This window comes from Arthrobacter sp. Bz4 (assembly GCF_003075455.1).
Classification (GTDB): Bacteria; Actinomycetota; Actinomycetes; order Actinomycetales; family Micrococcaceae; genus Arthrobacter_D.
Map to the genome: position 1 here is coordinate 1 of NZ_QDAE01000004.1, position 57,671 is coordinate 57,671.

The window sequence follows — 57,671 nt, forward strand, 5'->3', positions numbered from 1 at the left end:
CATCGGTCGAACCGCAGCCTCAGCCTCCGACTCCGGCGGTTCAACAGCGAAAGTTTCAACAGTGGAGGTTTCAACAGGGTGAGGTTCAACAGAGGGTGCTGTCCACACCGCGTCCACACCTAGCGGTCCCTCCGGACCATACCCAGCAGAAGACCCAACAGAAGCCCCGGAGGAAGACCCCGCGGAAGCCCCGGCGTGAGTTCCCGCAGTAGACCCCGTGGCCGTGTTCGCGGGCCCGCTGGTCGAGGCGGAATCCGCGCCGGATTCGGGAGGGATTCCCGATCCGGAAGCAGAAGCTGCACTGCTTTTCATACCCCAATTCCATCATCGAGCACCGACAGTATGAGGGGAAAATAGGGGTCCCGGAAAAAACTTTTTCGAAGTTTTTTGCAGGCTGATTCTTCGCGGCCAGCGTGATGTGTCGAGGTCATAGGGGCCAAGGCTATGCAGGTGAGGCGGGCCCCTCGTAGGTTCCGAAACCCTGAACTCATGAAAAAGCCGCCCGGCGTCGCTGGGCGGCTTTTCACGGGTTCAGCTAGCCGACGTGATCCCGCCAACTGTGCTGAGGATCGAAGCCGAGCACGCTGCGGGCATGATCAATGGACAGCAACGTCTCGTGCTCGCCCACGTCCTTGACCACCTCGACGTCCGGGAACACCTCGGCAGCGAGTGATGCGCTGGAGCGGCTCATCACCGTGTCAGCTGCGGCGATGATGAACGTGTCGAAGCCCGGCCCTGCGTTTTCCAACGCCCGTTGCACGGCCTGCGCGCCGTCGCGACCGTCAATGTACCCCCAGAGATTCCACTTCCGAGCCATAGCGTCGGCATCGAAAGAAGGGAACTTCGCATAATCCTCGGGGTCCATGACGTTCGAGAACCGCAGCGCGGTAATGCTCAACTCGGGATCCCACCGCGTCAGCTGGATCGCCATCTGCTCTTCTAGGTGTTTGACCAGCGAGTAGGTGCTTTCCGGCCGTGCGGTGTACTTCTCGTCGACGGGGATGTAGGGCGGGTCCTCGTCGAAGGGTAGCCCCAGTACGGTCTCGCTGGACGCGTACACAACCTTCTTGATTCCAGCCCGGCGGCAGGCCTGGAACACGTTGTAGGTGGCCGGCATGTTGTTGTGGAAGGTCGCAGCATCTGCGTAGATGCCGGGAGCGGGAATGGCCGCCAGATGAACGACGGCGTCGAAGCCGGTATGTTGATCGTCGACACCCATGAAGGCATCAATGACGTGTCCGTAGTTGGTCAGGTCGATCTTCACGAAGCCAGGACCACGTTCCCCCTGCACGTCCATACCAATAACCTCATGCCCCGCGGCTCTCAGAACCGAGGTGACCGTGCGGCCCAATTTGCCGGTGGCACCGGTTACCGCGAGCCTCATACGGGCCGCTGCTCAGGCGAAACAGTTTTCGCCGGTTCGGTCTCCGCCATCGAACCAACCGCATCGTCAATCTTGGCCATTACAGCAGCGTCGAGGGTCACTCCCGATGCCACAGCATTTGACTTGACCTGCTCAGGCTTCGACGCGCCGATGATCGCTGCAGCAACGTTCTTGTTTTGCAGCACCCAGGCGATAGCCAGTTGTGCCATGGTGAGCCCAACCTCATCGGCGATCGGCTGGAGCTTCTGCACTCCGGTGAGTGTCTCGTCGGACATCCACCGCTCGATCATGTTCGAGCCACCCTTGTCATCGGCGGCCCGCGATCCTTCCTCGGGGGTGCCACCTGGCTGGTACTTGCCGGTCAACACGCCCTGCGCCACCGGTGACCAGACAATCTGGGACAACCCCAGCTCCTCGGACACGGGAACCACTTCCTCCTCAATGACCCGCCACAGCATCGAATACTGAGGCTGGTTGGAGATCAGCTGGAAGCCGAGTTCCTTGGCCAGCGCATGCCCGGCGCGGATCTGGCGCGCATCCCATTCGCTGACACCGATGTACAGGGCCTTGCCCTGGCGAACGATGTCCGCGAACGCCTGCATCGTCTCTTCCAGCGGCGTCTGGTAGTCGTAACGGTGCGCCTGGTACAAGTCCACATAGTCGGTCTGCAGGCGCTCCAGCGAACCGTTGATTGACTCCATGATGTGCTTACGGGAGAGCCCGACGTCGTTTGGCCCCTTCGGCCCGGTGGGCCCCCACACCTTGGTGAAGATCTCCAGGGACTGGCGCCGCTCGCCCTTCAGGGCTTCGCCGAGCACCGTTTCGGCGGCGGTGTTGGCGTACACATCTGCCGTGTCGAAACTGGTGATGCCCACATCCAGGGCCGCGCGCACACACTGGGTGGCGACGTCGTTCTCCACCTGCGAGCCGTGGGTCAACCAGTTGCCGTAGGTGATTTCCGAGATCTTGAATCCACTGTTTCCGAGGTATCGATAGTCCATACATTCGATGCTAGGGCACCACTCGAGAAATGAGGTGGATCACACTGCAGTGTCGTTGCCTAAGGTGACGATTTGCGGCGCGGTGGCCAGACAGTAGCGAAGCTGACCGAGGCAAACAGGGCCAACCGGTACACTGAATTGTCTTTGTTTCACCACCACTGATTGAGGGATTTTGGTTAAGTTCACCGCGCGTCTAGCCACGGCCGAGGAGCGGGACAACTGGGACGCGTTGGTGACGTCGAACCCTAACGGGGGAAACATGCTCCAGTCGGCATCCTTCGCCGATGTGAAGTCTCAGCACGGCTGGACTCCCCGGTTCCTGGTCTTTGAAAGCGCCGAGTACACCACCTACAACCTGGTGATCGAAAAGCGGCTGCCTCTGCTGGGCGCCCTCTGGTACCTCATCAAGGGCCCTGACGTTGCCGATCCTGCCCATGTGCCGGCGGTGCTTGACGCTTGCCGGGAACTGGTCCGTACCGGGCGTCACAACGTGTTCGCAGTGAAGGTGGAGCCCGACATCCCTGCCGACCACGACGTCGACCGGCTGTTTCTCAACGCGGGCCTGATCAAAACGTTCGATCTGCAGCCCAACGACCACACTGCGATCCTGGACACTACCCCCGAGCCGAACCAACTGCTGCGCAACCTGCATTCGCGCGGCCGCAACGCTGTACGTCGTGCCAGCCGTGAAGGCGTCGAAGTGCGCCGGATGGAACCCACTGACGAAAACTTTCGCCAGATGTACCAGCTGATGGCCCACATCGAGGATCGATCGGCCGCCAAGCTCCGCTCGTACCAGTACTACAGCCGGTTTTGGCGGAACTTCGCCGACGCCGGCCAGGGCCGCCTGTACTTCGTCTACGAAGATGGCAAACCCGCCGTTGGCGCGTTCGTCATCAACTACGGGCTCAAAGGCACTTACAAGGACGGCGGATCCAAGCCCAAACGATCCCAGTATGGTGACTCCCATTTGGTGCAGTGGCAGGCGATCACTGACCTCAAGGAAGAGTTCGGGATAGTTGAATACGATTTCTGCGGCACTCCGCCCAGCGACCGGCTCAAGGACCCCACCCATCAGCACCATGGGTTGGGTCTGTTCAAGACCAGCTTCACCAAGACTGTGACGGACTTCGTCGGCTGTTATGACCTACCGCTCAGCGCGTGGAAGTATCGACTCTGGAACGTGATCGGCGAGAAGGTCGCTCGACAAATCTACTGGCGCCGACACCAGCAACCGTTCTACTAAACAAACACTCCCGCTCCCTGCGGGCGCACCGGATGAAGGGGTGAATTCCATGGGAGAGAAGACCGAGGCCGACGACGGCCGCAACCCCAACACCAACCCTGCGCCGGTAGCCGAACAGCTGCCGATCGTTCCCACCGCGGGGACCCCGGCCAGCGTTGCCCAGCCCGCAGCACGTCCGGTTCATTCGCTGCCCGGCACCCCTGGGGGCCCGGGATACGCAGGCCGCTCCGGATCGGCCGGCAAGCCTGGCAGGTCTTCCGGAGCCAAGCCCAAGTCCCGCCCACGTCCGGCAAATAACAAGCCGGATCGCAGGACCTACTCGACGCCCACCGATGCGCTGCCGACCACGCCCCGTTCGGTGCGCCCCGACCGCTCGAATGCCGCAGCCAGGAAGGTACTCCGCCGACTGGTGCAGGGGGAGACTCCGCCCACCCAGGCGATGAGCATCGTTGAACGGCTGGCTGGCAGCCCCTATGCCAATCCCACCATCCAGGTTTCCGGGCCGGACATCAACGCGCGAAGAACCCTCGATTTCGCGCTGAGCCTGGCCGAAACGATGTTCCGGTACGGCGCCGGCGCCCTTGAGGTCGAAACCAGCATCATCGCGGTCACCGCAGCCTTTGGGCTGGACAACATCGAAGTGGACATCACCAACCAGTCGGTCATCCTGAACTATTCGGCCAAGGACCAGACCCCAGTCACCGTGCTGCGGGTGGTTCGTTCCTGGACCAATAACTACGCCGGCCTGCTGAAGGTGCATCAGTTGGTGACCGACGTCGTCAACGGCGGAACCTCGCGGATCGAAGCTGCGGCTCGGCTCGACGAGATCACCCACAAGCCGAAACCCTTTCCCCGGTGGATGGTGACGGCTGCCTTCGGTGTCTTCGGGGCTGCCATCGTGAGTTTCATTGGTGGCGGACCGTTGGAGTCGCTGATCAGCTTTGCCAGCTGCATCGGCGTCGACCTCCTCTTGCGTCAGTTGGGGAAGTGGCGGGTTCCTGAGTTCTTCTCGGTAGCTACCGCCTCGGGTATGGTCACGATCATCGCGATGTTCTTCTGGTGGCTCGATATCGGCATTGCGCCGTCGTTCGTGGTGGTGGGCGGAATCCTGCTACTGCTGCCGACTGGCCGGCTCGTCTCCGCAACCCAGGACGCGATCAACGGATTCCCGGTCACCGCGGCGGGCAGGTATCTTTCAGCATTCCTCGTGTTTGCCGCGATCATCTCCGGGATCGCCGTCGCGTTGGTCGTTGGCGCACTGGTGGGGGTGCCAGAGTTGGCGCTGACGACCGAAGGATCAATGTATCCGCTGCCGGTGGCGGCAGCGCTGGTGCTGATCGCCGTCGCCATGATCGGAGTCGCAGAACAGACCGACATGAAACTCCTGCTCCCCACGGCCCTGATCGGTGTCACCGGTTTCCTGCTGTACTCGCTGGTGGTCAGCCTGGGCGTGGGCTACCGCCTAGCCCCGGCAATCGCCGCAGTGCTGATCGGGATGCTCGCGAGAATGGTGGCGTTGCGGATGGGCGCACCCCAGCTGGTCGTGGCAGTTCCGGCGGTCATGTTCCTCTACCCGGGCCTGATGGTGTTCAGGTCGATGTACGGCTTGACGATCGAAACCGAGCTGATTGGGGCTGGCACCAACAGCCTGTTCAATGCGTTGACGATCATTCTTGCCATTGCCGGCGGCGTGGTGCTGGGTGACAACCTCGCCCGTCCGCTGACCAAGGGAGTCAGCAGTAACGAACGCCGGAACCGGCGCCGTTAAGTCAGCGCAACTGCCAGTCCACCGGTTCGGCGCCCTGCTCCACCAGGAACGTGTTGACCCGGGTAAAGGGCCGGCTGCCGAAGAACCCTCGCGACGCCGACAGCGGGCTCGGGTGCACTGACTCGATCACCGGAGTGCTGCCGAGCAGCGGCTTGATCTGCTGGGCGTCCCTGCCCCACAGCACCGCAACCAGAGGTAGGTTTCTGGCAACCAGGGCTTCCACCGCTGCATCGGTCACTACGTCCCAGCCCAGTCTGCGGTGTGACGCCGCGCCGCCGGCCCGCACCGTCAGGACCCGGTTCAGCAGCAGCACTCCCTGCTCGGCCCACCCCGACAGGTCGCCGTGCGCAGGAACCGACGTGCCGGTGTCGGCAACGAGTTCCCGATAGATATTGGCGAGGCTCCGTGGAAGCGGCCGGGTGCTTCCCGCTACCGAGAAGGACAGCCCGACGGCGTGCCCCGGCGTCGGGTACGGGTCCTGACCCAGGATCAGCACCTTGACCTGATCCATCGGGTAACTGAACGCCCGGAGGATGTGCTCGGCTGGCGGCAGGATCTCGTGTCCGCCGTCGACCTCCGTGCGGAGCCGATCGGCGAGCAGGTGCAGTTGCGGCTCGATCGGCGCCAGCGCAGCAGCCCAGGACGGATGGACGACGTCGGCCACTGGAACGGGGGCGGCGAACGGGAATTTCGAGCCGTCCAGGATCGGGGACGCCGTGGGGGAGGGGGCTGGCTCAGGGAAGAGGGCGCTCTGGTATTCGGACACCCTCCCATCCTTGTGCCCGAGCCCGCCAAATGACAACCGTGTTATTCCCAATTACCATGAAGGTCAACGGCAGCGTTCCACTAAGCTGCCTTCAACTAAGGGGCGATAGGCAGTGACTGATGCGGTGCGCGCTGACAGTGCGGTACACCCTGATCCGGAGGGTCACCGTCAGGCGTCTGTGCTGGGAGACCGCGAGCAGCAAATGCTCGCCCTTGAACGCCAGTGGTGGAAGTACTCAGGGGCCAAGGAACAAGCCATCCGCGAACTGTTCGACCTGTCGGCTACCCACTACTACCAAATCCTCAACGCCATGATCGACACCGAGGCAGCATTGGCTCACGATCCGATGCTGGTCAAGCGACTGCGTAGACTACGTACATCGCGTCAGCGCGCGCGCTCAGCCCGCCGCCTCGGCGCTGACATCTGAACGCTCCCGGCGAACCCTTTACAGCGCCAAAACCCAAGGATGACGCATAACTATGAGCCAGTACCCCCGGGACGAGTTCGACAAGATCCCTGAATCCGCATCGCGGCAGGGCGTTCACCGGGAAAGACTGGTTCCTCCGCGGTCCAGTGGGCTGGCGTTGAAAATCCTGGTTGGGGTACTCGCGCTCGCCGTCGGGCTGGCCGCCTACTTTATTCTTCCCCGTCTTGGCATTGGCCAGACGGAGTCATCCGCCAGCCAGACCACCACCGCGCCGGTCGCCGAGACCACCTCGAACGCGTCGCCTGCCCCGGCCGACGACGACGCTTCCGAGCCCGAGCCGACCCCGTCCAATCCGGCGACCCAAGCCCCAACAGGGGCTCCCACTGATGAGCCCATCGAGGCTGAACCCACTCCCAGCGAGGAACCGGCAGCGATCGACCGGGCCCAGGCAGTAAACGTCTACAACTCAACGGGCATCGGCGGATTAGCCAGTTCGGCAGCCGGCCGGGTCACGGCTGGTGGCTGGACTGTAGGCCAGATCGCAGACTGGGGTGGAGCGCCGCCCCAGACCTCAGTGATCTTCTACAACAACGCCTCCCAGCTTGCGGCGGCACAGGAAGTAGCTGGCATCCTCGGCATCCCAACCCTGGTCGAAACCACCGAAGTGTCTTCGAGCATCACAGTGGTTGTCGGCCCCGGATTCCAATAGGCATTGAGTAGGAGGCACGGTTCCGCGACGCACGAGTGGTCCGTGGTGCCATTTATGACTCAGTGGTGTACGGCGTCACCCGTGCCCAGTGGGAGGGTCTTCACTTGCACTCAGGCAGCCAGAGTGCTAATTATTGAGTTAGCACTCTAAGCCGCTGACTGCTAATTGTTGGCGGGGTTGGATGTGACAAGCACACCACTGTGGTGAGGGTCGTGGCGGGACGTAAAGAGATCGTCCTGCTGATACCCGTCCGTCGCGGGCACCGCAGCCGGTGAGCATAAGTTTGCTGATAAGCAGTACTGTCCCCGAAAGGACCTAAGCCACTATGGCCAAGATCATTTCTTTTGATGAAGAGGCACGCCGCGGCCTTGAGCGCGGACTCAACATCCTCGCCGACGCCGTCAAGGTAACGCTGGGCCCACGTGGCCGCAACGTCGTCCTGGAAAAGAAGTGGGGCGCCCCCACGATCACCAACGATGGTGTATCCATCGCCAAGGAGATCGAACTGGACGACCCGTTCGAAAAGATCGGCGCAGAGCTGGTTAAGGAAGTCGCCAAAAAGACTGACGACGTCGCCGGCGACGGTACCACCACCGCCACCGTCCTTGCACAGGCACTGGTCAAGGAAGGCCTGCGGAACGTTGCTGCTGGCGCCGATCCACTGAGCCTGAAGCGCGGCATCGAGAAGGCTGTTGAAGCCGTCACTCGCGAGCTGCTGGCTTCCGCCAAGGAAATCGAAACCAAGGAAGAGATCGCTGCAACGGCTTCCATCTCTGCCGGTGACCAGCAGATCGGCGATCTGATCGCTGAAGCGCTGGACAAGGTCGGCAAAGAAGGCGTTATCACCGTTGAAGAATCCAACACCTTCGGCCTTGAGCTCGAGCTCACCGAGGGCATGCGGTTCGACAAGGGCTACATCTCCGGCTACTTCGTTACCGACGCAGAGCGCCAGGAAACGGTACTTGAAGATCCGTACATCCTGATCGTCAACTCCAAGATCTCCAACGTCAAGGACCTCGTAGCGGTTCTTGAGAAGGTCATGCAGTCAGGCAAGCCCCTGCTGATCATCGCCGAAGACATCGAAGGCGAAGCGCTGGCTACCCTGGTGGTCAACAAGATCCGTGGCACGTTCAAGTCGGTAGCCGTCAAGGCTCCAGGCTTCGGTGACCGCCGCAAGGCCCAGCTGGCTGACATCGCCATCCTCACCGGTGGCCAGGTTATCGCCGAAGAAGTTGGCCTCAAGCTTGAGAACGCCACCCTCGACCTCCTGGGTAGCGCACGCAAGGTTGTTGTCACCAAGGACGAGACCACCATCGTCGAAGGTGCAGGCAACGCCGAAGAGATCGCCGGACGCGTCAGCCAGATCCGCGCCGAGATCGAGAACTCCGACTCCGACTACGACCGCGAGAAGCTGCAGGAACGTCTAGCCAAGCTGGCCGGCGGCGTTGCAGTCATCAAGGCCGGAGCTGCAACCGAGGTTGAGCTCAAGGAGCGCAAGCACCGCATTGAGGACGCAGTCCGCAACGCCAAGGCAGCAGTCGAAGAGGGAATCGTCGCCGGTGGCGGCGTTGCTCTCATCCAGGCCGGCGCCAAGGCTTTCGCATCACTGCAGCTCGAAGGCGACGAGGCAACCGGCGCGAACATAGTTCGCGTTGCCATCGACGCTCCTCTGAAGCAGATCGCCTTCAACGCCGGCCTTGAGCCAGGCGTCGTTGTCGACAAGGTCCGCGGACTGCCTGCAGGCCACGGCCTGAACGCAGCAACCGGCGTGTACGAAGACCTGCTGGCAGCCGGAGTCAACGACCCCGTAAAGGTCACCCGCTCTGCACTGCAGAACGCGGCATCCATCGCTGGTCTGTTCCTCACCACCGAAGCCGTAGTAGCTGACAAGCCTGAAAAGGCTCCAGCCGGCGGCGGCGGCGGCGACGAAATGGGCGGCATGGGCGGTATGGGCGGCTTCTAGTCCCCACCGGCGAGGTGTCACCACCTCGCCTTGCTGAATCTGGAAGGACGGTACCCTCACGGGGTGCCGTCCTTCCGGCGTTAACCGGGAAGCTCGGCCTGCCGGTCACCGTGGGCAGGAGGGTAGTCCAGGCTCAGTACAGGAACATCCGCGCATTGCTCAGTTCGGCGTCGGCGTATTGCTGGGTGGCCACCGTCAGGGCATGATTGATCTCCGCCAACGACTCCTCTACCCGGGCCTGGGTGGCACGCCATTGAGCCACAGCCTGCTGGAAATTCGCGGCGGCCTGCCCCTTCCACAGCATCTCCAGTTCCAGCAGGCCCGCCTGCATCGTATTCACCTCGGACTGCAGCCGGCCGATGGTTCCCTGCACTTCGCTGCCCTTTGCAGCGAGTGCATCTGTGTCGACCTGAAAGTTTGCCATGTGCTTCCTCCTCATTGACGGCCACTCCCGGACCATTGCTGGTTAGCTTCGACCCTAGGCCGGACGCTCAGGGGTTCCGGGAGGGAAAGCCGGAAAAGTGGGCAGCGCCCATGCCTAAAAGGCTGTGGAGGAGGAGTCATCCGATTCGAGGGCGCTATACCGCAGCCGGATGGACAGGGTGGCTCCGCCGCCGGAGGTCTCCTCCAACCGCACAGAGCCGTCATGCTGGGCCACCAGGGCAGCAACAATCGCCAGCCCCAGGCCGGTGCCGCCGGTCTCGCGGTAGCGGGATGAGTCGGCGCGGTAGAACCGCTCGAAAACCCGCGCCGCGTCTTCCTCGGAGATACCCGGGCCGTGGTCCCTGACCTCGATCACCGAGTCCATCCGACCGTGGATCACCGGCGCCACACCAATCGCGACTTCGATCGGGGTGCCATCGGGGGTGTACCGCAAAGCATTGGTCATGAGGTTGGCCACGACCTGACGGAGCCTGGCCTCGTCCCCAACGGTTGGTGCCGAATGCGCAGGACCGCCGTCCAGACCAATGACGGTGATTTCACGATCAGGGGCAATCGCACGGGCATCGAGCGCTGCATCGTTGCCGAGAATGACCAGGTCCAGTGGTTCGGATTCCAGCGGGCGCTGTTCGTCGATCCTGGCGAGCGTCAGCAGGTCCTCAACCAGCTCACCCATCCGCTTGGCTTCACTTTCGATCCGGCCCATCGCCGCCCGCACGTCGTCGTCGTTCTGCAGCGCTCCGTGCCGGTACAGTTCCGAGAACCCTCTGATAGTTACGAGCGGGGTGCGCAGTTCGTGGGACGCGTCAGCGACGAAACGACGCATCTTGCGTTCGGATTCCGTTCGGGCCGAGAACGCTGTCTCGATATGGGCGAGCATGGCGTTGAGTGAACGCGACAACCTCCCCACCTCAGTGGCCGGCCGTTCCACCTCGACGCGTCGGGAAAGGTCGCCGGCGGCGATCGCCGCAGCAGTCCGTTCCACCCGACCCAGTGGCCTGAACTGACGGGTCACGGCAACGAAGGCGATACCGCTGGCCACCATCGTCGCCCCGAGGCCGACGAAGAAGATGATCTGCCCGGCCTCCTCCAGTGATTTGTTGACCGTAGCCAGGCTCGAAGCAATGGCCACGCTGCCCTGGCCGTTGCTCAGTGCATAGAGCTTCACCCGCCAACCGGGGCTGCCGGGAGCGCTCCCTGGCACCGTAAAGCCCTTCTGCTCCCGGGCGGACACTTCCTCGACCGGAATTTCGGGGATGACCGGGAAGTCCGCCGATTCCTCGGACAGGGTTCCCCTGAGCTTCTGGCCGTCCACGTCCCTGAGCTCGCCATAGAACCGTAGCAAGGTTCCATCGGTGGCACCGTCGGGAAGGATGTTTTGCGCCACGGCGTCGGCGTTGGCCCGGATATCCAGATCCATTTGCTCAATCAGGCTGCCGCGCAGCATCGAGACCGTGACAATGCCGGTAATCGCAACAGTGACCACCATGAGCAGAGTCATGGTGGCCACCAGTTGGGTGCGCAGCGATGCGGCTTTCCACCGATCAATCACGTGGGCCGGCACCTACCGCTTGTCAGAGGTACGCAGCAGATAGCCGACGCCCCTCTTGGTCTGGATCAGGGCCACCGCGTCAGGGTTCTTGTCGATCTTGCGCCGCAGATAGGAGATGTAGGACTCGACAATCGAGGCATCCCCGTTGAAGTCGTACTCCCACACATGATCGAGGATCTGGGCCTTTGAGAGCACCCGGTTAGGGTTCATCATCAGGTAGCGCAGCAGCTTGAACTCGGTGGGGGAGAGATCGATGACCTCACCCGCCCGGCGTACCTCGTGGGCGTCGTCGTCGAGCTCCAGATCGTCCACGCGGATCACGGCGTCGTCATCGTCCATGGGCTGGGTGCGGCGGAGGACGGCACGGATCCGGGCCACCACCTCATCGAGGCTGAACGGTTTGGTGACGTAATCGTCGCCGCCCACGGTCAGCCCGGTGACCTTATCGTCGGTGTCGTCTCGAGCGGTGAGGAACACAACGGGGAAGTGCCGTCCGGCGGCACGAAGCCGGCGGGTCACTGTGAAACCATCCATGTCCGGCAACATGACATCGAGTACTGCCAGGTCGGGGTTATGGGTCTCGGCAGCGGCCAGCGCTTCGCGGCCGTTGGCGGCAGCGACGACGTCGAAACCCGCGAAACGCAGGGAGGTGGAGAGGAGCTCACGAATGTTTGGCTCGTCATCCACTACGAGGAGTTTTGCTTCAGGTCCAGTCTTTTTCACAGTTCCCAGTATCCTCCCAGACACTGGGAGTTGTCTGGATAGTGCGTGAAAGCTTCCCGTATGTCAGCCCTGAGGAATGTCCGCGGCGTCCATGATCCGGTAGGCATAGCCCTGCTCGGCCAGGAACCGTTGCCGTTTTGCGGCGAAGTCCTGGTCAATCGTGTCCCGCGCGACCACGGTGTAGAACCTTGCGGCCCGACCATCGGCCTTGGGGCGCAGCAGGCGACCCAGTCGTTGAGCTTCCTCCTGCCGGGATCCAAAGGACCCGGACACCTGGATGGCGACCGAGGCCTCGGGGAGGTCGATGGAAAAGTTGGCTACCTTCGACACCACAAGAGTGTGGATTTCCCCGTTGCGGAACTCGCCAAACAGCCGCTGCCGTTCCTTCACGGAAGTGTCCCCCTTGATCACCGGGGCATTCAGGCGCTCGCCGAGCTCGTCCAACTGGTCGATGTACTGGCCGATCACCAGCAGCTGCTCGCCCTGGTGCGAGGCGACCAGCTTTTCGACCACGCCGCTCTTGGTCTCCGACGTGGCGCACAGGCGGTACTTGTCGCCGTCCTCGGCCATCGCGTAGGCAACCCGCTCGTCGCGCGGCAGATCCACTCGCACCTCCACACAGTCGGCCGGCGCGATGTAGCCCTGCGCCTCGATGTCCTTCCAGGGGGCGTCATAGCGTTTGGGGCCGATGAGGGAGAACACTTCGCCCTCCCGGCCATCCTCCCTGACCAGGGTCGCGGTCAGGCCGAGTCGGCGTCGTGCCTGCAGATCGGCTGTCATGCGGAAGATTGGGGCAGGCAACAGGTGCACCTCGTCATAGACGATCAGCCCCCAGTCATTCGCGTCGAGGAGTTCGAGGTGCGGGTAGAGTCCACCCCGCCGCAACGTCAGCACCTGATAGGTGGCTATGGTGACCGGCCGAATCTCCTTGACCGCGCCCGAGTACTCACCGATCTCGTCCTCGGTCAGGGACGTGCGCTTCAGCAGCTCATCCTTCCACTGGCGGGCGGAGACGGTGTTGGTGACCAGGATCAACGTGGTGGTCTGGGAGGTCGCCATCGCTGCAGCGCCCACCAGGGTTTTGCCCGCACCGCAGGGGAGTACGACGACGCCCGAGCCGCCCGACCAGAAGTTTTCCATGGCCAGCTTCTGATAGGGGCGCAGCGTCCACCCGTCCTCGAGCAGGGCGATGGGGTGGGGTTTGCCATCCACATAGCCGGCAAAGTCCTCCGCCGGCCAGCCCAGCTTCAGAAGCAACTGTTTGAGCTGACCGCGCTGGGAGGAGTGCACCACCACCGTTTCTCCGTCGATACGCGGGCCCAGCAGGGGCTGGATCTTCTTGGCGTGCAGCACCTCTTCAAGGACCGGGTAGTCGTTGGTGCGCAGGACCAGCCCATGCTGGTCGTCCTTCTCAAGGCGGAGCCGTCCGTACCGTGACATGGTCTCTTCAATGTCCACCAGCAGTGCGTGGGGTACCGGGAACCGTGAGTATTTCAGCAGGGTGTCGAGGACATGCTCGGCGTCGAGCCCTGCCGCACGGGCATTCCACAGCCCGAGCGGAGTCAGCCGATAGCTGTGGACGTGTTCAGGGGCGCGTTCCAGCTCAGCGAACGCCGCGATCGCGTGCCGTGCTTCGGTGGATTGTTCGTGGTCCACCTCAAGCAGGATGGTTTTGTCGCTTTGGACGATCAGCGGGCCGTCAGGCATCAGTTACTGCCCCTTCATCGATGGAAAGTAGTTCAACGTCCATGATCCGGTGGATCGAGACGACTTTTTCGACCTCGTTGGCCGGGTCAATGACCCGGACCCTGCCGCCGGATACTGATAGTGGAACAAGGACCTGCCGGGTGGAATTCCCCTGGCTGTCGGCGAACCCGAGCCGGACCGGGCGTCGCAGCCGGATTGCCTTGCGGAGGGTCTCGAGCCCCAGCAGGGTGTCACTCTCAGTGGTCGACATTCCGTCCGCAGGCGCCACCCCGGCACCGCGAAGTACTGCCACCTGGTTGGCGATGTCCTCCGATGAGAGGGTCCAGGGGTTCAACGTCACCCGCGACGACGCCGCCGTCACGCTTCCCGGCCCGCCTGCGGGGCCGGACCGTCCGGGACTGGATGGCACAGCCAAGCCCTCGAGGGCGGGGGCGTACCCGAGGTCACGCAGGACCGCCGCGAGCTCCGGCCCGGACGCCTGGGAAATCACGACTGTCGGCGCGAGCTGCACCAGGCCAAGTGCTGCGGCCCGGGGATCGGTCAGGAGGGCTGAAAGCGCCGCATCATCGTCGCTGCGAACATAGCTGCTGGCCCTGCCCACCCGGAGGCGGCCGTATCTCGACGCGGTGTCGTCGACCAGGTACTTCAACGGCTGTGGAACGTCGGTGGCCGAATGGCGTGCCAGGAACGACAGAATCGTCGAGGCATCCTGGCCGTCGTCGAATGCGCGGCGCAGCGACTCCGCCGAGAACCGGTAGATGCTGGCTGGCCCCTGGCCCTCGGGGGTGGAGAGGAGGGCCAACTCGGTGGCGACCTCGGGCTCGAGATATCCGGGGGCAACAGCGGTCAGGTCTGCCTGCAACATGAAGTGCCGCAGCGGGGCGGGCAGGGCGCCGCGCAGGACGGCGGCGGCGTCGTCGTGCCTGCCGGCTGCGGTCAGGGAGCCTAGCTCAGTCAATGCGCCGGACCCCATCAGGCCAAGGCGGGACGCCTCCGTGAGCATGCCCGGAACCAGCCGGGCAAAGCGCCGCTGCAGGCGCGGCTGGCTCCACGTAAGCCACTCGACGACGTCGCGGGTCTGCAATACGGCCGACATGGCGCCGTCAATAGGGTGCCCGCTGGCGTCGTCGCTGAGGGCAGCCAGCGCCGCCAGCATCCGGGACCGGATGTGGGGGGCGTCGGGTCGGCCGGCCTCGGCCGCCAAAGCGTTCACCGTGGCACCGGCGGTGAGCTGGGTTCCTACCAACGACGGCGCGCGTTGCGCATCCAGCCACGTGGTCGCCAGACGGTGCCACTGCTCCACCCGGTCCTGCGCCAGCCAGAGAGTGCCTGGTTCAATGCGCCAACGGGAGGTGTCGACGTCGAGTACCAGCAGGCCGGCGAGGGCCGCGAGCTCCACCAGCCAGGCAGCCTGCTCGGTGTCGACCCGCAGGGCATCGGCGAGCCGCCGGATTTCCCGGACGCCCACCCCGCCGGACCGCAACGTGGTGATCGGGGAAACCTCGACGGCTGCGACGAGGTCGGTGACCAGACGGAGGGTTTCGGCGACCGCGCTGTGCGCGGCGTTATCCCGCAGACTGTTCCGGATGGTTCGAAGCTCGGGAACCGGGGGGTCACAGCGCAGCTGCTCGATGATGGAATGACCACGCGCGGCCCGTCCCACGGCGCGGGGGAGCTCAACATGGCTCGCATCCAGGCGGGCGAGGAGCCCGTGGGTGAGTAACCACTGAATCGGTGAACCCGGGTCCTCAGCGCTCACCGGGGACGCACCGACCGCCGAGACACTGAATTTGCCGAGCAGGTCACTGGTGCGTTCGGGTGCCAGGGACAGCAGGGCCTCCCAGCCGGCGGGAGTCGAAACGACGTCGTGGAGGACCTCGGCTGCGGCGTCGGCTGTGGTGGCCTCGCCGATCTCCAGCCCGAGTTCGCGGAGCCGGTCGACGCCGACGGGCAGCTGTTTGGCGTACCCGGGGAGAAGCCGGACCAGCTGGGTGATCTCCCGGCCCAGCCCGGCAGGGTAGGGGCCCAGGGCCTCGGTCAGGGAGGCAACGGGAAGGTAGAACCGGCGGTTCTGGTCGGCGGCCGGGGCCTCCGGCGGGGCCGGGGCGCGGCGGAGCAGAGCGAGCGCATGTAAATGGGCCAGGAATCCGTCCAGGACCTTCACGGTCGACCCCTTGATGTCCGACCGGAGCCAGGCCGCGGTGGTGCTTTGCCCGGTGTCACCATGAGTTGAAAGCTGCACGGCAGTGAGCACGTCCAGCTGGGGTTCGCTCAGGTTTTCCAGCGCCCGCTGGACGCTGACCCGGGTGGAAGCGCGGGCGGCGAGGGCGGCGAAATCGGGGACCGGTGGGAGAACGAGGTCCGGGCGCGCTGTGAGAAGGTCACGGAGCCGTGCGTCGCTGCGTGCAGCCAAATCGGTGGCCAGATCGCGGATAGCGGACATTATGACAACGTTACCCCGTTTGCCTGTGCTCGCCCCGCCCGATCGCCCGGTGGGAGCCCGCGGCAGGAGCTGGAGTCAGGCCCGCCTGCGGGTCCGAATTCCCGAGATCACCATGAGGATCATGAGGATAAAGGCCACCGGAAGGCAGATGTAGGCTCCGGCAACAAAGCCTGGCCACACGGTGCCCTGGAAAAAGGCAGTGATCAGCACGGCAGTAAGCGAAAGCAAGCCGATGATCGCCAGGGCCACGGCTGTCACCATCAGGATCAGGCGCGGCAGGTTCCGCTCCGGAGTGCTGGATCCGTGGTCTGGAAGGGGGCGGGGTGAGGTATTTGCCATAACGCTAACAGCGTACAAGGTGTGCCCCTTTCATGAAGCACACTGGTAGAGAGGATATTCTGGAAGGCAGAGACTTTCCCGACGAGACGCTGGCCCCGCCGCAAGGACATGGGCACCAGATCCTTTTCCAAGGATCGGCACGGTCACAGCAGTGTCCGACGCAGCACCTACAGAACGAGGTAACGACGTGCCTATTGGCAAGGTCAAGTGGTTTGACGCTGAAAAGGGTTTTGGTTTCCTGGCTACCGACGACGGCCAGGAGGTCTTCCTTCATGCCTCGGCGCTACCCGCAGGAGTGACCGAGGTGAAGGTGGGCACCAAACTGGAGTTCGGCGTCGCCGACGGCCGCAAGGGACTTCAGGCGCTCTCCGCCCGCATCCTCGAGGCGCCGGCCTCGGTTGCGAAGGCAACACGTAAAAGCGCCGATGATATGGCCGTGATCACCGAGGACCTCATCAAGTTGCTCGACGACGTCTCCAATGGGCTGCGCCGTGGCCGGTACCCCGACAAGTCGCACGCCGGCAAGGTCGCAGCGGTCCTCCGCGCGGTCGCGGACGATCTGGACGCGTAGGCCAGATCGTGGATTCAGACCTGGAAATCGTCGCTCATTCAGCGGACGTCGCTGACCCGGCGATCGCGGAGGCGGCCGACGACGCAGTGGTTCCGCCGAAACGTCGTGCACCCCGGAAACCGTCCAAGCCCGACGCTCTATTGGCAGATGCTGTGGAATTCGCGCGAAACGGTGTGAACGAGATTGCCGAGCAGGGGCAGGTCGGCACCCATGTGGGCGCCTATCCCGACGCCGAACGGGTGGTGACCCACCGGTTCGAAGCCCACCTGCCCGGCTACGGCGGCTGGCACTGGTTTGCCACCCTGGCCCGGGTACCCCGCGGTAAGGAACCGACGATCTCCGAGGTTGGCCTGCTGCCGTCCGAGACGTCATTGCTGTCCCCACCCTGGATTCCCTGGGCCGAGCGGGTACGCCCCGAGGACTCCGCCAAGGACGAATCAGTTTCCCCTGACGCTGCTGGAGGAGAATAAGCAGTTGACTCACGGTAGTTGCGGACGAGGCCGAGCGGAACTCACCTGATGGGGATGTTCCGCTCGCTGCATATCCATAACTACCGGGTCTGGTTTTTCGGAGCACTGGTCTCCAACATCGGCACCTGGATGCAACGCACCGCCCAGGACTGGCTGGTGTATGACATCCTCACCGATCAGGATGCAGCAGCCATGGGCATTGTCATGGCGCTCCAGCTCGGCCCCCAACTGCTCGTCGCCCCCTGGGCAGGTCTGATCGCAGACTCGGTGGACCGGCGGAAACTACTGATTATCACCCAGCTCTCGATGGCGGCACTCGGCGTCGGACTCGGGCTGATGGTGGTGCTCGGGGTGGCCGAACTCTGGCATGTGTACGCCTTTGCCCTCGCCCTCGGATTCGTTTCCGCGGTCGACGCGCCAGCACGGCAGACATTCGTCTCCGAATTGGTCAGGGACGACTATCTCCCCAACGCAGTCGCTTTGAATAGCGCCTCTTTCAACGGTGCGCGGATGGTTGGCCCAGCGGTGGCGGGTCTGCTCACCGTGGCGGTGGGCCCCGGCTGGGTATTTATGATCAACGCGCTCACGTTCGGCGCCATGATCTTTGTGCTGATGACCATCAGACGGTCCGAGTTGCGAGTCCTGGAGAAGTCTCCGCCGGGCAAGGGCCGGATTCGGGAGGGCTTCAGATATGTGCGTAACCGGCCCGACCTGATGATGGTGATGCTCGCGATCTTCATCGTCGGCACCTTTGGACTCAACTTTGCCGTCTACATCGCGGCGATGGCACGCACCGAGTTCAACAGTGGCGCCGGAGTGTTCGGCGTGCTGTCATCGGTGATGGCCGTCGGCTCGGTAGCGGGCGCTCTGCTCTCGGCCCGCCGCAGCAAACCGAGGCTCCGGTTCATTTACGGGGCGGCAGCAGCTTTCGGGGTCGCCTGTGCCGCAGCAGCGCTGGCCCCCACGGTCTGGCTGTTCGGTCTCACCCTGATCCCGGTGGGCCTGTTCGCGCTGACACTCATGACCAGTGCCAATGCGTACGTCCAGACCACCACCGAGCAGGTGATGCGCGGCAGGGTCATGGCGCTGTATTTCGCCATTTTCCTCGGCGGCACACCGCTCGGCGCACCAATCGTCGGCCTGGTCTCCAACACTTTTGGTCCACGGTGGAGCCTCGCCGTCGCCGCAGCGGCCGGCATCATTGCGGCGCTGGCTGGAATGATCTGGGCCTGGCGGGCCCACCATCTACGGCTTCGCTACGATCCGGCCCCACGGCGTCGGCTGCGGATTGAAACTGACTTCGGGAAACCTCTCACCGATCCCTAAGATCCCTGCCAGCCACAGGCTTTTGGGATCTTAGGGGCGGCGGAGGGCTAGCGTCCGCCGATCACGAAGTCGATGCAGGCCAGCAGGGCTGAAATATCGTCCGGTTCAATCGAGACGAACGTCGCGATGCGCAGCTGGTTCCGGCCCAACTTCCGGTACGGCTCGACGTCGACAATGCCGTTGGCACGCAACACCTTCGCGAGTGACGCAGCGTCAACGGAGTCGTCGAAGTCGATGGTCGTAATGACATTGGAGCGGTCCTCGGCGCGCGTGACGAAGGGGGTGGCGACGTCGGACGCTTCCGCCCACTGGTAGACCCGCCCCGCGGACTCCGCGGTGCGGGCCGCAGCGAACTCGAGACCGCCGCTCTGGTTCAACCATTCGACCTGGGCGTTGAGAGTCACCAGGGTGGCCAGGGACGGGGTGTTGTAGGTCTGGTTGAGTAAAGAGTTGTCGATGGCCGTCTGGAGGTTCAGGAAATCAGGGATCCAACGGTCGGTCGCCGCGATCCGGGCTGCGCGCTCCAGCGCGGCCGGCGAGAACAGGCCAAGCCACAGGCCGCCGTCGGACGCGAAGTTTTTCTGGGGCGCGAAGTAGTAGACGTCGGACCCACTGACATCCACGTCCAGGCCGCCGGCGGCCGACGTCGCGTCGATGAGGACCAAGGCATCCGGTGCGGCGCCGTCGACCCGGTGCACCGGTGCTGCCACACCGGTGGAGGTCTCGTTCTGCGGCCAGGCGTAGACGTCCACGCCTGTTTCCGCTGCAGGGGTGGGGCGCGTCCCCGGGGCCGAGGTGATCACCGAGGACGCCTGGAGGAAGGGCGCCTTGTTGGTGGCGGAAGCGAACTTCGCCCCGAATTCCCCGAACGACAGGTGCTGGGCCTTGTCCTGCACCAGCCCGAAGGATGCAACATCCCAGAACGCTGTTGACCCACCAACGCCCAGCACCACCTCGTAGCCGGCCGGCGCGTTGAACAGCTGGCTCAGGCCTTCCCGGACCGAACCGACAAGGTTGCGCACCGGCGCCTGACGGTGGGACGTGCCAAGCAGGGTCCGTCCGGCCTGCGCGAGGGCCTCCATCTGCTCGTCGCGCACCTTCGACGGGCCGGCTCCGAAACGCCCGTCGGCGGGAAGGAGGCCAGCGGGGATCAATTGGTCCGGGGAAATGCTCATGGTCTCTCCAAGGGGGTAAGCGTGCGACACAAGACGGGATACATTCTGCCGCACTACCCGGCCCTGGCGGCATTTGTGAACATGCCCCGACCGGGCACCCGGTTGCCGCTGATTGCCGCGGCCTCTGGTAAATGGGTTAACCTTGGTGAGCGTAGAACTTGTGTTCGGCGCTGGCGATATGTGCCGCGCTCCCACCGCGAAAGCTGCCCGCTGTTCCATCCCGCACCAGTGCCTAGGAGCTGAACCGCATGACGGACCTCATCGATACCACTGAGATGTATCTGCGGACCATCCTGGAACTGGAGGAGGAAAACATTGTTGCCCTCCGCGCCCGGATCGCTGAACGGCTCCGCCATTCCGGTCCTACCGTCTCCCAGACCATCGGCCGGATGGAGCGCGACGGGCTGGTGATCGTCTCGGGCGATCGCCACCTCGAATTCACTGACCTTGGCCGCCGTCGCGCCATCGGGGTGATGCGCAAGCACCGCCTCGCCGAACGTCTCCTCTCCGACGTGATTGGCCTGGATTGGGCTTATGTCCACGAAGAGGCCTGCCGCTGGGAGCACGTGATGAGCGAGCGGGTTGAACAGCGGTTGTACGAGCTGCTGGGAAAGCCCACCGAGTCTCCATACGGCAACCCTATTCCGGGGCTTGAGGCCCTGGGCGGCCCGCCAACCCAGGGCTTCACCGACGGTGTCCGCAGCCTCCTGTCGGTGATCGGCGCCAATCCTCAGGGGTCAGTGATTACCCTTGTCCGGCTGGCCGAGCCCATTCAGGTGGACCCGGAACTGCTCTCCCAACTCGATGAGGGTGGGTTGCGGCCCGGAACGGTCATCGGGGTGCAGGCGGCCGGCGACTATGTGTCGGTCAGGGTCGAGGGTATCGAGGGCGCGCTGGAGCTCCCGCCGGAGGTCGCCGCACACGTGTTCGTGTCGGTCGCCGGGCCGGCTCTCTAACCCTCCACGGCACAATATTGCCGCAAGTTATCCACAGGAAAAGATAACGAACGTATCTCTTTTGCTTATGGTCGTGGATGATGGAAAGCTGACGTTGATACATCAGCGTTATCTAAACCGCACGCCTGACCCTGTCAGCGGATTTGGATGCTGAGACCCGTGACAGGGGCGGAGGACCCATCAGACGGCGGCTGATAAGCCGCCTTGGGGTGAAGTCCGGACGCGGTGCTGCTTCGGCGGACCGGTCAGGGCCGAGTTTCTTCCCGAACTCGAATCCGACAGCTAACTTCGCAGGCATATACGAAAGGGACCCTTTGTCGAAGCACCATGCTTCGGGACGCCGCCGTGCCGGCGCCCCAGTACCTGCCGTGCGTCCTCGGGACGCGCAACGACTCGAACGACGACGACGAGCAACACGGGTCAGGGGCGACTTTTCGCTCACCGGGATGAGCCAAAAATTCGCCATCGCCGCCGCCGCGTCCGGGCTGGTGCTGACCGTTACGCTACCCACCACCGCGGGGACGGCCCCACAGAACGACAACGCGGCCGCCGCAGCCGTTGCGCCCACCGTGCAGGCGACTGTCGCGCCCCGGGAAATCAGCGTTCCCGACGCGGCGCTGGTCGACTTCAGCCGCACCGCATTGCAGAGCACCTTCGACGCAGACGCCAAGCTCAGCGAGATCATGACCGCTGCAGACTCAGCGGCTGTGCCTGCCGCGGCCCGCGGCTCCCTGTCAGCTCCCATGGACAAGCTGATTGTCACGTCCCCGTTCGGTTACCGGGTCAGTCCGATTACCGGCCTGGGTGGGGAACTCCACTCAGGCCAGGACTTCAGCAGCTCGTGCGGCACTGAAGTGTTCGCGGCAGCGTCCGGCACTGTCACCTTTGCCAGCTGGCACCCCTATGGCGGTGGAAACCGCGTGGTCATCGATCACGGCAACGGGCTCGAATCCACGTACAACCATCTCTCGTCCAGCAGTGTCCAGGAGGGGCAGTCAGTGGACCGCGGTGAGGTCGTCGCCCAGAGCGGTAGTACCGGTGCATCCACCGGCTGCCACCTGCATTTTGAAGTGATGGTTGACGGTCAGGCCGTGGACCCCATGGGCTGGCTGTAACCAAGGACACACCGTTTCGTGACCGGAATGTGACATTGCGGTCAATCTCATGTACCGTCGATCTCGTGCCAAATTCTAATAGGTTTGGCACCCTCGAGCAGATCGCCTAGCTCTGCCACTGCCTGAGGTTCCGTTCGCACAATTCGCATGGCAGAGGCGGGGGAACCAATTAGTGGATTTCGCAAGAAATCCTTGGGGTTAAGTCGTCTGATTCCACTGGGAATCAGAGGGCCGGGTGACTCCCATCCGAATCCGACAGCTCACCTCGCAGGCAATTGGGAGAGGCAATCGAACGTGTCAACTAGCTCTTCTCTGGGCCGCCACAGGGCCGCCCGTACGCACACCAGCCCCCTGACAGCCATCTCAAGCGCCGTCTCCTCGAACGCTGGTTCCGTCGGCCGCCAGGCAGCAGTCATCGTCGCAGCGTCAGGGCTCGTCCTGACCGCCGGACTGCCAGCCCACGGGTTCGGTGAGTCCGAGCGTGTCGTTCAGCTCTCCACCCCCCTGAACTCGATTGCTGCTACGGCTGACGCCGTAAGCGCTCCCGCCACCGCCGAGATCACCTTCGAGCGTGCAGCCGTGTCGGCAACGCCCGCCGCCGTAGCTGCTCCAGTCGTCGAGGTGCAGGCCGACGTCATCGAGCCAATAACACCCGCCGCTGAGCCGGTAGCCGAAATGGTGGCAGAGCCCGCCGTGCAGGAAGCAGCGCCAGTCGAGGCAGCGCCAGTTGAGGCGCCCGCAGCAGAAGCAGTAGTCGCACCAGCTGCGCCAGCCCAGACGCCCGCAGCCGAAAAGCCAGCCCCCAAGGCTGCGCCTTCCGGTAACATCGCCGCTGGTCTGGTCGGATCCGCCTACTCCCAGATCGGTGTCGGGCAGGACTGCACCGCCATGGTTGAGAAGGCACTTCGCTCCGTCGGCAAGTCCGTTGGCGACATTGCGCCTGGCGATTTCTTCGCCTTCGGATCAGTTGTTGGCTCTCCAGCGGCGGGCGACCTGGTAATCACCGCCGGCCACGTAGCCATCTACGTCGGAAACGGCCAAGTCATCAGCGGTGGCCTGAACGGCATGAACACCGACCTCCATTCCCTTTCCGACCTCCCCGGCGCTAGCTTCGTCCGCGTTAGCTAAGACCACACCGAACCCTGGAGAACGCAAAAATGACAACTCGCACAGCTATTGCACGCCACCGTGCCGATAAGCGCCACAACACCAACTTCTCGGCTCTGGCCAAAGCAGTAACCGAGAACGCTGGCGGCATGGGCCGTCAGGCAGCCGTAATCGCCGCAGCATCAGGCCTGGTCCTGACCGGTGGGGTATCGGCCAACGCTGCTGAGCTCTCCCTCGAATCAGCCGAACGGACCACCCTGACCTCCGCGCTGGAGATCCAGGCCGCACCAGCCGCCGTCGAAGCACCCGCAGACGCCGACATTGCGTTCAACCGCACCCCGGTCAAAGCCGTAGCAGCCCCAGCAGTCGTCGAAGCCCCAGCAGTCACTGTTCAGGCTGAGACCGTTGTGGAGATCGAAGAGGCTCCGGCCGTGGCCCCGGCCGCTGAGCCCGAAACCGTAGAGCCGGTTACCGTAACACCTGCAGTGAACGTCGAGCCGGAAGCGCCCGTCCGGACCACTCCAGCACAGGCCGCTCCGGCAGCCGAGGCCCCCGTCGCGCAGAAAGCCCCAGCCGCATCCTCAGGGAAGGCAGCAACAATCGCGGCCGCAGCACAGGCTCAGCTGGGAGTCACCCAGGACTGCACCCGTCTGGTGAGCAACGCCCTGGCAGCAGCAGGGATCAACTTCCACGCTGGCCAGCCGGGTACTTGTCCCTCGGACGCACGGTCAGCGCCGGCGAAGCCATCCCAGGTGACCTCATCTACTACACAGATGGCGGAGCCGGAGTGGCCCACATTGCTGTGTACATCGGTGGCGGTCAGGCAGTCCACGGCGGGTTCAACGGCAACCAGACCGTCGTCGCTCCAGCCGACCTTGGTTCGGGCCCAGTCTTCATCCGCGTCGGCGGCTAGGAACACCCCGCATTACGACAAAAGACCCGGAGGAATTTCCTCCGGGTCTTTTTGTGCGTCTGGCAGCCGCCCGGACTGTCAAGGCGATCGGTCCGCGACGACACGCGTGGACCAGCTCCATCAAAATTAGCTAACCGAGCGTCAGCCGAACTACCCTTACTCAAAAGGAGTCAGGATTTCGGCCTGCGACCCCGGCGATAGGGGTAGAGGCCTGATCGGCAAAGAGGAATGTGCATGCGCACTCTCGTTCTGAATGCTGGATATGAGCCGCTGGCGGTAGTGACCTTCCGCCGGGCGCTGGTCCTTGTGCTGGCCGGCAAAGCCAGCGTCGTCGCGGAAGGGGAGGAACCGGTCATCGGACCCAATGAGATTCTCGGGCGCCCCTCGGTCATCCTGCTGAACCGGTACGTGAAAATCCCCTACCGGCAAAGTCTCGTGGTCACCCGCAGGGGTGTGCTGCGCCGCGACAACCATCTGTGCGCCTACTGCGGCAAAAGCGCCTCCACCATCGATCACGTGTATCCACGCTCCCGCGGCGGGGACTCCAGCTGGGAAAACCTCGTAGCCTGCTGCCTCAGGTGCAACAACGACAAAGGTGACAAGACGCTCGCCTCCCTGGGGTGGCAGCTGGGGGTCACCCCACAACCGCCCCGCGGCCCATCCCACCACTTCCGTGAGATCGAGAAGCCAGCCCCGCAGTGGAGCGCCTTCCTCCGGTCGGAGAGCGCCGCTTGAGCGCTCAGGTACCCGTTGCCTTCAATGCCGTAGTGCTCTCGGGTGGCAGATCCTCACGCCTGGGAGGTACACCCAAGGCCCATCTCGAGCTCAACGGGCAAAGCCTGCTTGACCTGACCTGTCAGGCCGCGGCAGCTGCACGACGGATTGTCGTCGTCGGGCCAGACGACGTCGATGGCGCAACCTTCCGGGCTCAACCGGTGTCGCGCGAGTTTGTCCGCGAGTCGCCCCCGTTCGGCGGGCCGGCCGCGGCGCTGGCTGCCGCCGTCGACCATTTACAGGACGACTCGACACCGTGGCTGCTGGTGCTGGCGTGCGACATGCCGCGCATCGCGGAGGCGATTCCTTCGCTTCTGAAAGCGGCGGTCGATCGTCCGGATTCCTCGGCGATGGCGCACGACGGCGGCCGGGACCAGCCGCTGGCCGCCCTCTACCGTTTTGCTGACCTGCGGTTAGCGGTGCAGGAGATCCACGCCTCCGGAGGGGCCCAGAATCTATCGATGAAGGCACTCCTTGCTAGGGTGCAATGGAGAGCAATTGACGTTCGGCCGGGCAGTACCGCCGACGTCGACACCTGGGCTGACGCTCAATCCCTCGGTGTCTCAGGCACAGCACCGACCTAGATTCAGGAGCAGCGATGAAAAAACAGGATCAGATCCTTCAGGAATGGAGTGCCCAACTCATTGAGGCCTTCGAGCTTCAGGGCACCACCATCGATATCGATGCCATCCTTTCCCTCGCGGGGGACGCAGCCCATTCAATAGTGCGCCCGGCAGCGCCGCTGACCACCTTCATTGCTGGCTATGCCGCTGGCCTTGCCGTGGCCAGCCAGCAGGCTACCGAGGCGGTAGCCATGGAGTCAGCGATTGAGGCTGCCCGCCGCCAGTGTCCCACCGGAGACGCGGCCGCCCCACCAACGGCGGAGGCCCAGTGAGCGAATCCCCCATGAGCGAATCCCCAGTGAGTGATACTGCCACCGACAACTCCACCGGCCGGAACCTCGACTGGGAGCAGGCGCGACGCGTCGCCTACGACGCCGGAACGCCAATGGCCAACCAGACAGTCCCGCTCTCCGAAGCGCTTGGACAAACACTGGCCGAGCCGGTCACGGCTTTACAGGCCATCCCGCACTACGCGTCATCGGCCATGGACGGATGGGCCGTCAACGGCAATCCACCGTGGCAACTGGTTAGTCATGCACCAAAGGAAGAGCACCCCTGGTCGCGTCCTGCCCCGCACCAGGATTCGGGTGCGGGGCCGCTGGCTCCCGGGGAGGCGACATTCATCCTGACCGGCGGCGTGGTACCGGAGGGGACCACCGGGATCCTCCGGATGGAGCACGGCGCGTCCGCGGTGATTCCCTGGACCGCAACGAGCGGGCCCGGCCGGACGAGCCGAGGCCCCAGGAACACATCCGACCGGCCGGCGAGGAGGCCCCTCAGGGCAGCGAGACCATTCCCGCGAACGTCACCCTGAACCCGGCCCAGATTGCCCTGGCCGCGGTCTGTGGCTACGACAACCTTCCAGTGCTGAGGGCACCGCGGGTGTCCTTGCTGCTGACCGGCGACGAGGTCATCGAAGCCGGGCTCCCCGAGCCGGGGCAGGTCCGTGACACGTTTGGTCCCCAGCTTCCCGGTCTGGTCCAGATGATGGGTGGGCACGTCGACACCTCGGGCCGTGCCAAGGATGACCTCGACGACGTCGTCGCCGCCATCAGCGCCGAAGCGCTCGATGAACTCTCCCTCGCTCGCGCCTCCGGTGACGTCCTCATCACCACCGGCGGGACGGGCAGTTCCTCGGCTGACCACATCAGGCGCGCGTTGGAGACGCTCGAGGCAGAGTTCATCATTGACGGCATCGCGATGCGGCCCGGCCACCCCACGCTGCTGGCCCGACTGCAGGACGGCCGGTTCCTGGTAGGTCTCCCCGGCAATCCCCTGGCCGCGATGATGGCCATGTTTACCGTGGTGGGCCCGCTGCTGGCAGGCCTGCGCGGGGCGCCGTTCCCCGAAACCGACGAAGTTACCGTCGGGGAAGCATTCGATGAGCTTCCCGGCCGGAGCCGGGTGGTGCCCTACCGGCTGGAATCCGGCCGGGCCGTCGCTGCCACTCACCAGCGCTCCGGCATGCTGAGAGGCCTCGCCTCCGCGGCCGGGGTCATGGTGGTGCCGGCTGACGGCTGCGTTGCGGGGGACAGGTTGCCAGCGCTGCGCCTGCCATGGATCAGCTAAAACTCCACCTGTTAAAACACCGGCGCCCATTCAGCTGAATGGGGGCGCCGGTGTTTCAGGCTCAGAGCGGTTCAGCTCAGGCGATCTTCTCAAGCCGGATGATGACCGACTTGGACGTCGGTGTTCCACTGACGTCAGCCGTGGAATCCAACGGCACCAGCACGTTGGTCTCGGGGTAGTAGGCGGCCGCGCAACCCCGCGGGGTGGCGTAGGTGACCGCCCGGAAGTTCTCGGCCCGGCGCTCAACGCCATCGGAGAACTGCGAGACCAGGTTCACCATTTCTCCTTCGGCGATCCCAGCAGCTGCCAGATCGTCCGCATGCACCAGCACCACACGTCGTCCGCCGTGGATGCCGCGGTACCGGTCATCCTTGCCGTAGATCGTCGTGTTGTACTGATCGTGCGACCGTAGGGTCTGCAGCAGCAGCCGCCCCTCGGGGATCTTCGGGTACTCGAGGGCGTTGCCGGTGAAGACCGCCTTGCCGGACGGAGTGGTGAACTTCCGGCCGTCACGGGGACCATTCGGCAGGACGAACCCACCCGTTTCAATCCGGGTGTTGTAATCCTCGAAGCCAGGGATGACCGCCTCAATGTGGTTACGGATGACCGAATAGTCGGCCTGCGCCGCAACCCAGTCGATCTGCGGGGCGTTGTCGCGGAACGGGCTCTCCGGGCGAGCGAACAACCGGTCACCGAGCTCACACACGATCGAGATCTCCGAGCGCACATCCGGTCCTGGGGGACGAAGCCGTCCACGCGAGGCATGCACCGCACTCATCGAGTCTTCGACCGTCACCCGCTGGTCGCCGGTGGCCTGGGTGTCCCGATCCGTCCGGCCCAGGGCCGGCAGAATCAAGGCACGACGGCCGGTGATCAGGTGCGAACGGTTCATCTTCGTCGACACCTGTACGGTCAGGCGCGTGTTGCGGAGCGCCTTGTCGGTCACATCGGAGTCCGGAGTGGCGCGCACAAAGTTGCCACCCATCGCCATGAAGACCTTCGCGCCGCCGTCGCGCATGGAACGGATCGCCGCAACAACATCGACGCCGTGCTTACGCGGCGACGCGAAGTTGAAGTGCGAGTCCAGGCTGTCGTGGAAACCGTCGGGCATGCGCTCGAAGATGCCCATGGTGCGGTCGCCCTGCACGTTTGAGTGTCCCCGGACCGGGCAGACGCCCGCTCCAGGCTTCCCGATATTGCCCTGCAACAGGAGGACGTTGACGACGTCGCGCAGTGTCTTCACCGAGTGCTTGTGCTGGGTCAGACCCATCGCCCAGCACACCACGGTGCCGGGGGACGCGATCATCCGATCGCCGACCGAGGTGATCTGAGACTTGGCGATTCCACTGGCCTCGACGATCTCGTCCCAGGACACGTCACGCAGTTCCTGCAGGTACTCTTCCAGGCCGGTGGTGTGTTCCTTGATGAACTCGTGGTCGAAAACCGTCCCGGTCTTCTCCTCCTGCTCCAGCAGGTACTTGCCGAGACCCTGGAACAGGGCCTGGTCGCCGCCGAGGCGGATCTGGAGGAAATCGTCGGAGAGCTGGGTGCCGCCACCGAACCTGGTGCCGAGGATGCCGGAGATCTTCTGCGGATTTTCGAAGCGCAGCAGCCCAGCCTCGGGCAGCGGGTTGATCGCGACGATCTGCCCGCCGTTCTTCTTCGCCTTTTCCAGCGACGTCAGCATGCGGGGGTGGTTGGTTCCCGGGTTCTGGCCCGCGACCAGGATCAGCGGGGCCTTGTCGACGTCTTCGAGGGACACCGTCCCCTTACCGATGCCGATGGTCTGGGTCAGCGCGGAGCCCGAGGACTCGTGGCACATGTTCGAGCAGTCAGGCAGGTTGTTGGTGCCGATACCACGCACCATCAACTGGTACAGGAATGCCGCCTCGTTGGAGGTACGGCCGGAGGTGTAGAAGACCGCTTCGTCGGGACTGTCCAGTGCCGCCAGCTCTTCGACGATGATGTCGTAGGCCTGATCCCAGCTCACCGGACGGTAATGGGTGCCGCCCTCTTCCAGGAGCATGGGATGGGTGATGCGGCCCTGCTGGCCCAGCCAGTACTCATCGCGCTCGTTGAGCTCGGCAACCGAGTGCTTCTCGAAGAACGACGGCGTCACGATGCGGCGCGTCGCTTCTTCGGCGACAGCCTTGGCGCCGTTTTCGCAGAACTCGGCGGTGTGCCGTTTGTCACCCTCGGGCCAGGCGCAGCCCATGCAGTCGAAACCCTTTACCTGGTTCACTGCCAGCAGCGTCTGCGCGCTGCGCACCGGACCCATCTGGTCCAGGGAAATCTTTAGGGAGTTCAGAACGGCGGGAAGTCCCACCGCTTTTCTCTTGGGCTTACCGACCTCAATTTCGGCTTCGTTGATTCCATCTTTGGGCGCACGAGTCGCCATAGCCATCACATCCTAGGGTCAGAAGTCCACTAGTCTCATCCTAGGACAACGGTAGGAGTGCAAATTGAAGAAGCGCGTCAGTCAGCGCCGCCAGATCACCCGGTTCCGCCTCGGCGCAACCGAAAATGGCATCAGCCGGCGCGAGGATATTCTCGCCGGCGAGGAACCGCTGGAGATCCGCTTGGGAGCAAAGTCATTTTCGGTGACTATGCGCACACCCGGCGACGACTTTGACCTGGTGGCAGGATTCCTGGTCTCTGAGGGCATCGTCTGGGAGCCCGGGCAGCTGGTCAGTCTCCGCTACTGTGCAGGAGTGGACGACGCCGGTCAGCAGACCTTCAACGTGGTCGAATCCCAGCTCAGACCCGATGTGGTACTTCCGGACACCACGATGGAACGCCACGTGTACACGTCCAGTTCCTGCGGAATCTGCGGCACAGCCTCGATCGATGCGGTGCGCAAGTCGTCCCGTTTTGACGTGCACGACGACGACGCCCAGGTCACGCTCCCGGCGCTCGCCGGGCTGCCCGACCGGCTGCGTGAATCACAAAAGCTGTTCGACTCGACCGGAGGCGTGCACGCTGCGGGGCTGTTCACCCGCGACGGCGAATTGTTATGCCTTCGTGAGGACGTAGGCCGGCACAACGCGGTCGACAAGGTGGTGGGCTGGGCGCTGCGGGAGGGAATGCTCCCCCTGAAGGGAACCATCCTCCAGGTGTCCGGGCGGGCCTCCTTCGAGCTGGTGCAGAAGGCGCAGCTTGCGGGGATCCCCGTGCTGTCGGCCGTCAGCGCGCCGTCGTCGTTGGCTGCCGACCTCGCCGAGGAAACCGGCATCACCCTGGTGGGCTTCAGCCGCGGCACCTCTTTGAACTGCTACACGCACCCGCAGCGGATCGCAGCCTAGCCACCACCTACGTCAGGGGCCTCGCGCATGGAACTCGGTATCTACAGTTTCGGGGACATCCACCCCAACCCGGTGACGGGAGAGCGGGTTTCGCCGCAGCAGCGGATGGCGGACCTGCTGGAGCGGGCCCGGCTCGCCGACCAGGTGGGACTGGACTACTTCGGCATCGGTGAACACCACCGCCCGGACTACGCCGTGTCGTCGGTGGTGCCCGTGCTCGCCGCGGCCGCCGCGCAGACCACCAGGATCCACCTCGGCTCGGCGGTCACAGTCCTGAGCACCGAGGACCCGGTGCGGGTGTACCAGCAGTTCGCGACCCTCGACCTCCTCTCCGGAGGCCGGGCTGAGCTCACGGCCGGGCGGGGGTCCTTCATCGAGTCCTATCCGCTGTTCGGGGCGGAACTCGGGGACTACGAAGAGCTCTACGAGGAGAAAATCCGGCTGCTGCTGCAGCTCGACGCCGCTGAACGCATTACCTGGACCGGCAAGTTCCGTGCCGCCTTGGATGATGCGTTGATCCTGCCGCGGCCCACCTCAGGGCACCTCGACATCTGGATCGCTACCGGCGGCACACCGGCGTCGTCAGTGCGGGCTGCACGCCTGGGCACGCCCGTGATCTTTGCCTTGCTTGGGGGAGCCGTGGGGAACTTCGCCCAGCACGCGCAGCTCTATCGCGAGACAGCTGTCCGGGCGGGCCATGACCCCTCGAACCTGAAGGTGGGCCTGAGCGGCGTCGGGCTGGTGTTGAGGAAGGACGCTTCAGCAGTCTTCAAGCCGTACTGGCTGGACACGATGAAGCGGATTTCATCGGAGCGGGGCTTCCCGATGCCGAGCGAGGTCACCTACAACATGCAGGCGGCACGCACCGGGGCGATCTTCGTGGGGAACCCCGAGGAAGTGGCGGAGAAGATTGTGCTGGCCCACTCACAGATGCAGCACGACCGCCACATTCTGCAGCTCGACTGGTCCTCCGTGCCGCAGGCGCAGGTACTCGAGTCGATTGAACTGCTCGGCACCGAGGTGCTGCCCATGGTGCGCCGCGAGCTCGGTGTGGTGGCGCCGTAGCGGTGAGCAACCTGGACAGGCCGGGTCAACCTGGACATTGGTGAGAGAAAAGCGAAAGTTGCCCACGGATGTCCAGGTTCCTCACCGAAACGGGCCAAGCGGGCACGACGACGACGCTAGCCGGGAATGCGTTCGCCGGCTTCCACCGGGACGCCGATGCGGTTACCGTCGATCGGCCGCGGGCAGGTGCCATACGGGGTGAACGCGCTCGGGTAGTTCAACGCACGGTTGAAGTCGAGCTGGACCCGACCATCAGATGACACCCGGTCGGTGACAAGGAAACGCCACCCGGCGGTGGTGTCCTTGTTCGTCGCATCGTGGAACGCCACTTTCAGGGAGCCGTCCCGCTGCTGTTCGGCCATCAGGGTGTGTTCATCGCCACCGATGACAAAGGAAACCGTTCCGGTCGCCTGGGCGACGTCGTCGACCTCGGGGTGGGCGGTCCGGATCGGTATCTCACGCGCCGCCGGAAAGGCAGTGTAGCGGCCCTCGGCCACCGCGAAGGAGTCGTACTCGAAGACGGGCACGCCGTCGAACCCAGTGAATGTGGGGGCCGTGTTGTCGCGGGTCCGCACCACGTAGCGGTTGCCGCGGACCGCGAGTTCCACCACTGTGTCCTGATAGCGCACCCAGTTAAGGGAATCGCCGTCGTCGAGGAGCTGGGTGATCGTTCCACTGACTGGCGCCCCGGTGCTTGCGAGGGTCAGGCCCTCAGCGACCTGGGCGGTCAGGGTGGCGCCCTCGGCGGAACCGGGCAGCCCTGCACTCCAGAGGCCGGGCACCAGTTCCAGTGCCGACGGCTCAGCAGGTAGCCACTGCAGGGACGTCAGGGTCAGCCAGCCATGGCCGACGGCGAGGGAGCCGTCACGCTGCTCACGGAAGCTGCGCCACTGCTGGAGGTGAGTCCGGTCAGGGGTGTGCTGGGTCATGGGAAATCTCCAAAAAGTCGCAGAACGGGTCAGAACGGGTGGAGGAGGCGCTGGACGAACCGTTTGGTCCGCTCCGCTTTGGGCGCCCGCAGCACGGTGTCGGGGTGGCCGCGTTCGATCACCACGCCGCCGTCCATGAAGACCACTTCATCGGCAACCTCGCGGGCGAAGGCCAGCTCATGGGTAACGATCACCATGGTCCATTGCTCGTCGGCTAGTTCCTTGATGACACCCAGGACTTCACCCACGAGCTCCGGGTCGAGCGCCGAGGTGGGTTCATCAAAGAGCAGCAGCGCCGGTTTCAGGGCCAGCGCGCGCACAATGCCGACCCGCTGCTGCTGCCCGCCCGACAGTTCAAACGGGTACTGGTCCTTCTTGTCGGCCAGTCCCACCCGGGCGAGCAGCGCCTCGGCGTCCCGGACGGCGTCGGCCCTGCGGGTTTTCTTGACCTGCATGGGTCCTTCGATGACGTTCTGAAGGACGGTCATGTGGGGAAACAGGTTGTAGTGCTGGAAGACCATGGCGCTCTGGTCGCGCAACGCCGACAGGTCCCTGGCTTTGACCTGCCCGCCGAAATCCACCGACGGTCCACCCGCGACCGAGACTGTTCCGCCGTCGGGCGTCTCGAGCCCGTTGAGGCAGCGGAGCACTGTGGTTTTACCGGAGCCGGACGCCCGATCAGGGCAGTGACCTGACCGGGCCGGACCGCCAGGTCGATTGACTTCAGCACCACGTTGTCGCCGAACGATTTACTGAGTCCGGTCACGGTCAGCAGGTTTCCCGGTTCACCGGAGCGGCCGGCAGCGGGCTCAGTGTGCGACATAACGATCCAACCTCTTCTCCAGATAGGACTGCCCGCTGGAGAGAACGAGGCAGAACACCCAGTAGACCAGCGCGGCCTCCAGATACAACATCATGAATTGCTGGCTGAACGCTGCGATCTCCTGCGCCTGGCGGAACAGCTCGGTCACCAGGATCAGTGATGCCAGGGAAGTGTCCTTCACCAGGCTGATGAACGTGTTGGACAGGGGTGGTACCGACACGCGGGCGGCCTGCGGCAGGATAATCCGGCGCAGGGTCCGGGTGCGGGACATGCCAATGGTGTGCCCGGCCTCCCATTGGCCCTTGGGGACGGACAGGATCGCCGCACGGATGATCTCCGCCGCGTAGCCGGCCACGTTCAGGGAGAACGCGATGATGGCGCTGGGCCAGGGATCAATCACCAGCCCGATCGAGGGCAGCCCATAGAAGATGACGAACAGCTGCACCAGCAGGGGAGTGCCCCTGATGATTGAGACGTACACCCGGGCCGCTCCTGACGCGAACCGGTTGCTGCTCAACCGCATCAAAGCGATCACGAGCGCCAGGAGCAGGCCGAGGACAAACGACGACAGGGACAGCGGGATGGTGCCCGTCAGCCCGCCCAGGACCAGAGGCCAGAGCGAATCCCAGAACAGTGTCCAGTCGATGGTGTTCCTCCGTGTGGCTAGCCGGTGCTATTCGGTGACGTCGGAGCCGAAGTACTTCTCCGAGATCTCGGCAAGCGTACCGTCTGCACGCAGACTGGCGAGGGCCTCGTCGACCGCGGCAATCAGGTCGTCGCTGCCCTTGGTGAAGGCGAAGGCACTCAGGGATTCCTCATCGGTTTCAGCGGCGATCTTGATCGCGTCGGTGGGGTTGGTCTGCTGGTAGTCCAGGTAGGTCAGCGTGTCGTTGATCGTGGCGTCCACCCGCCCCTGTTCCAGGAGTGCGACTGACTGCGCCCACCCTTCGACTGCCTCAATTTCGGCGCCGCTTTCCTGCGCCAGTTCGTGCCAGTTGCTGGTCAGCGACTGGGCGGTGGTCTTACCCTCGAGGTCCTCGAAGGAGGTGATCTCGGTGTTGTCGGCGCTGGTGACGATCACACCGGTGCTGACCGTGTAGGGATCGGAGAAATCGTAGTTTTCGAGACGCTCGTCGGTGATCGAGACCTGGTTCGCGATGACATCGAACCGGCCGGCATCCAGCCCGGCGAAGATGGCGTCCCACTGGGTTTCCTCGAACTCCGCCTCAACACCGAGTTCCTCGGCGACGGCGGTGATGACCTCGACGTCGAACCCGGTCAGGTCCCCGGCGCCGCCCTCATGGAAACTGAAGGGACGGTAGGTTCCCTCGGTGCCGACGGTGATGACGCCGGCGTCCTGGATTTCCTGCAGCGTGGTGGGTCCCGCAGAGGCGCTGCCGTCAGCTGGCTCCCCGGTGGTTTCTCCGCCGCCGCAGGCCGCCAGGCCCAGGGTGAGAGCGGTGGCTGCGCCAAGGATTGAAAGACGATGGGTCAACATTTTTGCGGGTCCTTACTAACTGGGGATGGTTCAGGGGTCTCCTGCCGTTGTACAGGGCATGGTTGTGCGGGCACAACGTGCGGAGCCACATAGTGCAACAAAGCCCTCAGCGGAATTAGTTCCGGCCGCCGGTGTGATCCGTGCGACCTTGGGCCGCTCCGGGACTCGTCCCCGGAGGTTGCGGGCATAAGCTGAACACCAGAGCAACGGAGGCTTATACATGAGCATGGAAGGCGCTGCCTGGAATTCCCTGTACCGGATTTCCACCGCCAAGGACAGCAACAACAAATTCTCGAAGGAAACGCTGAAACGCATCCTGAGATTTGCTGTGCCGTACCGGACCAAACTGATCTTCTTCATCGCGTTGTCGGTGGTGTCCGCGTTCCTCGCGGTCGCGACGCCGGTCCTCGCTGGCCAGGTGGTCAACGAGATCATTGCCGGCACCGGGCTTGAGACAGTCATCTGGCTGGCCGTCGTCATCGCTCTGGTAGCGGTTGCCGACGCCGTGGTGTCCATGGCGACCCGCTGGTTCTCCTCGAAGATCGGTGAGGGAGTCATCCTGGACCTGCGCACCACCGTTTTCGACCACGTACAGAAAATGCCGATCGCCTTCTTCACCCGGACCCGGACGGGCGCGCTGGTGAGCCGGCTCAACAACGACGTGATCGGCGCACAGCAGGCCTTCAGCGGCACCCTCTCCGGGGTGGTCAGCAACATTGTGGCGCTCGCCCTCACCCTGGTGGTCATGCTGACGACGTCGGTCCTGGTCACCGTGCTGGCCGTCATCATGCTGCCGATCTTCCTGTTGCCCGCCCGCCGGATGGGCAACCGCCTCGCCGCCCTGCGTCGCGAGGCAGCCGACCACAACTCGGCGATGAGCACGCAGATGACCGAGCGCTTTTCCGCCCCCGGCGCCACCCTGGTCAAACTGTTCGGCCGCCCGGACGAGGAGTCGCAGGAATTCGCGGTCCGCGCCGCACGGGTCCGCGACATTGGCGTCCGGATGGCCATGCTCCAGTGGGTCTTCGTCACCGCACTGATGCTGGTCTCCGCGCTCGCCCTCGCCCTGGTGTACGGCCTCGGCGGTGCCCTGGCCCTGAACGGTGCGTTGAACACGGGTGAGGTGGTCACGCTCGCGCTGCTGCTCACCCGCCTGTACGCACCCCTGACCAACCTGGCCAACGCCCGGGTGGAAATCATGAGCGCGCTGGTCAGCTTCGAGCGCGTCTTCGAGGTCCTCGACCTGGACCCGCTGATCAAGGAGAAGCCCGACGCGGGACGTATCCCCGACGGTCCGGTCTCAGTGGAGTTCGACGACGTCCGGTTCGCCTACCCCTCGGCGGACAAGGTGTCCCTCGCCTCACTGGAGGAGGTCTCCACCCTGGATACCCGGGGCGGCGAGGAGGTGCTGCACGGGGTGTCCTTCCGGGTGGAACCGGGCCAGACGATCGCCCTGGTGGGAACATCGGGTGCCGGCAAATCCACGATCGCGCAGTTGCTGTCCCGGTTGTACGACGTCGACAGCGGCGCGGTCCGCCTCGCTGGCACCGACGTGCGGGACGTGACCTTCGAATCGCTCCGGCACACCATGGGCATGGTCACCCAGGACGGCCATCTCTTCCACGAGACCATCAAATCGAATCTGCTACTGGCACGGCCCGGGGCGACCGACGAGGAGATCTGGGACGCCGTCCGGCGGGCCCGGCTCGAACCGCTGCTGAGGTCACTGCCCGATCAGCTGGACACCATGGTGGGGGAGCGCGGCTACCGGCTTTCCGGCGGGGAACGCCAGCGCATGACGATCGCCCGGCTCCTGCTGGCCCAACCCCGGGTGGTGATCCTGGACGAGGCGACCGCCGCACTGGACTCCACCTCCGAGGCGGCAGTCCAGGCAGCGCTCAGTGAAGCACTGGAGGGGCGGACCGCCATCGTCATCGCCCACCGGCTCTCGACCATCCGCACCGCCGACCAGATCCTCGTGATCGAGGACGGCCAGATTGCCGAACGCGGAACCCACGACGAACTGCTGGAACGTGGCGGCAGGTACGCGGAACTGCACCGCACCCAGTTCGCGGTCAGGAAGAACGTGGCGCCGGGGCTCTAACGCCCTGTGGGCCGGTTCAGGTGGCAGGAGCAGCGGTGCCTGCCGCGCCGCCGCGGGGGCGCGGGTCCGGAATGTGAAGCAGCGGGAGCGCTGCGTTGACCATGGGCCCTATTAGGAGGGCAAAGGCGACGGTGCCGACGCCGACGGTGCCGCCGAGCAACCAGCCGATGGCCAGCACGGTGAGTTCGATGAGCGTACGAACCTTCCAGATCTTCCAGCCCCACTTCCGGTGAATACCGGTCATCAACCCGTCCCGGGGTCCGGGGCCCATCCGGGCACCGATGTACAGTCCGGTTGCCAGCGCCAGGAGGGTGAGCCCACCGGTAAACAACAGGATCTGCGCCCAGAGTTCCGTCGGCATCGGAAGTATGGCCAGGCCCACCTCTGCGCTGGGGCCCACCAGCGCCACGTTGAGTACCGTCCCGATGCCCGGCTTCTGCCGGATAGGAATCCAGAGCAGGAGCACCAGCAGCCCAATGATGTTCGTGGCGACACCGAAGGGGAGCCCCGACTGGAGTGCGACACCCTGCCCGAGTACGTCCCACGGTGACACGCCGATCCCGGCCTGGATCATCATGGCAATGGCAAAGCCGTAGCAGAACAAGCCAACCAGTAGCTGGGGGACGCGTCGGAGGAAGAGGTGGCTCATAGGGGCCGACATTACGCCCCGCGGCTGCTTCTCAACGATTCCGTTTCGGCGGTCCGGGTGAGGCGCGTCAGCAGCGTCAGATCCTTCTGGGGGCCGCTGACCCGCCACCTGTACTGCCAATGATCCCGACCCACCAGGACGAACTCTCCCCGGTAAACGTCGGGTGGGCACGGATGTACGGGCAAATCCTGGCCGGTGGAGAGGTCGAGGCAGTGGAAAAAGCGGCCGTCCGGGAAGAACACCTCTGCTGACTGGGGTTCGACTGTCGGCCGCCAGAACAGTTCGCGGGTCGCTGGTGTGGGTGAGGACCCGGCCCAGGCGAGGGAGCCGCGCTCGCCGTGGCGAAGGGCGCCGTCGTCGAACGTGAAGGTCGCGACGCCGGTGAACCGGCCCGTCAGACCGGAGGCGTGATCGGCCAGTGAACGCTCGACCGTCCAGGAGCCGTGCAGATAGTTGAGGAGCGTATCAGCGGCGCCGAGGCGAAACGGTTCATTCATCGGGCTACCCATCCACGGTGGTGCCCCTGGCCGGAATCGAACCGACGACCTTCCCTTTAGGAGAGGGACGCTCTATCCTACTGAGCTACAGAGGCGGGTACAGCGGTACCAGCTTACCTGCTTTCGGGCGCTGTCCCATTCGGGTCGGTCAGCAGTACCGGGAGCTTGCCGCGAACGCTGCCCGGAAGCAGGACCGCCAGAAGTCCTGCGATGGCTGAGAGCCCCAGCAGGACCCAGCGCGCGATGGTGAGCGCCGAGGCCAAGGCAACCTGGCCGTCGTCGGGCGCTGTGGCCGCCAGCATCGAATCTATTGCCACGTTTTCCCACAGGTCCACCACCGCGAACAGCAGCGGCGGGGCCCAAAGCAGCCAGCGCAGCCAACGGCGATCAACATTTAACTGGATCAGGAGAAGCCACGCGATGCCGAAGATGAGGGGGAACAGTGTTCCCGCAGTCTTATGGAGGTAGCTGAGCTGGCCGAGAGCGTCGTCGTCCATGGCCGCCTGCAGGGCGGCCACGTGGGCCGACCCGTAACCACCAAACATCATGTCGGGCATCGTCAGCCCCTCGGCGAGCTGGCCCAGCTGGCCCAGTGCGAGGAGGTGGTAGTACCCGAACAGGAGAACTGCCGTGGCAGCCGCGGCGATCAGGAGCATGTTCCCGTTGCTGCGTGGTGGAACTGCGGTTGGAGCGGCGTCGGGCATGCCGGCCGCGGCCGGTCCGTGCTTCTTGGCGATCTGCGCTCGGGTCTTGGACATGCAGTGATTATCCCAGCTGTCCGGATGAAATCAGATCCCACCATGTGAAACTGCGGATTTTCTGTGAACTACATCACGTTTTGGTGACAAATATGCCATTCGAAGCATCTGTGATTGCAAACACACCACGCTTTGCGGTTGTTTAGATGAATGGCAATTAACCAAGCACTACCTATGACCAGCGTTGCGGATGAAATTGGCTGGCTGGCTGAGGTCGAGGATGCGATCGATTCGGTTTTCGCTCCCGTAACTGAGGTGTTCTCCAACATCGTGTTCTTCCCCATCACCATTGGGGAGGTCAGCTTTCCTATAGTTGTCGCGTGGCTGATCGCCGCGGGCATCATCTTCACCATCTACTTCGGCTTCGTCCAGTTCCGGCACCTCAAGGTGTCCTACGAAGTGGTCCGCGGCAGGTATTCCTCCAAAGACGACCCGGGAGAGGTGCCTCACTTCCAGGCCCTGACCTCAGCACTGTCCGGCACGGTCGGACTTGGCAACATTGCCGGTGTCGGCGCGGCTATGGCCCTTGGTGGGCCTGGCGCAACATTCTGGATGATCCTGGCCGGTTTGCTTGGTATGGCCACCAAGTTCGCTGAATGTACCCTCGGGGTGAAGTACCGCGAGGTCCACCCTGACGGCACCGTCAGCGGCGGGCCGTTCAAATACCTCCCCATCGCTTTCGAGAAGTTTGGCCGACTGCCCGCAAAGATCCTGACGGGTATCTTTGCCGTCGCCATCCTCATCTTCGGTGTGGCTGGTGGCAATATGTTCCAGGCCAACCAGACCTTCGCCCAGGTGCAGAACGTCACCGGCGGCGCGGACGGATTCCTCGGCAGCGCGGGCGCTGCCCTGATCTTCGGTATTGTCCTCGCCGCACTTGTCGGCGCAGTGATCCTCGGTGGCATCAAATCAATCGGTGCTACCACCAGCCGGCTCGTCCCTGCCATGGCAGCCGTCTACATCACGGCCTGCCTCTTCGTGATCGTCGTCAACATCGGCAACGTCCCAGCGGCCTTCGGCTCCATCATCGAGGGTGCTTTCGCCCCCGCCGGTATGGCAGGCGGCTTCATTGGTGTCATGATCGTCGGCTTCCAGCGTGCTGCATTCTCCAACGAGGCCGGCCTGGGCTCCGCAGCAATTGCCCACTCGGCAGTCAAGACCCGCCGTCCGGTCAGTGAAGGCTTCGTCGCGATGTTCGAACCGTTCATCGACACGGTGGTTATTTGCACCATGACCGCACTCACGATTGTCATTGCCAGCGCACCAAGCCTGCAGGCCGGAATCGACCAGGTGCAGGCCGGCGACGGCGCTCCCGACGGCGTGATCCTCACCTCGGATGCCTTCGCATCGGTCATTTCGTGGTTCCCGATTGTGCTGGCCATCGCTGTTGCCCTGTTCGCCTTCTCCACCCTGATCACCTGGTCGTACTACGGGCTGAAGGCCTGGGAGTACCTCTTCGGACGCAGCAAGGTGTCCGAAATCATCTACAAGTGCGTGTTCCTCTTCTTCACCGTCGTCGGCACCGTCCTGACCTTCGCCCAGGTCCTGAACTTCGCCGACGCCGCACTGTTCGTCTGTGCTTTTGTGAACCTGCTTGGTGTGTACATGCTGCTGCCGGTCATCAAGCGCGAGATGAAGGCCTACCTGGCCGACCGCAAGAGCGGCACGTTGCTGCAACTCGGTATCGACCATGACGATATCGAAGAAGCCAAGCCGTAATCGCCATCACGATCTAGCGTTCAAACGCCCGCCGGTTCCGTTGAACCGGCGCGTTTGGGTGTGAGGTGGGGTTGCCCAACCGGTTTCGTCGGTGCCAGCAACTAGACTTGGTGGCACCATGGATATGCTTTTCGACCCACACCTCGGCTCCACTCCCGCCAGTTCAGGGCGGCGCGCGACGTCGTCGGCGCGCCCTGCCGCCGCCGACCCGGCGGACGGTTCCGCTGAGGTGCCGCACTCCAGCGGCGGGCGCCGGGACGATGCACGCGCACGGGAACTATTGGTGGGCCTGAATCCGCAGCAGGAAGAAGCCGTCCGCCACAGCGGGTCGCCGCTACTGATCGTTGCGGGCGCCGGCTCGGGCAAAACCCGGGTGCTCAGTCACCGCATTGCCTACCTGTTGGCCATGGGCAGGGCCCACCACGGTGGGATCCTGGCAATCACCTTCACCAACAAGGCCGCCGCCGAAATGCGCGAACGCATCGAAGGCCTGGTCGGCGACGTCGCCAAGCGCATGTGGATCTCCACCTTCCACTCCTCCTGTGTGCGGATCCTGCGGCGGGAGGCAGCCTCCGTGGGGCTGAACTCCAACTTCTCCATCTACGATTCAGCCGACACGCTGCGGCTCGTCACCCTGGTGGCCAAGGGGCTGGATCTGGATCCCAAGCGGTTCACGCCCAAATCCATCCAGCACAAAATTTCGGCCCTGAAGAATGAACTGATCGATGAGGAGAGCTACGCCAGCTCAGCCAACTACTCGGACCCGTTCGAGCAGGCAGTCGCCGAGGTCTACATGGGTTACGCGCAGCGGATGCGTCAGGCCAACGCGATGGATTTCGATGACCTGATCGCCCAGACCGTCTACATGTTCAGGGCCTTCCCCGGGGTGGCCGACTACTACCGCCGCCGGTTCCGGCACGTCCTGGTGGACGAGTACCAGGACACCAACCACGCGCAGTACGCCCTGGTGCGGGAAATTGTTGGCATCACGGAGGACCCCAGCGAAAACGGGGAAGCCATTCCGCTCGCCGAACTGACGGTGGTCGGCGACTCGGACCAGTCGATCTACGCGTTTCGGGGTGCCGACGTCCGGAATATCGTCGAGTTCGAGAACGACTATCCCAATGCGCGCACCATCCTGCTGGAACAGAACTACCGGTCCACCCAGACCATCCTGAGCGCAGCCAACGCGGTGATTTCCCGCAACCCGGACCGGCCCGACAAAAAACTGTGGACCGCCGAGGGTGATGGTGAACCGATCGTCGGGTACGTGGGCGAAAACGAGCACGAGGAAGCCCGGTTTATCGCCGAGGAGATCGACCGCCTCCAGGATGAGGATGACCTTCGTCCTGGCGACGTGGCGATCTTTTACCGGACCAACGCGCAGTCCCGCTCCATTGAGGAAATCCTGATGCGCGTGGGCCTGCCGTACAAGGTGGTGGGCGGCACCCGCTTCTACGAGCGCAAGGAGATCAAGGATGCGCTCGCCTACCTGCGGGTCCTGGTCAACCAGGACGACGTCGTCAACCTCCGCCGAATCCTCAACGAACCGAAGCGCGGGATCGGGGACCGGGCCGAATACGCCGTCGCGGCGCTCGCCGAGCGGGAGCGGATGTCCTTCATGGCAGGACTCCGCCGAGCCGGCGAGGCACCGGGCCTGGCGACCCGCTCACTGAATGCAGTGAACGGCTTCGTGAAGCTCATGGATGATCTCGCTGAGGTGGCCGACGGGTCGGGTGCCTCCGCGGCACTGGAAGCGGTGCTGGAGCAGACCGGCTACCTGGCACAGTTAAGGCTGAGCAACGATCCGCAGGACGAGTCGCGGGTGGAAAACCTTGCGGAACTCGTGGCGGTGGTCCGCGAGTACGAACAGGAAAACCCTGACGGCACACTCGGCGACTTCCTGGAGCAGGTCTCGCTGGTGGCTGACGCCGACCAGATCCCCTCGCACCCGAAGGGTCGGCTGCCGAGGTGGAACAGGCGGTCGCCGAAGCCAAACGGCTGGGTGTGGTCACCCTGATGACCCTGCACACGGCCAAGGGGCTCGAATTTCCGGTGGTGTTCCTGACCGGCATGGAGCAGGGCATCTTCCCGCATCAGCGCTCAGCTACCGACCCGAAGGAGCTGGCCGAGGAACGCCGGCTCGCCTATGTGGGGCTGACCCGCGCGCGGAAACGGCTCTACATCACCCGGTCCGAGGTGCGCAGCATGTGGGGTCAGAGCCAGTACAACCCTGCCTCGCAATTTGTCGGCGAAGTGCCCAGCGAACTCATCAAGTGGAAACGGGAAGGCGCATCCGGGCCGGTCTGGTCCGGGGGCGCGGCAATCGGAGGCAACAACCGGTTCAGCGGATCCTACTGGGGGGCCGGTGCCGCGGGTGGCGACGACACCGGGCGCGGGCTGCCCACCCGGTCGGCAACCGTCGTCGGGCGTGTGCAACCACAGAAAGAGGTGCTCTCAGTCGCGGTGGGGGACAAGGTCAACCACACCAGCTTCGGCAACGGGACCATTCTGGCCGTCGAGGGAGCGGGCGACAAGACGGTGGCGAAAGTGTCGTTCGACGTTGGCGAGAAGCGCCTCCTGCTGAGGTATGCGCCGCTGACCAAGACGGGGTAGTTCATTAGCTCATCAGGTTACATTTCTACAAACCATAGAACTGTGGCCTTGGTCACTAAACGGGTAGTCTGTGAAAGGCGCTGAACGCCAAGGGACTAAAGTTCCCTGTGTAAACCTACTTCGACGTAGAAGGACACTGGCCTGTGGATCTGTTCGAATATCAGGCGCGCGATCTTTTTGAGGCACACGGAGTACCCGTGCTCGCCGGCATCGTGGCGCATACCCCCGAGGAAGCAAAGGCGGCAGCCGAGAAAATTGGCGGTGTCGTCGTCGTCAAGGCTCAAGTCAAAGTTGGAGGCCGCGGTAAAGCGGGCGGCGTCAAAGTCGCAAAGACCCCCGATGAGGCGTTCAAGTACGCCTCGGACATCCTTGGCATGGACATCAAGGGCCACACCGTTCACAAGGTGATGATCGCGCAGGGCGCTGACATCGCCGAGGAGTATTACTTCTCGGTACTGCTGGACCGGTCCAACCGCAACTACCTGGCCATGTGCTCGGTGGAGGGCGGCGTGGAAATTGAGCAGCTCGCGGTTGAGCGTCCCGAAGCGCTGGCCCGCATCGCCGTCGACCCCGCTGTGGGCATCGACCAGGCGAAGGCCAACGAGATCGTGGAGACCGCAGGGTTCGCTCCTGAGCTGCGCGAGGGTGTTGCCCACGCGATCATCAAGCTGTGGGACGTCTTCGTCTCAGAAGACGCCACCCTGGTGGAGGTCAATCCGCTGGTGCAGACCGGAAGCGGCGAGATCATTGCCCTCGACGGCAAAGTCACCATCGACGAGAACGCTGCGTTCCGTCAGGCCGGCCACGCCGAGCTTGAGGACCAGGACTCGGCTGACCCACTGGAGGCCAAGGCGAAGGCCAACGACCTCAACTACGTCAAGCTCGACGGCGAAGTGGGGATCATCGGCAACGGTGCCGGTCTGGTCATGTCAACGCTCGACGTCGTCGCCTACGCCGGCGAAGCCCACGGCAATGTGCGTCCAGCGAACTTCCTGGACATTGGCGGTGGAGCATCGGCTGCTGTGATGGCTGCCGGACTCGACGTCATCCTGAACGACCCTCAGGTCAAGAGCGTGTTCGTCAACGTGTTCGGTGGCATCACCGCGTGTGACGCGGTCGCCAACGGCATTGTCGAAGCGCTCCAGATCCTGGGCGACAAGGAAAACAAGCCACTGGTAGTCCGCCTCGACGGCAACAACGTTGAGGAAGGCCGCCGCATTCTCGCCGAGGCGAACCACCCAATGGTCACCCTCGCCGACACCATGGATGAAGGCGCCGACAAGGCCGCCGAATTGGCTTACGCCGCCCGCTGATCGAGCCTGCACTCCCCGGCTAGTGTTCTGCCGGGTCCAAAGGATTAAGGAATAACGTATGTCAATTTTTCTCAACAAAGACTCCAAGGTCATTGTGCAGGGCATCACCGGCGGCGAAGGCACCAAGCACACCGCGCTGATGCTCGCTGCCGGCACCCAGGTGGTCGGTGGGGTCAACGCCCGCAAGGCTGGCACCACCGTCACCCACGGTGACGTCACCCTGCCGGTCTTCGGTAAGGTCAGCGAAGCGATGACCGAAACCGGCGCCGACGTGTCGATCGTCTTCGTCCCCCCGGCCTTCACCAAGGACGCGGTGATCGAGGCCATCGAGGCCGGCATCGGACTCGTCGTAATCATCACCGAGGGCGTCCCCGTGCAGGACTCGGCCGAGTTCTGGGCCCTCGCCCAGTCCAAGGTCGACGCCGACGGCAACCAGGTCACCCGGATCATCGGCCCTAACTGCCCAGGCATCATCACGCCGGGGGAGTCCCTGGTCGGCATCACCGGCGAACATCACCGGTAAGGGTGGCGTGGGCCTCGTGTCCAAGTCAGGCACCCTGACCTACCAGATGATGTTCGAGCTGCGCGACCTCGGTTTCTCCACCGCCATCGGCATCGGCGGTGACCCCATCGTCGGAACCACCCACATCGACGCACTTGCTGCGTTCGAGGCGGACCCCGAGACCAAGGCCATCGTCATGATCGGCGAAATCGGTGGCGACGCCGAAGAGCGTGCCGCCGAATACATCAAAGCCAACGTCACCAAGCCGGTTGTCGGCTATGTGGCAGGCTTCACCGCACCCGAGGGCAAGACCATGGGCCACGCCGGCGCCATTGTGTCCGGCTCAGCGGGTACGGCTCAGGCCAAGAAGGAAGCCCTTGAGGCTGCAGGCGTGAAGGTCGGCAAGACGCCGTCCGAGACCGCCAAACTGCTCCGCGAAGTGTACGCGGGACTGTAATTCCTTCAGCGGAGGGCCCCGGCAGCTGGATTAGTCCAGCCGCCGGGGCCTTTTCTGTCCTCGGGGCTGGTGAGCAGTGCGCTGGAATTCGGGGCGTGACGGCCGCGTTAGGCTAACTGAACACCCCTACATCCCAGTTTGAGGAGTATGCATGCGTGCCACCATCATTCACGGTCCCGGCGACATCAAGGTTGAGGACCGCGACTACCCCACGATCAAGCGTCCGACCGACGCCATCGTGAAGGTCACCGCTTCCTGTGTCTGCGGTTCGGATCTCTGGCCCTACCGCGGCATCGGCAAGAACCGCGGCACCCGCGCGATCGGGCACGAGTTTGTCGGAGTCGTCGAGGAGATCGGCACCGAGGTGACAGACCTGGCGGTGGGCGACTTCGTGATTGCCCCCTTCGTCGACAGTTGCGGCAAATGTCCCCAGTGCCTCAATGGTGTGACGGTGGCGTGCGACCACCTCACCTCCTGGGGCGGCGACGACGAGTTCGGCCACTACGTCGAGGGCGCCCAGGGTGAGGCGGTCCGCGTCCCCCAGGCCGACGGCACCCTGCGCCGGGTAGATGGCGTGGCCGACCCCGACCGGGCGCTGACCGCCAGCCTCCTGACGCTTTCCGACGTGATGTCCACGGGCCACCATGCCGCGGTCAGCGCCCAGGTCGGACCAGGCCGCACCGTGGTGGTGGTCGGCGACGGCGCCGTCGGGCTGTGCGGTGTGCTCGCCGCAAAGCGACTCGGCGCGGAACGCATTATCGCGATGTCCCGGCACGAGGATCGGCAGGCGCTGGCCCGCGAGTTCGGCGCCACCGACATCGTCGCCGAACGTGGCGATGCCGGCGTGGAGAAAGTCCGGGAATTGTTGGGGGGAGTGCTGGCCGACTCGGTGCTTGAGTGTGTGGGTACCAAGGAGTCGATGGAGCAGGCGCTCGCCAGCACCCGGCCCGGCGGCAACCTCGGGTTTGTTGGTGTTCCCGCCGGCGGCGCCGAACTGCCCATCGGCCTGCTGTTCTCGAAGAACATCACCGTGGGCGGCGGCATGGCCCCGGCCCACACCTACATTCCCGAGCTTCTGGCCGACGTCCTCGCCGGGAAGATCAACCCGGGCAAAGTGTTCGACGTCGAGATGCCCCTCGAAGAAGCAGCGGCAGCCTACCAGGCCATGGATGAGCGCCGCGCGATCAAGGTACTGCTCAAACCCTAGCCCCACCCACGAACGCGCCGGCAGCCGTGTTGCACACGGATGCCGGCGCGTTCGGCGTTTAACGGCAACCCGACGGACGAATTGTGCAGAGCCGCAATTTTGCAGTTGTGTAAAAGGTTGTCCAGTGCCACAATAGTTTGGTGAGTCAACTAATTTCCTTGCGGGACCGAAAGAGGACAGAGACCTGGGCTGCGCTGCATGATGCCGCGGCCAGGCTCACCCTCGAAAACGGCCCGGACCGCGTCACCACCGAGGCGATTGCTGCCCAGGCCAACGTCTCGGCCCGCACCTTCTTCAACTACTTCGGCACCAAAGAGGACGCCATCCTCGGCCTCCAGGACCCCTCCATCCACGACTCCTGGCTGGCGGCCTTCGACGTCGACGCGGACCTCCTCGACCAGGTTTCCCGGCTCCTCGTGCAGGTGGTGCATTCCACTGAGGGTGGCGCCGACGGCGACAGCCTCCGGATGGAGGTGGTGCGGCGGTTCCCCCAGTTGCGCCAGCGCCGCTTCGGCTACTTCCTGAAGGTGGAACAGCTGGTCCGTGACGTCCTCACCGAAGGCATCACCGCCTCAGCCAAGTGGGCCGACGTCGCCCGGCGCCACCGGGCCGAAGACATTTCCCGGATGATCGTGCTGATCGCCGGAGCCCCCATGCGTTACGCGATGCAGGAATCTGCACACGCCCCCACACTAGACAACCAGTTCGCGGCTCTCAGTACCGCCAACGCACTCCTCAGAGAGGTCCTCCCGGAAATTCAATGAGTACCACAACCAAAACCGCTCCAGCTGTCGTTGTCGAGAAGCCCACCGGCATGCTCCTGTTGTTCATCGGCCTGATGCTCTCAATGCTGCTGGCAGCCCTCAGCCAGATGATCCTCAGTACCGCGCTTCCCACCATTGTGGGCGAGCTCAACGGGGTGGACCAGATGCTCTGGGTGATCACCGCCTACATCCTGACCGCCACCATCGTGATGCCGATCTACGGCAAACTCGGTGACCTGATGGGCCGCAAGAACCTGCTGCTCATCGCGATCAGCATCTTCATGGCTGGCTCAATCGTCGGCGGGCTTGCCCCCGACATGCCGTGGTTGATTACCGGCCGGGCCATCCAGGGCGTCGGTGGCGGTGGGCTGATGATCCTCTCCCAGGCGATCATCGCCGACGTCGTTCCCGCCCGCGAACGCGGCAAATATATGGGCGCCATGGGCGGGGTCTTCGCGTTCGCCTCGGTAGCTGGGCCCCTGCTTGGCGGATTCTTCACTGAAGGTCCGGGCTGGCGTTGGATGTTCTGGATCAACATGCCGTTGGGCATCCTCGCGATCCTCGTTGTCGTCTTCTTCCTGCACCTTCCCGGCAAGGAGAGGAAGCGGTCAAAGCCCGACGTCGCAGGCATGGTCCTCCTGGCCCTTGCCACCACCTCGATTGTGCTGGTGGGCACCTGGGGCGGCACCCGGTACGACTGGACCTCGTTGACGATCCTGGGCCTGATCGCTGCTGCGGTGGTCACCAGCGCAGCTTTTGTCCTGGTCGAACGCCGTGCGGACGAGCCGATCCTTCCGATGCACCTCTTCCGGGAACGCAACTTCAACCTCACCACCGCTGGCGGCCTGCTGATCGGCGTCACCATGTTCGGCGCCGTCGGCTACATGCCGACCTACCTGCAGATGGTCACCGGAGCAAGTGCCACCAACGCTGGCCTGCTGATGATCCCGATGATGGGGGCGCTGCTGGTCACTTCCACCGGATCGGGGCTGCTTGTCAGCCGGACCGGCCGCTACAAGTGGATGCCGATCGCCGGGTCACTGCTGGTCGCCGTCGCACTCTTCCTGCTCTCGACCATCCAACCCGCCACCGAGCTCTGGGTAATCTGCACGTACCTCGGGTTGCTTGGCGCCGGGCTGGGCCTCAGCATGCAGATCCTGGTGCTGATTGTGCAGAACACCTTCCCAAACCGGATGGTCGGGACGGCTACCGCCTCGAACAACTACTTCCGTCAGATCGGGGCCACCCTGGGGTCGGCCATCGTCGGTAGTCTCTTCACGACACGGGTCGCTGACCTGCTGACCGAGCGGCTTCCCGGCGGGGCGGTCAGCACCGAGGGTGGGGTCAACTCGCTCACCCCCGAACTGGTCTACACGCTCCCGGAGGCCGCGAGGAACGCGGTGATCGATTCCTACAACGACGCACTCACACCACTCTTCCTCTACATGGCGCCGCTCGGAATCATCGCCGCGATCCTGCTGTTCTTCGTGAAGGAGGCCCCTCTTGCGACGTCGATCGCCGCGGACCCTGAACCAGCCACCCAGGCCAGCAAGGCAGAATAGGGGCATGAGTTCCTACCTGATTACCCGTGAACGATTCATCAACGCCCCGGCCAGCGACATTTTCGAGGTCCTGGCGACCCCGGCGCTGCACAGCGTGATTGACGGCTCCGACACCGTCCAGGGCGAACAGCCAGGTGGACCGCAGCGGCTGTACGAGGGCGCCAAGTTCGGCATGGACATGCGGATCGGCGCGAAGTACAAGATCCTCAACAAGGTGACCGAGTTCGAGGAAGGCCGCCGGATTACCTGGCGCCACTTCACCAAGGCCACCTGGAGCTACGTCCTCGAACCGCGTGACGGCGGCACCCTGGTCACCGAGCAGTGGGATGCGCGTTCGGTGACTGGGAAGATTGTGCTGCGGCCGATGGGGTTCCTGCGGAAGAACCCGGTTGCCATGGAAAAAACCCTCATCAAGCTCGAAAACTACGTGACCAAACCCTGAGGTCAGCAGCTACTGGCCCTTACAGCAGCCCGACGCCGAACAGCAGCCCGAGCAGGTAGGTAGCGGCGGCCGCACCGAGGCCGATCGCCACCTGCCGTAACGCCAGCTTCAGTGGCGACGCTCCGGAGAGAAGCCCGACGACGGCGCCCGTTCCCAGCAGCGCGAGTCCCACCAGAACGCAGGCGACGAGGACGGCCGTCATCCCGCTCAGCCCGAACAGGTACGGCAGGATGGGGATCAGGGCCCCCGAGGCGAAAAAGCAGAAGCTGGCACCCGCCGCGCCCAGGCCAGTGCCGATGTGTTCATGAGCGTCGCGGTCACCAGTGATTTCCGGCTGGAGGGACAGACTCGGATCACAGTCGCAGTCACGGAGCCCCAACCGTTCCGAGGCGCGATGCTCGGCCGCCTCCAGGGACATGCCGCGGGCGCGGTAGACCAGCACCAGTTCGTTGGCATCCATATCCAGTTCCTTGGCGGCGGTGAGCGTGATCTGGGTGGGCCGCGACGCTGCGAGCAGCTCCCGCTGCGACCGGACGGACACGTACTCGCCGGCACCCATGGACAGTGCTCCGGCGAGGAGGCCCGCGACGCCGCTGAACAACACAAACCCGGTGGAGACACCGGTTGCGCCGACACCCAGGACGAGGGCCAGGTTGCTGACCAGTCCGTCGTTAGCCCCGAACACTGCGGCCCTGAAGTTGCCCGATAGCCTGTTGCGGCCCCGGGTCGCAAGCCCCCGAATGACTTCCTCATGGATCTGTTCATCAGCAGCCATCGCGTCGGTGGCGGTGGGGTCCGCGGCGTAGGGGGACCTGCTTTCGGCACGCTGCGCCAGGGCCAGCACGAAGACGCTGCCAAACCGCCTGGCGAGGAAGCCCAGCACCAGGTTGCGGAACGAAGGCCGCGCAGGCTTGCCGGCGTCGGGCCCGAGGAGTGAGAGCCAGTGGGCCTCGTGTCTGCCTTCGGCCTTGGCCAGGGCGAGCAGAATTTCTTGTTCCTCGCCCTCGCGGCGGCTCGCCAGATAGCGGTAGGTGGCGGCTTCGGCGCGTTCGTCGGCCAGGTATTGGCGCCAGCGGCGAATATCTGCCGGGGCTGGCTGGTCTGACTGTGGTGTCACGTGGGATCTCCTGGTCTGTAGCGACCAGTGCCGTGACGGGGCTCCGGCCGTCGTTAAAGCGGCCGAAGGTCTCGCTCGCCGGTCTAGGTCACCGGTGGATTGCCGGGCCATCGTCTTCGATGGCCAGTATGTCGACAGGCCGCTGCGCCGAGCCCCGCTGGTGCGGGACGAACGCGGGAGCTACTCCCCTTCTCAGCGTCAATCTTAGCCCGAGGGCGCCTCATCAGACGACCACCGATGGAGGTAAGCCTCGCTAGGATGAAACCATGGCCAGCCCAGCAGATAAATCCCCCCGCCGTGGATCACTGACCCAGTGGCTGCTGCAGGGCGGAGCAGATCCCGATCCCCGGTTCACGCTGGCGAACGAGCGGACGTTCCTGGCCTGGATCCGGACGTCCCTGGCGTTGCTGGCTGGCGGCATAGCGATTGAAGCGTTCACCGCTGAGTTGTTCGATCCGGTCATCCGCAAAGCCCTGGCGATTCTCCTGTTGGTATTGGCCATGCTGCTTGCCGCCGGAGCGTGTGGGAGATGGTTGATCGTCGAGCGGGCCATGCGCCAAGGGCGGCCCTTACCCCTGTCGCTCCTCGCCCCGCTGCTCGCGCTCGGCGCAACGGTAGTGGCGGCGGTGGTCGTGGTCGTGATCTACAGCCGATCGGCCTGACAGGCTCCCGATGAACCGCGACCACCCCGTCGACACCGGCCTGCCGCCGGAACGCACCTCACTTGCCTGGGGGAGGACCCTGCTGGCGCTGGTGATCTGCGGTGTGCTCTTTGTGCGATGGCTGCCGGAGCACGGTTGGTTTGCGATGATCCTCACCGGCACCTCACTCGCTGCGGCGCTGGGAATCTACCTGAGCCAACGGCTCCGGTATCGCCGGAACCTCAAGGGGGTCAGGAGTGGTGTGTTGAAAGCAGATGTGACTGCGGTGCTCTGGACTACCGTGGTGGTGGTCGCGGTGGGTGCCGCTGGCATCTACGCTGTCCTGTTCCAGTCGCTGCATGAGTGAGGAAAAAAGCTGTCGGACAGTGAGCGACCGCCCGGCGAATCAGGATAGAGTTCAACAGGCCAAGACAGGAAGTAGACTGATGACTTTTGATTCAACTGCCCCATGGGTACAAAACTACGGCCCGGGTGTGCCCGCCGCCGTCGCCATCCCCGACGGCTCCCTCGTCAACCTCGTTGAGGAATCCGCACGTAACTACGGCAAGAAGGTCGCCCTTGAGTTCTTCGGAGCCGAGACGACCTACCGCCAGCTCGGTGAGGAGATCCAGCGCGCGGCCGAAGGCCTGCATCGGCTGGGTGTCGTAGCGGGAGACCGGGTGGCGCTGGTGCTGCCAAACTGTCCCCAGCATGTGGTGGCGTTCTATGCTGTCCTGCGGCTCGGCGCCATTGTCGTGGAGCATAACCCCCTCTACACCGACCGCGAGTTGCGGCACCAGTTCGAGGACCACGGCGCACGGCTGGCAATTGTTTGGGACAAGGCAGCGCAGCGGGTGCAGGATCTGCCCGCAGACGTCCACGTCACCACCATTGTGACCGTCGACCTGACGCGGGCCATGCCGTTCGCGAAACGGGCAGCGCTGAGGCTTCCCATCCGGAAGGCCAAGGACTCACGCAAGGCGTTGACCACCACCGCGAAGCTCTCCGGCAGTCGAAGCGTCACCCGGTGGGACGACCTGGTGAAAAACAAGCGGCTGGACGTAACCCATCCGGGGCCCGTGGCCACCGACATTGCGGTGCTGCAATACACCAGTGGCACCACCGGGCACCCCAAGGGGGCGGTGCTCACCCACCGGAACCTACTCGTCAATGCGGCGCAGGGACGGGCATGGGTGCCAGGCCTGGATGACGGGAAGGAAGTCATTTACGCCGTCCTGCCAATGTTCCACGCCTACGGGCTCACCCTCTGTCTGACGTTTGCCATGAGCATTGGGGCCCGGTTGGTCCTTTTCCCCAAGTTCGATGAAGACCTGGTGCTGGACGCGGCGAAAACCCACCCGCCCACCTTCCTGCCCGCTGTTCCACCGATCTATGAGCCTCTTGCGAAGCGCGCCGTGGAACGTGGGGTCAGTCTGAAGAGCATTCGCTTCGCGATCTCCGGCGCAATGAATCTGCCGCTGGCGACCATCGAGTTGTGGGAGTCGGTAACCGGTGGATACCTGGTGGAGGGGTACGGGCTCACCGAGACCTCGCCCATCTCGCTCGGCAATCCAATTGGCCCCACGCGTAAGCCCGGAACCGTTGGGGTGCCGTTCCCCAATACGGAAATCCGGGTCGTGGACCCCGAGGATGCCGGTAGTGAGCGTGCGCCCGGAGAGCCCGGCGAACTCCTCATCCGCGGACCGCAGGTGTTCCAGGGTTATTGGCGGAACGATGAGGACACGCGGGCTGTCCTGAGTTCCGACGGCTGGTTCAAGACCGGGGACATCGTCCGGGTCGATGCCGACTCCTATGTCACCATCGTGGACCGGATCAAAGAGATCATCGTCACCGGCGGGTTCAACGTCATGCCCACCGAGGTGGAGGAAGCGTTGCTCGACCATGACAGTGTCGCCGATGCGGCGGTGGTTGGCCTGCCGCTGGCGGGCGGGGGCGAAGAGGTGGTGGCCGCCGTCGTGATCCGCGAGGGACACCAGTTCAGCGGGGACGCGCTGAAAGCCTTCTGCCGGGGCTCCCTCGCCGCCTACAAGGTGCCGCGCCGTATTGTGGTGGTAGAAGAACTGCCGAGGTCACTCATCGGCAAGGTGCTGCGGCGCCGGGTTCGAGATCAACTAATTGCCGGCGACAGCTGAAATGCGCCACCCCAGTGAACAAGGAGACAGGGACTGTGTTTAACATTTTCAGGCGCACCAAGGAGGCACCGCGCGGGGAAGAACGCCGGGAGGAAACTGCCGACGTCGACACCCCAGAGCCGGTGGGGAGCCCCTGGCGCGACTCGCTGGGCCGCAGCAGCACGCGCGCAGCTCAGGTTCTGCTGATCCTGGTGCTGGCGGTCATCGTGATCTACGGCCTGATCCAGGTGCGCTTGGTAGTGATCCCACTGATCATTGCCCTGATTCTCGCGGCCGCCATCGGCCCGCTGGTGAACTGGTTGCGGCGTAAGGGGTGGCCCAGTGCGCTCGCCACCGCGTTCTCCTTCCTGCTCCTGCTTGGAGTATTGGGTGGTGTGATCACGGGCATCGTCTTCGCTGTCCAGAGCCAGCTCGACGAACTGGTCGACAACGCATCGCAGGGCTTCGACCAGATTTACGAATTCGTCCGCGATGGCCCGCTGCCCATCGATGAGCAGCAGATCTCCGACGCGCAGGAATGGCTGATCGACTTCGCCACCAGTGCCACAGCCGGAGCCGGTGCCGTATCGGGCATTACGGCAGCCGGCGAGTTCCTCACCGGGGCTGTGCTGATGGTGGTCATCCTGTTCTTCTTCCTCAAGGACGGCGACAGGATCTTCGCCTTTGTCCTGCGGCCCTTCAAGGGTGAGCGGCTGGTCAAGGCCCGCCGCGTGGGAATGCACGGACTGGAGACGCTCGGTGGGTATGTTCGGGGAACCGCGATTGTCGCTTCAGTTGACTCGGTGGTCATCGGCATCGCCCTGTTCATCCTGGGCATCCCACTGGCGCTCCCGCTCGCGGTCATTGTGTTTGTTGGTGCGTTCATTCCCCTGGTGGGTGCGACGGCGGCCGGAGCGCTCGCCGCTCTGGTGGCACTCGTGTCAGACGGGCCGACTACCGCACTGATCGTGATTGTCGTGGTGATTGCCGTGAACCAGATCGAGGGCAACTTCCTGCAGCCTGTGGTGATGGGCCGCTCCCTGAGCGTGCACGCCCTGGTCATCCTGGTGGCGTTGACCGCCGGCACCATCCTGGCCGGTATTGTCGGCGCCATCCTGTCGGTGCCCATTGCGGCAGTCACCTGGAGTGCCATCAAGTCCTGGACCGGTGAAGAAGACGGACCAGTGACCCCCGCCGACATCAGGCAAGCCGAGATCGATACCAAGGCCGACGCCGTCGGCCGTGGCCGCAGCAGCAGGCCTGGCCGGAAGATCAAATCCTCGACAGCCAAGTCGTAGGCCTGGGCGCCCCGGCTCGCCCCCCGCGACACCCCCACCCCCGGATCGAGTCAACACCAATAACAGGTTTCCGGAAGGAAATCGGCTATGAGTGTTGACTCGATCCTTGGTGGGAGCGGCGGCTCTGCGTTGCGGGCTAGCGGGTGGTGGAGGTGACGGGTACTGCGACCTCGTCCTCAGCGGCGCCCGCCACGCGACGCTCCCAGGCGGCCATGACCGCCGGGTCGGTGCGCTTGGTGAGGAACGAAACGATCACAAACACCAGGGCCGAAGCGATGAGTCCGTAGTAGATCGGTTCGTTGGCGTAGATACCGTCGTACTGGTTCTCGGCGTTGACCTCAAGGTAGATCATGGTGCCGAGGGTGAAGACCGTGCCGGCAGCCATCGAAGCCGCTGCTGCGACGCCGGTGGCCCGCTTCCAGACCAGTCCACCGATGATGGAGACCAGCAGGCCGCCAACCAGGATGGCGTAGGCAATGGTGAGAGCTGCGACCACGTCCTGGACGATGACCGCCAGCGCGATGGCGACCAGGCCCAGACCCAGCACCCACCAGCGGTTGGCGGTGACATCGTGCTCGGGGTTCTCGGCCTCGTCCTCGGTGGTGGTGTCGATGCTGCTCTGGCCGCCACGGCCAAACCAGCTGCTGACGAATGGCACGACGTCGGCACGGGCCACTGTCGCAGCGGCGATCAGTGAACCGGATGCCGTAGACATCATGGCGGCGACGGCAGCCGCCAGCACCAGTCCGCCGATGCCGATCGGCAGGACGTTGATGGCAATATCCGCGTACACGTCGTCCTGGGACTCGATGTTGGGGAGGATCACGCTGGCCGACATGCCGATGATCGCGCCGGCGACGCCGTAGAGGATGCAGTAGACGCCTGCCGTCACTCCACCCCACCGGGCCACGGTGGGTGTCCGGGCAGTGAAGACGCGCTGCCAGATGTCCTGCCCGATGAGCAGGCCCAGGGTGTACACCACAAAGTAGGTGATGATGCTCTGCAGGCCGATGCCGGTGATGCTGAAGAACTCGGCTCCGGCACGCTCGGAGATGCCGTCGAAACCGCCGGCGTTGATCAGGGCGAAGGGCAGCATCAGGCAAACACGCCGATGGTTTTGATGATGAACTGCGCCATGTCGGCCAGGGTGATGGACCACATGCCGCCGATTGTCGAGTAGATCAGCACGATCGCACCGCCGACGGCGATCGAGGCTGCGCGGTCCCACCCGAACAACACCACAAAGATGGTGGCGTAGGCGCCAGTAGAAGTAGCGCAGAGCATCAGGGTGTAGGCCAGCATGACGATGCCTGAGGCCTTGGTGGCCTCGGCGCCATAGCGCAGGGTGAGCATTTGGGAGACCGTGTAGATCTTCAGCTTCTGCAGGGTTGGGGCAAAGAGGAGGCTGAGCAGCAGCACCCCAACCCCGATGGCGACGACGAGCCACATGCCCGAGATGCCGTAGGTGTAACCGAGGCCGACGCCACCGACTGTCGAGGCGCCGCCCAGTACTACCGCCGCCATGGTGCCGGTGTACAGAAGTGGGCCGAGGCGCCGGCCGGCGACAAGGTAGTCGCTCGTGTTCTTGGTGCGGGACTTGCCCCACCAGCCGAACGCCAGCATGCCTACGAGGTAGACCACCACGATCGCAATATTGATGAATTCCATGGTGCTCCTGATTGTGGGGGTTTCGGTTAGAAAGTAACCTATAGAAAACTTATGTTTCGCTATAGGCTAGTTGTGACCTTGCTAACAGGTCAAGTGTGTGATCAGGGCGGTCCTCGGGGAATCCTCGGTATGCTCATAGTCGATGTCCGCCCGGGTGATTGTCCTGCGCAGAGAGATGGTAGCCAGTGAAGGCCCTGCCCGTAGAACCCAGCAACGCCCCGGTAGCCATCGGGTCTCGAATCCGTGCTGCCCGGCAATCCCAGCGGATGACCATTGAACAGGTTGCGGCTGCCACGGGGCTGACCAAAGGGTTCCTGAGCCGCGTGGAGCGGGACCTGACGTCACCGTCGGTCGCCTCTCTGGTGACGCTCTGCCAGGTCCTTTCCATCTCGATCGGTGACCTCTTCCTGGTGCCGGAGACCCACCTGACCCGTCTGGCGGAGGCTCCGCGGATCAGCCTCGGTGGTGAAGGCATTAACGAACGCCTGGTGACGGCCCGCTCCGAGCGGCGGCTCCAGATGATCCGCGCGGTCATCGAGCCTCATGGGCGAGGCGAGAGCGAACTGTATTCGGTTGACTGCGAGGTGGAGACGCTGCACGTTGTTGCCGGCAGATTTGTCCTGATCTTCTCGAATGACCGGTATGAACTGGAGGCCGGGGACACCGTCACGTTCCCCGGCCGTGAACCCCACACCTGGTTCAATCCCACCGATCTGGAAGCGATTGTTCTCTGGACCCTGGTCCCCGCGGCTTCCGGCGGATAATACCCGGACCGCAGGCCCGGAGGACCGGTGATGTGGGCGCAATTTACGGATCCTTTAAGGGGGAGCTGTCACCCTGTTTCGGCGGCTTCAGTGTTGACCGAGACGGGCATCACAATTAGCCTTATGAAAAACAGTTGATGCTTATATGGCAACTTCTGTTTCCCCAACCCGGAGGTACCCATGGAACAGCCGCGCGTCACGGCCAATGGAAACATTGGCCCCATCGATTCCTCACGGATTCCCCGTTATGCCGGCGCCGCGACTTTTGCCCGGCTGCCGCGACTCGACGAGGTGGACCGGGCCGACATCGCCGTCGTCGGTGTCCCCTTCGACTCGGGGGTGTCCTACCGGCCGGGGGCCAGGTTCGGGTCCAACCACGTCCGCGAATCCTCGCGCCTGCTCCGCCCCTACAACCCGGCCCTGGACATTTCTCCGTTCGAGCGGGTGCAGGTGGCCGACGCCGGCGACATGGCGGTTAATCCCTTCAATATCAACGAGGCGATCGAAACCATCCAGCAGAATGCGCTCGATCTGACCGCCGACGGCACCAAGCTGGTCACGCTGGGTGGCGACCACACCATTGCGCTGCCCTTGCTGCGGGCTGCCTCCGAACGCGCCGGCGCACCCGTGGCGATGCTGCACTTCGATGCGCACCTCGACACCTGGGACACCTATTTCGGCGCCGAGTACACCCACGGCACACCCTTCCGGCGCGCGGTAGAGGAGGGCATCCTCGACACCGAGGCCATCTCCCACGTGGGCACCCGCGGCCCGCT

Annotated in this window: 49 protein-coding genes, 1 tRNA gene, 5 pseudogenes and 2 riboswitches (1 of these 57 running past the window's edge); of the genes and pseudogenes, 34 read left to right on the forward strand and 21 right to left on the reverse strand. The window is 64.1% G+C overall.

The genetic code is table 11. From position 1 onward, the window contains the following. Positions 1–535: 535 nt before the first annotated feature. Complete coding sequence (locus DDA93_RS04505) at positions 536–1,384, reverse strand: NAD(P)-dependent oxidoreductase (RefSeq protein WP_019483814.1); 849 nt, start codon at positions 1,382–1,384, stop codon at positions 536–538. Beyond that, on the reverse strand, positions 1,381–2,385 hold the full coding sequence (locus tag DDA93_RS04510; protein ID WP_019483815.1) for an aldo/keto reductase family protein: 1,005 nt from the start codon (positions 2,383–2,385) through the stop codon (positions 1,381–1,383). Before DDA93_RS04510 ends, DDA93_RS04505 begins: the two co-directional genes overlap by 4 nt. A gap of 172 nt (positions 2,386–2,557) precedes the next feature. Between DDA93_RS04510 and DDA93_RS04515 the strand changes: the two genes are divergently transcribed. Further along, entirely contained in the window at positions 2,558–3,631 is a 1,074-nt protein-coding gene (locus DDA93_RS04515) for a peptidoglycan bridge formation glycyltransferase FemA/FemB family protein (RefSeq protein ID WP_026041208.1), read from the forward strand. Between the two features lie 49 nt (positions 3,632–3,680). After that, on the forward strand, positions 3,681–5,399 hold the full coding sequence (locus DDA93_RS04520) for a threonine/serine exporter family protein (protein ID WP_019483817.1): 1,719 nt from the start codon (positions 3,681–3,683) through the stop codon (positions 5,397–5,399). Between the two features lies 1 nt (position 5,400). On the opposite strand, the gene DDA93_RS04525 is transcribed toward DDA93_RS04520, so the two are convergent. Further along, entirely contained in the window at positions 5,401–6,105 is a 705-nt protein-coding gene (locus DDA93_RS04525; protein WP_116778240.1) for a uracil-DNA glycosylase, read from the reverse strand. 238 nt (positions 6,106–6,343) lie between these two features. Between DDA93_RS04525 and DDA93_RS04530 the strand changes: the two genes are divergently transcribed. The 3 genes from DDA93_RS04530 to groL all read left to right on the forward strand — a co-directional run bounded on the left by DDA93_RS04530 (position 6,344) and on the right by groL (position 9,264). After that, positions 6,344–6,592, forward strand: a complete 249-nt coding sequence (locus tag DDA93_RS04530) for a DUF3263 domain-containing protein (RefSeq protein WP_237715330.1) — start codon at positions 6,344–6,346, stop codon at positions 6,590–6,592. A gap of 52 nt (positions 6,593–6,644) precedes the next feature. Further along, a complete protein-coding gene (locus tag DDA93_RS04535; protein WP_116778150.1) occupies positions 6,645–7,301 on the forward strand; it encodes a LytR C-terminal domain-containing protein in 657 nt (218 codons plus the stop codon). A 325-nt stretch (positions 7,302–7,626) separates the two neighbouring features. Continuing rightward, on the forward strand, positions 7,627–9,264 hold the full coding sequence (gene groL / locus DDA93_RS04540; RefSeq protein ID WP_019483821.1) for a chaperonin GroEL: 1,638 nt from the start codon (positions 7,627–7,629) through the stop codon (positions 9,262–9,264). Positions 9,265–9,397: 133 nt separating this feature from the next. On the opposite strand, the gene DDA93_RS04545 is transcribed toward groL, so the two are convergent. The 6 genes from DDA93_RS04545 to DDA93_RS04570 form a co-directional block, all read right to left on the reverse strand. Beyond that, positions 9,398–9,688: a WXG100 family type VII secretion target gene (locus tag DDA93_RS04545; RefSeq protein ID WP_019483822.1), complete on the reverse strand. Its 291-nt coding sequence runs from the start codon at positions 9,686–9,688 to the stop codon at positions 9,398–9,400. A 114-nt stretch (positions 9,689–9,802) separates the two neighbouring features. Further along, the gene (locus DDA93_RS04550; RefSeq protein WP_019483823.1) at positions 9,803–11,269 is read right to left on the reverse strand and encodes a HAMP domain-containing sensor histidine kinase; all 1,467 of its coding nucleotides are present in this window, start codon (positions 11,267–11,269) and stop codon (positions 9,803–9,805) included. Next, a complete protein-coding gene (locus DDA93_RS04555; protein WP_019483824.1) occupies positions 11,270–11,980 on the reverse strand; it encodes a response regulator transcription factor in 711 nt (236 codons plus the stop codon). A 63-nt stretch (positions 11,981–12,043) separates the two neighbouring features. Continuing rightward, the gene (locus DDA93_RS04560) at positions 12,044–13,687 is read right to left on the reverse strand and encodes a DNA repair helicase XPB (RefSeq protein ID WP_024477369.1); all 1,644 of its coding nucleotides are present in this window, start codon (positions 13,685–13,687) and stop codon (positions 12,044–12,046) included. Further along, positions 13,680–16,130: a helicase-associated domain-containing protein gene (locus tag DDA93_RS04565; RefSeq protein WP_024477370.1), complete on the reverse strand. Its 2,451-nt coding sequence runs from the start codon at positions 16,128–16,130 to the stop codon at positions 13,680–13,682. The genes DDA93_RS04560 and DDA93_RS04565 overlap by 8 nt, the downstream gene beginning before the upstream one ends. A 75-nt stretch (positions 16,131–16,205) precedes the next feature. Continuing rightward, positions 16,206–16,469: a hypothetical protein gene (locus DDA93_RS04570; protein WP_024477371.1), complete on the reverse strand. Its 264-nt coding sequence runs from the start codon at positions 16,467–16,469 to the stop codon at positions 16,206–16,208. A 187-nt stretch (positions 16,470–16,656) separates the two neighbouring features. Between DDA93_RS04570 and DDA93_RS04575 the strand changes: the two genes are divergently transcribed. From DDA93_RS04575 to DDA93_RS04585, 3 genes are read left to right on the forward strand one after another with little or no spacing between them, the layout of a single operon-like run. After that, the gene (locus tag DDA93_RS04575; RefSeq protein WP_019483828.1) at positions 16,657–17,040 is read left to right on the forward strand and encodes a cold shock domain-containing protein; all 384 of its coding nucleotides are present in this window, start codon (positions 16,657–16,659) and stop codon (positions 17,038–17,040) included. A gap of 8 nt (positions 17,041–17,048) precedes the next feature. Beyond that, complete coding sequence (locus DDA93_RS04580; RefSeq protein WP_024477372.1) at positions 17,049–17,510, forward strand: DUF3027 domain-containing protein; 462 nt, start codon at positions 17,049–17,051, stop codon at positions 17,508–17,510. A gap of 48 nt (positions 17,511–17,558) precedes the next feature. Beyond that, the gene (locus DDA93_RS04585) at positions 17,559–18,836 is read left to right on the forward strand and encodes an MFS transporter (RefSeq protein WP_116778151.1); all 1,278 of its coding nucleotides are present in this window, start codon (positions 17,559–17,561) and stop codon (positions 18,834–18,836) included. 47 nt (positions 18,837–18,883) lie between these two features. Here the strand turns inward: DDA93_RS04585 and serC are convergent, their stop codons facing one another. Then, complete coding sequence (gene serC, locus DDA93_RS04590) at positions 18,884–20,011, reverse strand: phosphoserine transaminase (RefSeq protein ID WP_019483830.1); 1,128 nt, start codon at positions 20,009–20,011, stop codon at positions 18,884–18,886. 248 nt (positions 20,012–20,259) lie between these two features. On the opposite strand from serC, the gene DDA93_RS04595 reads away from it, so the two are divergent. The 9 genes and pseudogenes from DDA93_RS04595 to DDA93_RS16660 all read left to right on the forward strand — a co-directional run bounded on the left by DDA93_RS04595 (position 20,260) and on the right by DDA93_RS16660 (position 27,068). Continuing rightward, complete coding sequence (locus DDA93_RS04595; RefSeq protein ID WP_019483831.1) at positions 20,260–20,967, forward strand: metal-dependent transcriptional regulator; 708 nt, start codon at positions 20,260–20,262, stop codon at positions 20,965–20,967. 138 nt (positions 20,968–21,105) lie between these two features. After that, positions 21,106–21,279, forward strand: a riboswitch (cyclic di-AMP (ydaO/yuaA leader). Positions 21,280–21,413: 134 nt separating this feature from the next. Continuing rightward, positions 21,414–22,082 carry a M23 family metallopeptidase gene (locus DDA93_RS04600; RefSeq protein ID WP_024477376.1) on the forward strand — a complete coding sequence of 223 codons (669 nt, stop codon included), beginning with the start codon at positions 21,414–21,416 and terminating at the stop codon, positions 22,080–22,082. A 125-nt stretch (positions 22,083–22,207) separates the two neighbouring features. Beyond that, positions 22,208–22,371: riboswitch (cyclic di-AMP (ydaO/yuaA leader) on the forward strand. A 5-nt stretch (positions 22,372–22,376) separates the two neighbouring features. Then, positions 22,377–23,210 (forward strand): NlpC/P60 family protein, encoded by an 834-nt coding sequence (locus tag DDA93_RS04605; RefSeq protein WP_024477377.1) that lies wholly within the window; start codon positions 22,377–22,379, stop codon positions 23,208–23,210. Positions 23,211–23,239: 29 nt separating this feature from the next. Further along, positions 23,240–24,102, forward strand: a pseudogene (locus tag DDA93_RS04610) (NlpC/P60 family protein). Positions 24,103–24,336: 234 nt separating this feature from the next. Further along, positions 24,337–24,837: an HNH endonuclease gene (locus tag DDA93_RS04615; protein ID WP_019483835.1), complete on the forward strand. Its 501-nt coding sequence runs from the start codon at positions 24,337–24,339 to the stop codon at positions 24,835–24,837. After that, entirely contained in the window at positions 24,834–25,460 is a 627-nt protein-coding gene (locus tag DDA93_RS04620; protein ID WP_024477378.1) for a molybdenum cofactor guanylyltransferase, read from the forward strand. The genes DDA93_RS04615 and DDA93_RS04620 overlap by 4 nt, the downstream gene beginning before the upstream one ends. Positions 25,461–25,474: 14 nt before the next feature. Further along, positions 25,475–25,771 (forward strand): DUF6457 domain-containing protein, encoded by a 297-nt coding sequence (locus DDA93_RS04625; RefSeq protein WP_024477379.1) that lies wholly within the window; start codon positions 25,475–25,477, stop codon positions 25,769–25,771. Further along, positions 25,768–26,313, forward strand: coding sequence for a hypothetical protein (locus tag DDA93_RS16655; protein WP_243400508.1), 546 nt, complete (start codon positions 25,768–25,770; stop codon positions 26,311–26,313). The genes DDA93_RS04625 and DDA93_RS16655 overlap by 4 nt, the downstream gene beginning before the upstream one ends. A gap of 50 nt (positions 26,314–26,363) precedes the next feature. Next, positions 26,364–27,068, forward strand: coding sequence for a molybdopterin-binding protein (locus DDA93_RS16660; RefSeq protein WP_243400509.1), 705 nt, complete (start codon positions 26,364–26,366; stop codon positions 27,066–27,068). 76 nt (positions 27,069–27,144) lie between these two features. Here the strand turns inward: DDA93_RS16660 and DDA93_RS04635 are convergent, their stop codons facing one another. Beyond that, on the reverse strand, positions 27,145–29,466 hold the full coding sequence (locus DDA93_RS04635) for an FdhF/YdeP family oxidoreductase (RefSeq protein ID WP_019483839.1): 2,322 nt from the start codon (positions 29,464–29,466) through the stop codon (positions 27,145–27,147). Positions 29,467–29,530: 64 nt separating this feature from the next. Between DDA93_RS04635 and fdhD the strand changes: the two genes are divergently transcribed. Together fdhD and DDA93_RS04645 are read left to right on the forward strand one after the other, a co-directional pair. Beyond that, positions 29,531–30,370 carry a formate dehydrogenase accessory sulfurtransferase FdhD gene (gene fdhD / locus DDA93_RS04640; protein WP_019483840.1) on the forward strand — a complete coding sequence of 280 codons (840 nt, stop codon included), beginning with the start codon at positions 29,531–29,533 and terminating at the stop codon, positions 30,368–30,370. Positions 30,371–30,397: 27 nt separating this feature from the next. Further along, positions 30,398–31,435, forward strand: coding sequence for an LLM class flavin-dependent oxidoreductase (locus tag DDA93_RS04645; RefSeq protein ID WP_116778153.1), 1,038 nt, complete (start codon positions 30,398–30,400; stop codon positions 31,433–31,435). Between the two features lie 116 nt (positions 31,436–31,551). On the opposite strand, the gene DDA93_RS04650 is transcribed toward DDA93_RS04645, so the two are convergent. From DDA93_RS04650 to DDA93_RS04665, 4 genes and pseudogenes are all read right to left on the reverse strand, one after another. Continuing rightward, positions 31,552–32,364 (reverse strand): DUF1684 domain-containing protein, encoded by an 813-nt coding sequence (locus DDA93_RS04650; RefSeq protein WP_024476480.1) that lies wholly within the window; start codon positions 32,362–32,364, stop codon positions 31,552–31,554. A gap of 29 nt (positions 32,365–32,393) precedes the next feature. After that, positions 32,394–33,187: pseudogene (locus DDA93_RS04655) on the reverse strand (amino acid ABC transporter ATP-binding protein). After that, the gene (locus tag DDA93_RS04660) at positions 33,174–33,833 is read right to left on the reverse strand and encodes an amino acid ABC transporter permease (RefSeq protein WP_024476481.1); all 660 of its coding nucleotides are present in this window, start codon (positions 33,831–33,833) and stop codon (positions 33,174–33,176) included. The pseudogene DDA93_RS04655 and the gene DDA93_RS04660 overlap by 14 nt, the downstream one beginning before the upstream one ends. A 27-nt stretch (positions 33,834–33,860) precedes the next feature. Next, positions 33,861–34,685 carry an amino acid ABC transporter substrate-binding protein gene (locus DDA93_RS04665; protein WP_024476482.1) on the reverse strand — a complete coding sequence of 275 codons (825 nt, stop codon included), beginning with the start codon at positions 34,683–34,685 and terminating at the stop codon, positions 33,861–33,863. A gap of 220 nt (positions 34,686–34,905) precedes the next feature. Between DDA93_RS04665 and DDA93_RS04670 the strand changes: the two genes are divergently transcribed. Then, a complete protein-coding gene (locus DDA93_RS04670) occupies positions 34,906–36,789 on the forward strand; it encodes an ABC transporter ATP-binding protein (protein WP_024476483.1) in 1,884 nt (627 codons plus the stop codon). A 16-nt stretch (positions 36,790–36,805) separates the two neighbouring features. Here the strand turns inward: DDA93_RS04670 and DDA93_RS04675 are convergent, their stop codons facing one another. From DDA93_RS04675 to DDA93_RS04690, 4 genes are all read right to left on the reverse strand, one after another. Then, positions 36,806–37,438: a membrane protein gene (locus DDA93_RS04675; RefSeq protein WP_024476484.1), complete on the reverse strand. Its 633-nt coding sequence runs from the start codon at positions 37,436–37,438 to the stop codon at positions 36,806–36,808. A gap of 11 nt (positions 37,439–37,449) precedes the next feature. Beyond that, entirely contained in the window at positions 37,450–37,935 is a 486-nt protein-coding gene (locus DDA93_RS04680) for a DUF6314 family protein (protein WP_024476485.1), read from the reverse strand. Between the two features lie 18 nt (positions 37,936–37,953). Further along, positions 37,954–38,030, reverse strand: a tRNA-Arg gene (locus DDA93_RS04685). 18 nt (positions 38,031–38,048) lie between these two features. Next, positions 38,049–38,693: a hypothetical protein gene (locus tag DDA93_RS04690; protein ID WP_024476486.1), complete on the reverse strand. Its 645-nt coding sequence runs from the start codon at positions 38,691–38,693 to the stop codon at positions 38,049–38,051. Between the two features lie 174 nt (positions 38,694–38,867). On the opposite strand from DDA93_RS04690, the gene DDA93_RS04695 reads away from it, so the two are divergent. The 8 genes and pseudogenes from DDA93_RS04695 (at position 38,868) to DDA93_RS04730 (ending at position 49,275) form a co-directional block, all read left to right on the forward strand. Next, on the forward strand, positions 38,868–40,412 hold the full coding sequence (locus tag DDA93_RS04695; protein ID WP_243400510.1) for an alanine/glycine:cation symporter family protein: 1,545 nt from the start codon (positions 38,868–38,870) through the stop codon (positions 40,410–40,412). 124 nt (positions 40,413–40,536) lie between these two features. Further along, a pseudogene (pcrA, locus tag DDA93_RS04700) lies at positions 40,537–43,028 on the forward strand (DNA helicase PcrA). Between the two features lie 143 nt (positions 43,029–43,171). Continuing rightward, positions 43,172–44,341, forward strand: coding sequence for an ADP-forming succinate--CoA ligase subunit beta (sucC, locus tag DDA93_RS04705; protein WP_019483851.1), 1,170 nt, complete (start codon positions 43,172–43,174; stop codon positions 44,339–44,341). Positions 44,342–44,399: 58 nt separating this feature from the next. Beyond that, a pseudogene (gene sucD, locus DDA93_RS04710) lies at positions 44,400–45,300 on the forward strand (succinate--CoA ligase subunit alpha). A 151-nt stretch (positions 45,301–45,451) separates the two neighbouring features. Further along, positions 45,452–46,507 carry a zinc-dependent alcohol dehydrogenase family protein gene (locus DDA93_RS04715; RefSeq protein ID WP_024475443.1) on the forward strand — a complete coding sequence of 352 codons (1,056 nt, stop codon included), beginning with the start codon at positions 45,452–45,454 and terminating at the stop codon, positions 46,505–46,507. Positions 46,508–46,647: 140 nt separating this feature from the next. Beyond that, positions 46,648–47,271, forward strand: coding sequence for a TetR/AcrR family transcriptional regulator (locus tag DDA93_RS04720; protein WP_162148034.1), 624 nt, complete (start codon positions 46,648–46,650; stop codon positions 47,269–47,271). Further along, a complete protein-coding gene (locus tag DDA93_RS04725) occupies positions 47,268–48,833 on the forward strand; it encodes an MDR family MFS transporter (protein WP_019483856.1) in 1,566 nt (521 codons plus the stop codon). The genes DDA93_RS04720 and DDA93_RS04725 overlap by 4 nt, the downstream gene beginning before the upstream one ends. Before the next feature lie 4 nt (positions 48,834–48,837). Then, on the forward strand, positions 48,838–49,275 hold the full coding sequence (locus tag DDA93_RS04730; RefSeq protein WP_019483857.1) for an SRPBCC family protein: 438 nt from the start codon (positions 48,838–48,840) through the stop codon (positions 49,273–49,275). A gap of 19 nt (positions 49,276–49,294) precedes the next feature. Here DDA93_RS04730 and DDA93_RS04735 read toward each other — a convergent pair whose 3' ends face one another. Beyond that, on the reverse strand, positions 49,295–50,392 hold the full coding sequence (locus tag DDA93_RS04735; RefSeq protein ID WP_347693140.1) for a VIT1/CCC1 family protein: 1,098 nt from the start codon (positions 50,390–50,392) through the stop codon (positions 49,295–49,297). 266 nt (positions 50,393–50,658) lie between these two features. Here DDA93_RS04735 and DDA93_RS04740 point away from each other — a divergent pair, with 266 nt between their 5' ends. The 4 genes from DDA93_RS04740 to DDA93_RS04755 all read left to right on the forward strand — a co-directional run bounded on the left by DDA93_RS04740 (position 50,659) and on the right by DDA93_RS04755 (position 54,463). Then, entirely contained in the window at positions 50,659–51,054 is a 396-nt protein-coding gene (locus tag DDA93_RS04740; protein WP_019483859.1) for a DUF202 domain-containing protein, read from the forward strand. A 10-nt stretch (positions 51,055–51,064) separates the two neighbouring features. Next, complete coding sequence (locus DDA93_RS04745; protein WP_019483860.1) at positions 51,065–51,400, forward strand: DUF202 domain-containing protein; 336 nt, start codon at positions 51,065–51,067, stop codon at positions 51,398–51,400. Between the two features lie 79 nt (positions 51,401–51,479). Next, positions 51,480–53,186 (forward strand): long-chain-fatty-acid--CoA ligase, encoded by a 1,707-nt coding sequence (locus DDA93_RS04750; RefSeq protein WP_019483861.1) that lies wholly within the window; start codon positions 51,480–51,482, stop codon positions 53,184–53,186. A 35-nt stretch (positions 53,187–53,221) separates the two neighbouring features. Beyond that, complete coding sequence (locus DDA93_RS04755; RefSeq protein ID WP_116778156.1) at positions 53,222–54,463, forward strand: AI-2E family transporter; 1,242 nt, start codon at positions 53,222–53,224, stop codon at positions 54,461–54,463. Positions 54,464–54,599: 136 nt separating this feature from the next. Here the strand turns inward: DDA93_RS04755 and DDA93_RS04760 are convergent. Next, positions 54,600–56,131: pseudogene (locus DDA93_RS04760) on the reverse strand (sodium:solute symporter). Between the two features lie 185 nt (positions 56,132–56,316). On the opposite strand from DDA93_RS04760, the gene DDA93_RS04765 reads away from it, so the two are divergent. Together DDA93_RS04765 and speB are read left to right on the forward strand one after the other, a co-directional pair. Then, on the forward strand, positions 56,317–56,895 hold the full coding sequence (locus tag DDA93_RS04765; protein WP_019483864.1) for a helix-turn-helix domain-containing protein: 579 nt from the start codon (positions 56,317–56,319) through the stop codon (positions 56,893–56,895). A 180-nt stretch (positions 56,896–57,075) separates the two neighbouring features. After that, positions 57,076–57,671 carry the 5' portion of an agmatinase gene (gene speB, locus DDA93_RS04770; RefSeq protein WP_019483865.1) on the forward strand. Its footprint extends 397 nt past the window's final position, so only the first 596 of its 993 coding nucleotides appear in the window; it begins with the start codon at positions 57,076–57,078; its stop codon lies beyond the right edge, outside the window.

Excerpts from the sequence above, each read along its gene's own strand:
- DDA93_RS04505 (WP_019483814.1), bottom strand. The coding sequence starts at position 1,384 with ATGAGGCTCGCGGTAACCGGTGCCACCGGCAAATTGGGCCGCACGGTC.
- DDA93_RS04510 (WP_019483815.1), bottom strand. The coding sequence starts at position 2,385 with ATGGACTATCGATACCTCGGAAACAGTGGATTCAAGATCTCGGAAATC.
- DDA93_RS04520 (WP_019483817.1), top strand. The coding sequence starts at position 3,681 with ATGGGAGAGAAGACCGAGGCCGACGACGGCCGCAACCCCAACACCAAC.
- DDA93_RS04535 (WP_116778150.1), top strand. The coding sequence starts at position 6,645 with ATGAGCCAGTACCCCCGGGACGAGTTCGACAAGATCCCTGAATCCGCA.
- groL (WP_019483821.1), top strand. The coding sequence starts at position 7,627 with ATGGCCAAGATCATTTCTTTTGATGAAGAGGCACGCCGCGGCCTTGAG.
- DDA93_RS04545 (WP_019483822.1), bottom strand. The coding sequence starts at position 9,688 with ATGGCAAACTTTCAGGTCGACACAGATGCACTCGCTGCAAAGGGCAGC.
- DDA93_RS04560 (WP_024477369.1), bottom strand. The coding sequence starts at position 13,687 with ATGCCTGACGGCCCGCTGATCGTCCAAAGCGACAAAACCATCCTGCTT.
- DDA93_RS04565 (WP_024477370.1), bottom strand. The coding sequence starts at position 16,130 with ATGTCCGCTATCCGCGATCTGGCCACCGATTTGGCTGCACGCAGCGAC.
- DDA93_RS04570 (WP_024477371.1), bottom strand. The coding sequence starts at position 16,469 with ATGGCAAATACCTCACCCCGCCCCCTTCCAGACCACGGATCCAGCACT.
- DDA93_RS04585 (WP_116778151.1), top strand. The coding sequence starts at position 17,559 with ATGGGGATGTTCCGCTCGCTGCATATCCATAACTACCGGGTCTGGTTT.
- serC (WP_019483830.1), bottom strand. The coding sequence starts at position 20,011 with ATGAGCATTTCCCCGGACCAATTGATCCCCGCTGGCCTCCTTCCCGCC.
- DDA93_RS04595 (WP_019483831.1), top strand. The coding sequence starts at position 20,260 with ATGACGGACCTCATCGATACCACTGAGATGTATCTGCGGACCATCCTG.
- DDA93_RS04600 (WP_024477376.1), top strand. The coding sequence starts at position 21,414 with ATGAGCCAAAAATTCGCCATCGCCGCCGCCGCGTCCGGGCTGGTGCTG.
- DDA93_RS04615 (WP_019483835.1), top strand. The coding sequence starts at position 24,337 with ATGCGCACTCTCGTTCTGAATGCTGGATATGAGCCGCTGGCGGTAGTG.
- DDA93_RS04625 (WP_024477379.1), top strand. The coding sequence starts at position 25,475 with ATGAAAAAACAGGATCAGATCCTTCAGGAATGGAGTGCCCAACTCATT.
- DDA93_RS04635 (WP_019483839.1), bottom strand. The coding sequence starts at position 29,466 with ATGGCGACTCGTGCGCCCAAAGATGGAATCAACGAAGCCGAAATTGAG.
- DDA93_RS04645 (WP_116778153.1), top strand. The coding sequence starts at position 30,398 with ATGGAACTCGGTATCTACAGTTTCGGGGACATCCACCCCAACCCGGTG.
- DDA93_RS04650 (WP_024476480.1), bottom strand. The coding sequence starts at position 32,364 with ATGACCCAGCACACCCCTGACCGGACTCACCTCCAGCAGTGGCGCAGC.
- DDA93_RS04665 (WP_024476482.1), bottom strand. The coding sequence starts at position 34,685 with ATGTTGACCCATCGTCTTTCAATCCTTGGCGCAGCCACCGCTCTCACC.
- DDA93_RS04670 (WP_024476483.1), top strand. The coding sequence starts at position 34,906 with ATGAGCATGGAAGGCGCTGCCTGGAATTCCCTGTACCGGATTTCCACC.
- DDA93_RS04675 (WP_024476484.1), bottom strand. The coding sequence starts at position 37,438 with ATGAGCCACCTCTTCCTCCGACGCGTCCCCCAGCTACTGGTTGGCTTG.
- DDA93_RS04680 (WP_024476485.1), bottom strand. The coding sequence starts at position 37,935 with ATGAATGAACCGTTTCGCCTCGGCGCCGCTGATACGCTCCTCAACTAT.
- DDA93_RS04690 (WP_024476486.1), bottom strand. The coding sequence starts at position 38,693 with ATGTCCAAGACCCGAGCGCAGATCGCCAAGAAGCACGGACCGGCCGCG.
- DDA93_RS04695 (WP_243400510.1), top strand. The coding sequence starts at position 38,868 with ATGACCAGCGTTGCGGATGAAATTGGCTGGCTGGCTGAGGTCGAGGAT.
- DDA93_RS04715 (WP_024475443.1), top strand. The coding sequence starts at position 45,452 with ATGCGTGCCACCATCATTCACGGTCCCGGCGACATCAAGGTTGAGGAC.
- DDA93_RS04725 (WP_019483856.1), top strand. The coding sequence starts at position 47,268 with ATGAGTACCACAACCAAAACCGCTCCAGCTGTCGTTGTCGAGAAGCCC.
- DDA93_RS04730 (WP_019483857.1), top strand. The coding sequence starts at position 48,838 with ATGAGTTCCTACCTGATTACCCGTGAACGATTCATCAACGCCCCGGCC.
- DDA93_RS04740 (WP_019483859.1), top strand. The coding sequence starts at position 50,659 with ATGGCCAGCCCAGCAGATAAATCCCCCCGCCGTGGATCACTGACCCAG.
- DDA93_RS04745 (WP_019483860.1), top strand. The coding sequence starts at position 51,065 with ATGAACCGCGACCACCCCGTCGACACCGGCCTGCCGCCGGAACGCACC.
- DDA93_RS04750 (WP_019483861.1), top strand. The coding sequence starts at position 51,480 with ATGACTTTTGATTCAACTGCCCCATGGGTACAAAACTACGGCCCGGGT.